Consider the following 57,671-nt stretch of genomic DNA (forward strand, 5'->3'; position numbering starts at 1 on the left):
AAATGCTCGGCGGAGCGTTTGCCGCCAGTCGTCTTCGTATTCATGTTCGTTCCTTCGTCTTCGACGAGAACCGAACACTCCTTAAATCACACCCTCAACTCTGTGCCATAGGCGCTGATCCCGAACATGCTCGGGCAGATCATGCAGTCCTTCGCCGTCACGCTCATCCTGGCACTTTGTGCCTCGGCGGTGACGTCGCTGGTCTTCTCGCCCGTCGCCGCTGCATACTGGCTCGGAAGGCATGAGGCACCACCTGACCGGAAAACAGGCTCGTGGTCCGTCTCTCTGACCACTCTTTACGAGAAAACCCTGACCAACAGCCTTCGCAGTCCTTCGCTGATGGTCGTCTGCACCGTAGCGACCATCGCCGCCGGCATGTGGCTACTGGCCGAACTGCCCCGCTCTTTTCTGCCTAAGACGGACAACGGTCATGTCGTCGTCACGATGGAGACGCGGCCTGACATTTCGACAAGCGGCATGCTTGAAGAGCAGGCTCAAGTTGCGCGCATAATCGGCGGGTTCTCATATATTGACCTGAGACCCCAATCTCCTCCGGCCTGAGGGAGAGTCCTGGGTTTCGTTTTAGGCCTCATGCGGCCTGTTTTTCCAGCGTGGATTTCATTGCGAACTCGGCCGGCGGCATGTTGCCGAGGGCCGAGTGTGGTCGGTGATGGTTGTAGTCCTCCTTCCATGAGGTGATGGCGCTGCGGGCCTCGGTGAGCGTCGAGAACAGCGTGTCATTGAGGCACTCGTCCCGGAAGCGCCCGTTGAAGCTCTCGACGAAGGCGTTCTGTGTCGGCTTGCCCGGAGCGATGTAGTGCCATTCGACGTCGGTCTGCTGGCACCACCGCAGGACCGCCATCGAGGTCAACTCTGTGCCGTTGTCGGAGACGATCGTGTCCGGCCGGCCGCGCCAGCGGATGATGGCGTCGAGCTCGCGCACGACACGCAGGCCCGACAGCGAGGTGTCTGCGACGAGTGCCAGGCACTCCCGCGTGTAGTCGTCGACGATGGCCAGCACCCGGAAGCGACGACCGTCAGTGAAGGTGTCGGAGACGAAGTCCAGGCTCCAGCGGGCGTTGGCGCGATCGGGAACGAGCATGGGCCTTCGTGTGCCCAGCGCCCGTTTCCGGCTGCCGCGACGGCGCACCTGCAGCTTCTCTTCCCGGTAGAGGCGCCGCAGCTTCTTCTGGTTCATCACGATGCCCTGCCGGTCCAGCATGACGTGGATCCTCCGATAGCCGAATCGCCGGCGCTCCGCCGCCACGGCCTTCATCGCCTCGCGCAACGGAGCATCGTGCGGACGGGTGCTGATGTAGCGCACCGTCGAACGGTCGATCCTCAGAGCCTGGCACGCCCGACGCTGGCTCACCCCATGCACCTCGCAGGCATGAACCACCGCCTTCCGCTTCGCGTCGGGCGTCACCATTTTTTTGCGGCGACATCCTTCAGGATCGCGTTGTCCAGCATCTGATCGGCCAAGAGCTTCTTCAGCCGGGCGTTCTCGTCCTCAAGAGCCTTCAGGCGACGGGCATCCGACACCTCCATGCCGCCGAACTTCGCCTTGAACTTGTAAAAGGTCGCTGCCGAGATGCCGTGCTTGCGGCAGACATCCGCCGTCTTCGCACCGGCCTCCTGCTCCTTCAGCATCCCGATAATCTGTTCCTCGGTGAACCGTGATGGTCGCATCGTCCGTCTCCATGATCGACGGACTCTACCCAAATCTGGAGGAAGTTCAGGGTCTCAGGTCACTCAGCAAATGGTCGAAGACAGTCTCGGCCTCCTTGGCTCTGAGCTTAGGAGCGATTGCCAACAACTTTTCGGCGCGGCGCCCGAGGTCGGCGGAAAAGATCGGGGGCGCGCAACGCAGCACGCGCCTGCGCGGCCAGCAAACGCTTGGCTTGTTCGGAGCCAAGCTCGATGTCCATGACGCGCGCCGCGACCATCGAGCGCCGTGATCGCGCCGCGCTTTTGCCGACAATCATTTCGGTACCGAGCAGCGGCACCGCATGGGTCCAGACAAGACGTTGCGCCAGCAAAACATCGGCGAGCCAGGATTCGACCATGGGCACAAAGCCATGGCGCTGGACTATCGCCGAAGCGCCCAAGAGCGGCGCTATGATGCCTTCGCTTGCAACGAGCTGCCCCAGCTCGTGGGCCAGATCGCTGATGACCTCGTCATCGTGGCTATAGCCGAAAGCCTTCGGGGCCGCAGCCAGATATTTTGCCGTCAGCAGTTTTCCGGCAGGCCGGGCTGCCAGCTGACGCCAGGCAAGCAGCAGGGAGCCGGCGGGCCCCACATCGTCTCCAAGCCTGGTCAGCAGGACAGCGTCACGAAGTGCGGCTTCATCCTCGACCCGTCCCGCTTGTGTTGTCGTTACCGCGGCGGCGGTGCGCGCAAGGCGCTGGCGCCAGGCCCCGGCCCATTTTTCTTCTTCGCCCACGATTTGATCGAGGGCGCCGATGGCGGCGCCAGCCGTGAGGGCAATGTCCTCGATAGCATTTGGCCCAAAGCCTTGTGGCGCAATTGTTGGGGCATCGTGGTTGCCTTGCGCAGCCAGCTCGGCACAGACGCCAGCGGCACGGCGACGGCGCGCAGGCCATGGTGAAGTGGTGAGGGTCTTGTGCGGGGAATCTTTCGACACAAGATCTTCACGGCGGTTCTGGCAATCGAAAAGGCCAAATACCGCCGCACCTGTCGCATATTCATAATGATTGATAATGTTGCCTTATCGTTCGTCGTGCGAGACCCCTGAAAATGGCCTCTGTCGTCGATCAAAAGCCCGAAGAATGACCTCGGCACCACTCTGTTCAATCCCCGGATACGGCCCGGGCCGTCGACGACGCGCAGCCGTGGCCTCGGCGGTCACGACCGCGCGCGCGACCCCGATCGCCGTCGATATGCCGGATATCGGCGAAATGGTCTCATGACCATGGGCCGACAGAACGAGTATCCGGACGAAGCCCATGGCTCGCAGACCTTCGGGCATTCGCAGTCCTTCGAAAGGTCCACTGGATCTTCCGATACGCCCGAAGGGTACAGGACGCTCACCATTCGCCGTTGGCAAAGCCAAACCGTTGGCTTTCCGCGGGCGATGCCGACCCCTCCCCCTCCCCTGCCCGTTCCGACAGAAGCCGCCAAGCAGCTTCCCGGCCATCTCGATGCCTGGCCGGCCGGGCGCGCAACTATGTCGAAGCGTCCAGCTCGCAAAACACCCGGTGCGCCTATGCGTCCGACTGGAAACAGTTTGCCAGCTGGTGCCGCCGCCAGGGTTTTGCGCTCACGCCGCCCGATCCGCAGCGGGTCGGGCTCTACATCGCGGCGCTGGCCTCCGGCGACAAGAAATCGGTGGCGACGATCGAGCGGCGGCTGTCCGCCCTGTCCTGAAATATGCGCAGCGCGGCGAGCCGCTCGAACGCAAGGACCGTCACATCGCCACCGTCACGGCCGGCATCCGCAACAGGCACGGTGCCCCGCCGCGGCAGAAGGAAGCGATTCTGCCGGACGACCTGATCGCCATGCTGGAAACGCTCGACCGGGGAAGCCTGCGCGATCGGGCGATGCTGTTGCTGGGCTTCGCCGGGGGGGGGGCTGCGTCGCTCCGAGATCGTCGGCCTCGATGTCGGCCGCGCCCAGACCGAAGATTCGTGCGGCTGGATTGAGATTTTCGACAAGGGCCTGCTGGTCATCCTGCGCGGCAAGACCGGCTGGCGCGAGGTCGAGATCGGCCGGTTCGTCCGACGCGACCTGCCCGGTGGTGGCGCTCCAAACCTGGCTGAGGCTCGGCCGCATCGCCCATGGCCCGCTGTTCCGCCGCGTTTCCGGGCAAGGCAAAAAAGTCGGCGCGGATCGGCTGCACGACCAGGAGGTGGCCCGGCCGGTCAAGCGCGCCGCGCGGGCGGCCGGCGTGCGCGGCGACCTGACGGAAGGTGAACGGCACAGGCTTTTTGCCGGCCATTCGCTGCGCGCCGGTCTCGCCTCCTCGGCCGAGGTCAACGAGCGCTACGTGCAAAAGCAGCTCGGCGATGCGTCGGCGGAAATGACGCGCAAATATCAGCGTCGCCGCGACCGCTTTCGCGTCAATCTCACCAAGGCGTCCGGGCTGTAGGAGGCAAAAAGGCCCCTCCCCTTCCCTGCGCGTACAGTCTGAAGATCAGCGCCAGGACAACTGATCCTTCGGCAGGCGGCCGCTCGGATCACTTACATTGACCTTGTGCGGCCGCTGCGGGCCCCAATCCCAGAGCACCAGGTTTCGGTCGTTGATCTCGGTGCCCGGTGCAAAACTCGGCACGAGAATGCCGGCGACGCCTCGGCCAAGGAGCCGGTCATACACCGACCACGAGGTCGGCCGGTCGCCCTCTGCAAGGGCCATCGCCCACGCACAGGCCATGTCGTCGAGGGAGACCGACCATTCCTGCCTCCCCTGTTCGCTGGTCAGGTCCGCGATGTCTTCGCACTGGACGTCATACGCGCACAGCACGCAGGGGTCGATCCGATGGGCAAAGCCTTGGTTGGCCTCCTTGACCGCCGTCAGGATGCTCAAGCCGAGATAAAGCGCGGGCACCCCCTTTGGGTTGAAGCGCGCGCCCCTTGTCGCTGCACCATCACCGGAGATCGGCTTGAAGGCCCAGCGCGGATCATGGGCTCGATAGCAGGTTCCGACAAACTTCACGCAAAGCCGCCGAGCGCCATGTGGTCGAGATAATCGCGGACGGCGGCCGCCTTGCCATCCTTGACAAGCGCCTCGGCGGTGCGGCCGCCAAAGGCCGGTAGCGGCTGAGCTCGGTACCACGCCATGGCCTGTTCCTTGCCGCCCGCCCATTCCATCACGCGGCTGATGATCTCGAGCATTTCGCGCAGACGCCCCTGTGTTTTCGCTCCACGGCTGCGTTCGGCCCTATACAAGGTCTCCCGGGCAAGGCCAGCCGTTTCTGCCAACTGGGTCTTGGACATTCCAAAGCCGTCCGCAACGTGTCCGATCGTGATCTTCCCGCTGCTATCCAAATAGGACCAGAGCAGCGGCCTATCCTGAGCCGCTTCACGCGCATGTCCCATGGACTTCTCCTTGTCGCATCTGTAGCCATACTTTCGGTACCAAATATGTGACGCTAGTCGACCTCAATCAAGCCCGTAGCCGCTGAGCGTCAGGAAGCGGCGCGGCTGGTCAATGGGTTGTTGTGCCTGGTGATGTCCTTGGCGATTTGAACGAAAAGAAACGCGCAACGTTCTTGGCCGGGCATCCCTTGCGCGCGGAAGTGGCCACCTAGTCCGAGGACGATGAGCGCCTTGTGCAAAAACAGCTTGGCCGCGCCTCAGCCGAATGACCCGCAGATATCAGCGCTGCCGCGGCCAGGTTCCGGGTCAATCTCGCCAAGGCGAGCGGACCCTAGATCGGAAGTGTCCGCCGACATCGGCTTGAGCGCATCAACTTGCTGGCATGGCACAGCGGCGGGCCGGGTCAACGCGGATGGGTGTAGCAGAAGACTGTAACTGTTTCGGCGACAAGACCGTGACGGCGCAGCCCGCGTGGCGTGCGCGGTGATCGGCCTGCCCATGGTGTCGATGTCGCTGATCAGCGTGCCGGGCGACCGCGTGACGGCCATGCCCTTGCGCTGTGTTCACAGCGCGTCTGCATCCTGGGCGGCAAGACGTTTGCGACTCTTTCCCGAAACCGGGCGAAGCACCAGTCATAACGGGGGGACGAGAGCAGCGGGCTGCGTTGACGAGGTCAATGCCTTGAGATTATGTGTCGCGCCGACAGTCGGCTAGTTCAACGGGTGCGTGTGTATGCTCAGTCTCGATCTGTCCGATAGATTAGCAGTTGTTACCGGAGGAGCGAGCGGCATCGGTTTGGCAACTGCGAAGTCCCTCCATGAATGCGGGGCCCGCGTTGTAGTGCTCGACCGAGCTCCCTTCGATCAGCGCGTTGCAGAAATTGGTTTTTGCCGAGCCGACGTCACCGATCCCTGCTCTATCGATGGCGCACTGGAAAGCATCGCTGCGAAGTTTGGTTTCATCGAAATACTTGTTAATGCTGCTGGGATCATGGAGCGGCCATTGCCCATCCAGCGGGCAAGCGACAAGGAGTGGGATCGTGTAATCTCGGTAAATCTCCGGGGCACATATTTGTGCTGTCGGCATGTCGGCCTTCGCATGGCCGAGCTCGGCAAAGGTTCTATTGTCAACGTAGTCTCTGTTGCTGGATTGAGAGCTAGTCCTTTGCGCGCTTACGGTGCCTCGAAGGCGGCCGTCATCAATCTTACTGAAGGACTGGCCGCTGAATGGGCACTGGCAGGGGTCCGGGTGAATGCCGTTGCCCCCGGGTTCACCAATACGGCACCGATCGGGATTGCGGCCGCCGCAGGTATGATCTCGATCCAGAAGCTCGCAGATGCTAATGCCATGCGCAGGTTGGTGACTGTCCAGGAAGTCGCAAACTCCATTGTATTTCTGGCCTCGGACCAAGCCTCTGCAATCACGGGCGTCACGCTACCGGTCGACTGTGGATACCTGGTCGCAGGCGCTTGGGGCCCTTATGGTGCACCAGACGCCTGATCCGGCCATCCCGGAAGATTCCGGAACCGTCGACCCCATTCAGCAATCAGGGGCGAGTTTGATTTCGCGAGTTCTCAGCGAGTCGTTATGACGGTTAAGCTTGACACTACCCTGCACCTGCTTTGAGCTAAAGTCGAATTTGAAAGACGCCCCGCGAGTGGTGGCGCACCAGTATCGCGCCATCGCACATGACAGCAAATGCGCTTTGACTCGCACGAGGCCATCGTAAACTTAAAGTCACGCATCCACATTTACCAAACGCCGCCGCTAATGTGGACGAATGGCGAGTGCGACGATGTATTTGGCATCGGCGAGTATGACGGTGCGAGACTCGATCGACATTCCCACCTCAGTCGGCCTTCCACGCACCGACACGATGCCCGATCCGTGGCAATTCCCTATCGCTTCGCTTCTAACCCACGCATGCAAGCGGGCCCGACATGAGGGCTCTTTCTCCAGAGCGGTCAACCGCCAGTGGTCAATCCCGCTTCCCGATCGTGGTGGCGAGACCACGCATTCCTCAACGTTAATGCCAGCATCTGCTCGCTGTGCGACTGCGAGCGCAATTGCTTCTGCGCAATGTGCGATGCTGATTGCGAAGGGCTGGCCCACGGCAGGAGCCTGGAAGAAGGGCTTTCCCGTGGTACTGACGTGCAGCCACCATTTAGCGGCTGGGACAATGCCTCGCGTCTTAAGGGACATCACCTGCCTCATCAGCCCATGGCCGATGACATAGGCTTCCGCGCGCGGGGGGCTGGAATTGTCTGCCAGCCTCGTCCGCTCCGTCTCATCCAGGAGGGGGTGGTAATCTCGGACGAAGCGGCGCGCGCCCGAAATTGATACGAGCCAAGCATTGCCCGCCTAAAAGCGAGTTCCATTGCTGGATGTGGCATCCACATGGTCGCTTTGGCTTCCATCATGAACCGCATTGTCGTGCAGGGATGCCGACCCAAGTGCTACCTGCCGGCTCTCGCCTTTCTTAAGAAACGAATCTGCCTCCACGCAGGTCCCCTGGCCGAACTTCGTTCCATAGTGCACAAAGGCGGCGCAACCGATCGTAGCGCCCGAACCATTATCGATGCGATCGGACTTGCAGGTTCCGTCTTCCTGCGAATGCCCCTGAAGTATGCTCGCTCGGTTTGCGGTACAGTAGTCGCCAATTGTCGTGAGGGAGCGTTCAGGGTTGGTGCACCCGTCGTCGAAAAGATTGGCGCCAACTCGCATCCCGAGCAGCCGCCAGATCGCGCCCTTCAGGGACATGCCTGACAACCGTGCCAGAGGGGGACGCATTCAGCTTCCAATACCGCTCATGCCGCCAACAATAAGGATCGTACATCGAGCAAAGGCGGGGTTGCAGGCCCTCGAACGACATCGAGGCGCGTTCGGCCAGGATGAAATAGCCAGCCGTCAGAAACGGGACCGCGGCCGCAATGGCGGGGATGAGCAGATATTCAAACGCGGCGTAGTAAGTGATGACGCTGCCGACGACGACGAGCAGGAGGTAGAAGTAGATCCATCAAAGGTTCAACGCTCTGTCCAAAGGAGGGGATGAGGTTACGCCGGGATTGTCCATTATGATCTGCGGACCACCCCCATTTCGGGTGCCCGGCCGATTGGCGCATCCACGAGTTCCGTTAAACTGCGACAAGCTGCAATCCGAGGCAGGAGCTACCGGAAATGCTTTGCACCCTCTCTCTGTCCGCAGCCTACCTGGCAAGCGCGGCATTGGCGGTTCCAACACTGGTCTACTGTGTCCAATGCGTCGCTGGGCTGCTGCCGGGCCGCGCCGTCCATCCCCGGTACAGCGGTCCCCGGCCGACGGTGGCAATCATCGTGCCGGCTCACAATGAGGAGGTCGTGATCGCGCACACGCTCGCGTCGGTTCGTCCGCAGCTGCGACCCGGCGACCGCCTCCTGGTCGTTTCCGACAACTGTACGGACCGGACCGCAGCGCTGGCTGCCGAAGGCGGGGCGGAAGTGCTTGAACGCACGGACCCCGTGCGTCGAGGCAAGGGATACGCTCTGGATGCCGGCATGCGCTTCCTTACGGCGTCTCCTCGTGACCACGTCATGATCATTGACGCAGATTGCGAACTTGACGAAGGAGCGATCGACCATCTGGTTTCGATGGCCGCAGCCACCGGCGAACCAGTCCAGGGCAGGAACCTTATGAAGGCGCCGTGCGATGCTCCTTTGGAGACCCGCGTTGCGGAGTTCGCATACCTGATAAAAAACATGGTGCGACCGGTCGGCATGAGCCGGCTTGGCCTTCCCTCCCCGTTGATGGGGACAGGCATGGTCCTCCCCTGGCACATCATGAACAAGGCGGATCTGGCACACGGACATATCACCGAGGACATCAAGTTGAGCATCGACGTCGCCCAGGAAGGACATTCCCCGGTCTTCTGTCCCGCCTACGGCATCGTAAGCTATTTTCCTCGCTCAAGCGGCGGCACTTTCTCGCAACGTCAGCGATGGGAAGGTGGGCACCTGAAGATGGTGGGAACGGCTTTGATGCACTTTCTCAAGCCGAGATCGATCAAGACATGGCCCGCGTTCTTCCTTCTCCTCGACCGGATGGTTCCACCCATAACCCTTCTGTTCATGATGCTCGCTGGGCTCACGCTGCTGACGGCTCTCCTGGCATTTGCCGGTGCCGGCAGCGGGCCCCTCGCGGTCTCACTGAGCAGCCTGATGTTTTTCCTTGGGACAACATTCTCGGTGTGGGTTGCACGTGGAATGCAGATACTGCCGATTTCTCTGGTCAGAGCTGTGCCCCTGTTCATCCTGCAAAGAGCAGGAGGGTACTGGAAGTTTGCCACGACCGGTCTCGGTCGCGAGTGGATTCGAACTGAACGGACGAAAGAACGCGACTCGTTCTGATCACGGGCGAAGCGTCGCACAGCAATAGACGACAAACTTGAGCGAACTGTCTACCTTAGTGCTCATGCTGCAGGCACGCTTTGCGAAGCAATAGGGCCAGTTCGGTCATCAAGAAAGCAAAGCGATTTAGTCGCCAAGTGCTTGTGCGAGCACCTCGCTTGACGAATCCAGCGGCAGGGGCAAATCGATCGCATCTCCCCCGGGTGCGTAAACGCGTACGGTGCCTGCGCTTGCCCCCCGCATTGCCGCCAACAAATCCTGCGAAGCCACGGTTTCGACTAGGCACCCTTGTGCCGTGCACCGGGAAGGGACCATAGCCTCGCTGAAATCGCCGATCTTCACCTCCGCGCCGCGTTGTATGTCAATCCCGAGCGGCAGGGCCATCTGCAGGCGGGACACGTCGGTACCTTGCCCCTTCGCGATCGCAACGACCATTGCGACTTGATCGTTGACTCGAGCCCGCAGGATTGCTTGGCACATCCGCGGCTCGGCATCCTGTTCGACGCATTCGAGTTGCCAGCCATCTTCGTTCTCTGCGGTATTTGAAGTTTCCTGTGCAGATTGTCTGGCCGGCTGCGGCGATGCCGGGGATCGGACAGACGGCGCCGACGGAACAGCTTGGGGAACACTGGTAGGCGGCGGTGCGGTAGGCGCCTGTTCGGGTAGCCCGATCGTCGGTTCGGACTGCAGCGGGGCCACCTGAGGTCCGTCATTTGGATTGATCTGCGCCCATGCGGACGAAGCCAGCAACATGAGCGTACCGGCGATCAAGGGCGTCCCTATGCGAATTGGCGACATGTTATCTCCCGCTCTCATGCTCGGCTGCAGGTGTACTTGAAACCTGCAGTCGCGCAATTCCTTTTATTGTGTCAGCGTCAGTTTCGGCCATTGCCTGCCACCGGCTGCATTGTTAATAGCAAACAATAAAAGGGGAAAGGGAGCCGGCATGACGTGGCGTATCGCACTTGGCGCATTGATCTTGACGCTGGGCGTGGCTACGGCATCGGCCCAACCCTCGGACGCCTACGTCAACCAGGTCGATCGGTCGGCGCGAAGCGTCATCGTGGCCCCGTCGGGTAACGGCCTGCACGGTTCCGCATACATCATACAAGTGCCGGAGACGGCTCGGCCCGTGCCCCCCCGCGTGGTCCAGCGCCGGGCGCCCGCCCGTGCCGCCGCGCCCGCGCCCGCTCCGCAGACGGCGGCCATCCAGCCTGCCCGGCAAGTCGCTGTCTATCCCTTTGTGGGCAGCGGCGTCGCGCTGGCGTTGTCGCAGGCGTCCGCAACGCGGCGCTTTCCCGACGTCGGAGCGGGCGTCGGCGCGCCGTAGTGAGGCTTATCCACGAAATGCTGCGCTCTCGCCAAGATTAACCTTGCCAGTTAACCAATGCAAACCAGGAAGGCGTTTCGTTTCGACAGTGTCCTTTGCGCCACAGTTCTACCGGCTTCGCTTTTCGACAGAATTGAATCGGTGTCCCCGCTTGTTAGGCCTCATCTGAACAGCTATTGAGCGTCGTTGTTGTGCGTCCGGCGCGACGAAGCAGGCAATGAGCAGTTGATCTGCGCGCATTCGATGAAGCGCGGTTCCACGCTCATGCCGGACGAGGGGATGAGGGGTTTGTGATGGGTCATGCGGGCATCTTGAGTGCGCTGGTTTCGACGAGTATCGCGCTGGCGGGCTGCGCGACGGGGCAGCAATTGCCGACGCCGCCCGCTCAACTGGAATCGCTGACCAAGACCACGCTCAAGGTCGAGGCGGTCCCCGCGCCCGCGCAGCCGGTCGACGTCGCCGTCTACGAATTCCCGGACCTCACCGGCCAGGCCAAGCCCAACGACAACTTCGCCGAATACAGCCGCGCCGTCACGCAGGGCGGCGCGAACCTTCTCATCGACGTGCTGAAGTCTACGGGCAACGGCCAGTGGTTCCGCGTGGTCGAGCGAGGCGGGCTGAAGAATCTCGTCCAGGAACGCACGCTGATCGAAAACACCCAGCGCGCCTACAGCCCCGGTGCGCCGAACCTGCCGCCCGTGCGCTTCGCCGGGCTCATTCTCGAAGGCGGCATCGTCGGCTACGATTCCAACGAACGGACCGGCGGCGCCGGCGCCCGCTATCTCGGCATCGGCGGTGACGTCCAGTACCGCTCGGATCTCGTGACGATTTCGCTGCGCGCGGTCAGCGTCCAGACGGGCGAAGTCCTCGCCTCTACCACGACCTCCAAGCAGATATACTCGTATATGATGCGCGGTGGGGCCTACAAATTTGCTGCGCCCGAGGAGTTGCTCGAGATCGAGATCGGCAATTCTTACAACGATCCCGGCCATCTTGCCGTGCGCGAGGGAATCGAGTTGGCCGTCTATTCCTTGATCGTCGACGGTCTTAAGACCGGGCTCTGGCGTCTGGGAGATACCGCGGCACAGGAGAAGTTGATCCGAGAATTCTCGACATCGTACGCTAGAAAGCTGCCGCAAGGAGCGTAGTCGATGCAGTCGCACGGTTTCAGGTTGCCCTTGAATCGATAGCCGTGCCCTGACACGCTCTACCTGACATTATTTCTAAGTTCGTGCGCCTCGCCGGGAAACCGGCGGGGCGTATTTCGTTTTGGCACATGCGCGCACAGTCTGACGCGGGATTTGTTTCAGTTCGAAGCATATCATGTCTCTTGTATCATTTTGAACGAGTCATCATGAATTTTAGAGAGTCACGATTCACCATTTAGCGATTTAGAAAGTATTTTGACTTGCGACTCTGCAATCGTGGATGATATTAACCCGGCGTTAACCGTCGCTCCCAGGGGCACGGGGGGCAATTTTGGGCGGGGGAGGGTCTCCCGCGGGTCAAGGCGTCAGGGAGACAAGACATGTCACGAACTAAACTTTTGGCGGGCGTCGCAATGATCGCCCTCACCGGCGCGGCGCACGCGCAGACGACGACCGAAGAGGGCAACAGCGCCTTCGTCGGCCAGCGCGACCGCAGCAACTATGCGTATCTGTCGCAGTTCGGCAGCAACGACGCGTTCGTCTATCAGTACGGACAGCAGAACGTCTTCACGCCGCTGCCGACGAATGGCGAAGGCGGTGACGCGCAGGTCGGCTCCAACACGCTCGGCGTGATGCAGCGCGGCAGCCTCAACTTCATCGGCGACAACTTCCTGCAGAAGGGGAGCAACATCGCCGGCATCGCCCAGTTCGGCGAGGGCAACATCGTCAACAAGTTCCTGCAGACCGGCCAGAACCGTGGCGCGATCTTCCAGGGCGGTTATGCCAACCTGGCGCAGAGCGAGCAGACCGGCACCGGCAACGATACCGGCATCATCCAGTTGAATGGCAACGATTCGGCCGAGGGCAACTACGCATTCAGCAGCCAGCTCGACGGCACCAATGTTGAGGCGACCAACTCGTTTGCGGGCATCATCCAGGGCGGAACGACCAACGTCGCCACCAACGCGCAGAGCCAGCAGACCGGCTCGGACGCAACCATCGTGCAGGCCGGCGCACGCAACGTCGCCGCGAACACCCAGAAGATCGACATCTACAACCAGGCCTCGACGATCTCGCAGTATGACATCGGCCAGGACAACGAGGCTGGCATCGTGCAGGTCGGCAGCGACAACGTCGCCGCCAACAGCCAGGATTCGAGCACGCGCGGCAGCGTCGGCATCATTCAGGGCGGCGAACGCAACGACGCGTTCAACTTGCACACCGGCGGCACCGCCCACATTGCGGCGATCGCCCAGTTCGGCGACGACAACACCGCCACGAACCTGAGCCGTGACGGCACCGGCAACGCGGCCACCACACTCCAGATCGGCGACGACAATATCGCCACGAACAATTCGAAGGACGGCTTCGGCGACGTCGCCGGCATCGTCCAGCTCGGCGAAACCAACACCGCCTTCAACAACCAGGTCGGCGCCGACAATCTTTCGCCGGGCACGAACGCTTCGGCCCTCATCGTCCAGGACGGCGCGGGCAACATTGCGGCCAACCAGCAGACCGGCCAGGTCGATGGCGGCAACAATTCGGCCGGCACGCTCCAGGTCGGCGATCTCAACCAGGGATACAACACCCAGTCCGCCGGCGTGGACAATGCCGCAGGCATCGCGCAGTTCGGCGACGGCAATACCGGCGTCAATACGCAGACCGGCGGTTCCGACGCGACGGCCCTGATCATCCAGGGCGGCTCGGGCAATGTCGGCGTCAATACGCAGACCAATGTCGATCCGACCTCGGCCACCATTCTCCAGCTCGGCTCCGGCAACACCGGCGTCAACACGCAAACCGACGTCGTCAATTCCAGCGCGCTGATCGTGCAGTACGGCGAAGGCTCCGCCGACAATCTGGGCGCCAACACCCAGACGGACGTGACCGGCAGCTCGGCCAACATCATTCAGGGCAATGACGGCGGCGCGCTCAACCAGGCCTTCAATACGCAGGTCGACGTGACGAGCTCGGCAGCCTGGATCGCCCAGTTCGGCTCGGGCAATACGGGCGCGAACACGCAGCAGGCCGGTAGCGCGGGCGTCGATGCGGCGATCCTGCAGGTTGGCGACGGGAATGTTGCCAGCAACACGCAGGGTTCAGAAGTTGCGTATGCGGGCGCAAGCTTTACCGCGGACCTGAATAACTATTCGGGTGGTCTGGCAGGGCCGTTGTATGAACTCAACTGGCGATATCGAACTGACTACCTTGCCTCCAGCTTTGCCGGCGGTCTTGCTTCGGTGCGCGCCGAAAATTCTAATGCTGCTGTAGTTCAGGTCGGCGACGTAAACGTTGCATCGAACACCCAACTTGGCCACTACACACCTGGGACCGGTGCATCGCAAGGGTACACGAAATTCGAGTGGAAGAAGATTGGTACCAGGCAAATCGGAACTGTTCCATTATTCGGCTGGCCCATCTACGGCGATGACTACGATTGGGTTCAGACTGAAAGTGTAGCGGCTGTCGACAATGCTCCTGGCACCGTAATCCCAACCGTCGACTCCAACGCCATCATCGGTCAGTTCGGCGACGGCAACCTCGCTTCCAACCAGCAGATCGCGACCAACGGCGCCGATGCCGCTTCGGTCCAGATCGGCGACGGCAACGACGCCTTCAACGTCCAGACGCTGTCGGCGGACTCCAACGCGGCGAACCTGCAGATCGGCGACGACAATCTCGCCGCCAACAGCCAGACCGCTACCTCGGGCGCCAATGCGGCCAACGTTCAGGTCGGCGACGACAACATCGCCGGCAACACGCAGACCGCACTCACGACCGACTCGAACGCGATGAACGTTCAGGTTGGCGACCTCAACACCGGCTCGAACTTGCAGACGGCCACGCTCGGTTCGGATGCAGCGAACGTCCAGGTCGGTGACGACAACGATGCCGGCAACGTCCAGACCGCAACCGAGGCGGCGACCGCCGTCAACGTGCAGGTCGGCGACGACAATTTGGCGAGCAATCTCCAGGCCGGCGTGACCGATGCGCTCGCTGTCAACGTGCAGATCGGCGACGGCAACACGGCGAGCAACGCGCAGCAGAATGGCAGCTCCGCAGTCGCGGCTCTCATCGTGCAGGACGGCAACGGCAACAATGCCGCCAACGTCCAGGGCGTCGAGACGGTGACCCTGGAAGTGCTCGATATCCCCGTCAACACGGCAAACTCGCCTGCAACATTGTCGGCAGCCGCGATCGTCCAGTCGGGTGATGGCAACACGGCAACCAACATCCAGGGCGGTTCCGTCGAAGTCACGAACATTCCGGGCATCTTGGAAGTCAACCTTCCCGGCCCAGTCGCGGCGTCTGTTGCAGGCATCGCGCAGTTCGGTGACGGCAACACGGCATCGACCTTCCAGCTCGCCAGCGTCGGCGCAATCTCCGGCACCGTTCAGATCGGCGACCTGAACACGGCGTCGACGGTGCAGTCGCTCGTTGCCGGCGTGGCGGCTGCCACGGTGCAGGACGGGACGAGCAACACCGCCTCGACCCTGCAGACGACCTCCGCGCTCTCCGTTGCCGGAACGATCCAGAGCGGGACGGGCAACGCGGCCGGCACCACCCAGCAGAACGGTTCGGGCAACAACGCCCTCACCATTCAGCAGGGCAATGCGAACTCCGCCACGACGCTGCAGATCGCCAGCGTGGGCAGCAACTCGCTGACCGTCCAGAATGCCGACAATTCCGGTGCTCTGGTCTCGCAGACGGGCAATGCTCAGAACTCCGCGGTCTATCAGTCCGGTGCCTACAGCTATGCGCTGGTGAACCAGATCGACAGCGGCAACTCTTCGCTGGTCGTTCAGCAGGGCACCGGCTCCAATGCCACAGAAGCCAACTTCGCATCGGTCGCGCAGTCGGGCTCCGCGAACAGCTCCTTCGTCGGCCAGTACGGGCGCGGCAACGTCGCCGTGGTCTCGCAGTCGAACGGGAACTGATGATCTGGCGGGGCGTCGCGAGGCGCCCCGCCATTCTTTTCGAAATCCGGGAGGCTCGCATGATCGGCAAATCGCTCATCGCAACGGGTCTCCTCCTTTTCTCCAGCGCAAGCGAAGCTTCGATGAACGGCCAGACGATCGACGGCGACATCCTCGACCCACGCATCGCCGCATGCGGCGTGACGGTCGACGGCAATGGCGGCGTGTTCCTGCGGCCCTTCATCGAAACCTCGCACGAACTGGCCGGCACCTACCGCTTCGCCATCTCCAGCTGGTCGGGCTCCAACTCGAACACGACCAGCCAGGCGAACCGGTTTTCCGGAGGGACGCTCGGCTCGAGCGTGGTCGGAATCGGGCGGGCCTCCAAGGTCTCGATCGACCTCGAGGTGACGGAAGCGAACGGCGCGGCGCTCTGCCGCGTGAAGACGGACATCGATCTCGACGAGGGCGCGATCCGGCTGTGAGGCGCGGATCGGGGCAACAGGGGACTGGCACATGACGAGCTGGACGAAACGACTTGCAGGCGCAATGGCCGCGCTGGCCCTGTCGGTGGGCATTGCCGCGGCGACGGAAATCCGCATCGTCAACGAGGCGGACTATGGCGGTGCGCGCGCGGAGGCGGTCGTCTCCAGCCTGATGCAGCCGATCAACCCGTTCGTCGCCGGGCAGGCCGGCAACACGACCTCGATCGCGCAGATCGGCACCGGCCATTCGGTCAATTCGTCGATCGAGGGGCATTCCAGCGCCTCGCTGATCGCGCAGGAAGGCACACGCAATCGCGCGGTTCAGGCGATAGAGGGCAGCAATTCGGCGCTGCTCCTCGTCCAGTCGGGCACCAGCAACAACGTCCTGCAGGCGAGCCGCGGCGACAACAACTTCCAGCTCGTCGGCGTGTCGGGCAGCAACAACGATGTCGGTTACGTGCAGGTGGGCAACAATCTTGCCGGCGTCCTCGACGTGCGCAATTCGCACAACACAACCGTCGTCGCGTTCCAGACCAATCAGTCGCGCAACTTCCTGATGCCGACGGGCATCAGTGGGCTGAATAACGTCGCCGTCGTGATTGTGCCCGGCAAGATGTATGTGCTACCGAAGAGATAATCTGTCCACCGGCTGTATTGCGCCGTTGTTCTTGTTCCGGAGGATTCTCAAATGAAGGTTTTGGCTGCCGCTCTTCTTGCTGGCGCTGTGCTTGCCGGCGGCGCCGCCCAGGCATCCGAGCTCGTCTATCGGCCGATCAACCCGTCGCTCGGCGGCGATCCGCTGAATGGAAACTGGCTCCTGTCGCAGGCGACGGCGCAGACCGAAGGCGGCGGCTCGCCGGGCTTCTCGATCGACTTCCCGGATTTCGGCGGCGTCGCGCAGCCCGATCCGGATCTCGTCGAGCAGCCCGAGGTCGATCCCGCCGGCACCGGCGACTGACGCCTGCGGGCCGGCCGTCCGCTTGAGCGCGATCAGCGCTGGCGGATGATCGCGACGTTGCCGTTGCCCTGCTGCGAAACCATCGCCTGGTGACCGATCCCGCGCTGCGTGATCGAGGCGACGTTGTTGAGGCCGATCTGCTGGATCAGGCCGACATTGCGGCTGCCGAACTGGCTGACCGTGCCCTGGTTGCCGCTGCCCTGCTGCCAGACGAGGCCGAGATTTCCCGGGCCGCTCGGCTGCAAGGCGGGCATCTGCATGGCGAGTTCGACGATCGGCTGCATCAGCTCGCTGGTCGTCATCCGCACGGAAGCGGACGTCGGCGCGATCTGCTGGATATAGGCCGGCGAAGTGAAACTTTGGGCACCAGCCTTGGTGCTAAGGGCGATCAACAAAATGACTGAAATCAGCGCTCTATTCATCTCTGTTCTCCGATACAGAGAAAGAGTAGCAGATCGAAATCTAAAATGACGTGAACGTGAATGGTTTACGTCAGGTTTAGATATGTCTCTATTTATTCTGATAACTGCTGATCCTTATCGCGGCAGGCCATCCTGACGCAGATCAATTCGCACGCCCGGTTCGCTATTTCAATCGCTTTTCGGCGTGGTGGATCATGAACAGAAGTTCCTTCCGAGACTTTTTCACACGACGTGACGGCCTCATCAAACATTAAGCGATCGAAATCCGTCATGGCCAAAACCCCCGGAGGCTGCCATGAAGTACAGCGCAATGTTGAACAGCTGTACGTTAGTGCTTGATGTCCTCCAACCTGCCAAGCCGAAACAGTCCGCCACGCCCGGCCAGGTGACGCAAAATGTTTACGAGATCGGCCATTTGCCGGTCGGCCAGTCTCCAGGGGAGAGTTGTCATTGAAAGTGGTGATGGCGTCTTTTTCGGTTGGCTGCGTTCGCGCGCCTTCGAGAATTAAGTCGCAGCCGCACAGATAATCTCCTCGAAATTTACGCCCCGTACGTGTTTGCCTGTATGGTAGGTGCCGCAGTTCGTAGGCTAGCCCGTCGATGAGATAACGCAACAGTTCCTCAGCGGCGACGGCACCGGGGTCCTGACGAACTTCTGTTCTTCGGAGATCAGGAGTTTTCAACGCAATAGCTTTCGTGATGTTGAATGGGGCCCGCAAGGCGTTCTCGGGCTTCTCGGCTCGCACAGGTTCTAGCTTCTGGTGTTAGTCGAAGATTGCGTCGACGACCTGACGCGGCATATTGGTGAGTAGGAGAAGGAAAGGCTGGATAGAATGTCCAACGCGCTGCGCATCGCCATCGGCCGGTTCGGGCGGGTGGCTCTTCTCGACATGGACAGGCCGTTGGTCCGCCACGCGCACCCGCATTGCCACGTGCTGCTGAAGGTCGAGGGGGCGGACACGCAGTTTTCGGTGCGCGACCGCACTGTGCTCCTGACCGACGAAAGCGCCGTGCTGATCAACGCCTGGGAGCCGCATGCCTACGCGCATGATCTTTCACGGCCGAAGACGGTGATCCTGGCGCTCTACATCGAACCCCAATGGTTGGAACATTTCCGCAAGAACTGGGGTGCCAGCCATGCGCCGGACTTCTTCGAGTCGGCGGTTGGCTCGATCACGCCGAATATCAGGCGGCTTGCCCGCGAGCTGGCAGAGGCAATGGTGCATGCACCGCAAGCCGCCGCATTGCACGAGGACATGCTCGGCCGGCTGATGATCACGGTCATCGAGCGTTTTACCGCTTGGCGCGGCGTGCCTCAGTCGATCAGCGCGATGGCCGTGCGCGAGCCGTCCGATTTCCGCATCCGCAAGGCCGTCATGCTGATGAAGGAGAGCCCCGGCACGATCTCGGACATGGACACGCTGGCGGCCGATGTGGGCATGTCGCGGGCGCATTTCTTCCGACAGTTCGAAAGTGTCATGCGCGTCAGCCCCCGCGTCTATCTCAACGTTCAGCGGCTCGAACGCGCCGTGAGCGCCGTCTCGGACGGACAAGAGACCTTCGCCGACATCGGCGAGCGGCTCGGCTTTTCGGTTCCGGCGCATTTTTCGCGCTTCTTCCACGATCACGCCGGGTCGTCGCCGAGCGTGTTCCGCTCCGTGACGCGTCTCGCTGGGCCGCAATTTGAGACTCCTCGGTAAGTCATGAGACACGCCGGTATCGCCGGTTAGGCTCAATGGCTGTTCCTTCCGTAAATGGTGCTGCTTCCAACGCACGCGCCAGGGAGGAAATGCCATGAACGAGCACACGCGGCCGAAAAGCCTCGTCGGAAAGTCGGTCGAACGCGTGGAAGATGCGAGCCTGCTCAAAGGCCGCGGGCGCTTTATCGACGATCTTCCGACACGCCGTGATACTGCGCATGCTGCATTCCTGCGCTCGCCGCATGCCCATGCCGAAATCCGCGCCATCGATACCGAAAAGGCCAGGGCCCATCCCGGTGTGTATGCGGTACTGACCGGCGAAGAGGTCGCAAATCTGACCAACAGCCTCGTCGTCGGAGTGAAGGCTGATGTCGAATGCTGGCCGATGGCGCGAGACCGCGTCCGCTATGTCGGCGAGCCGGTCGTGCTGGTGGTGGCGGAAAGCCGCTATGTCGCCGAAGACGCGCTGGACCTTGTGGAGGTCACCTACGAGACGTTGCCTCCCGTGATCGAGCCGCGCGCGGCTCTGCTCGACGACGCGCCGGTGCTCCACCCCTCGCTTGGTACGAACCTGATCAACGAACGCGCGTTCCGCTACGGCGACCCGGACGCTGCTTTCGCGGTCGCCGCGCACCGGATCGCGATCACCACCGCCTATCCGCGCAATTCCTGCACGCCGATCGAGACCTATGGCGTGATCGCCGAATACGACCCCGGCGAAGACGCCTACGACGTCACGGCGAACTTCCAGGGGCCTTTCTCCATCCATGCGGTTCTCTCGCGCGCGCTCAAAGTGCCGGGCAACCGCATGCGGCTGCGCACCCCGCCGGATTCGGGCGGCTCCTTCGGCGTCAAGCAGGGCGTCTTTCCCTATGTCGTGCTTGTCGCCATCGCCGCGCGCGTCGCCAATCGGCCGGTCAAGTGGATCGAGGATCGCCTGGAGCACCTGACCGCTTCAGTCTCGGCAACCAACCGGGTGACGACGTTGGAAGCGGCGGTGGAATCCGACGGGCGGATCACGGCGCTTTCCTGGGACCAGATCGAGGATTGCGGCGCACATCTGCGGGCGCCCGAGCCGGCGACGCTCTACCGGATGCACGGCAACATGACCGGTGCTTACGCGATCGAGAACGTCACCATCCGCAATCGGGTCGTTCTGACCAACAAGACACCGACAGGCCTCAACAGGGGTTTCGGCGGCCCCCAGATCTATTTCCCGCTGGAACGTCTGGTCCACAAGATCGCCGACGAACTCGGGCTCGACCGGCTTGACGTGATTCGCAAGAACCTGGTGCCGAGTGACGCCTTTCCCTACCGCACGGCGACAGGTGCCCTGCTCGATTCCGGCGACTACCAGTCGGCGCTCGACCGTGCCGTCACCGAAGGCGGGCTCGACGAACTGATCGCCCGGCGCGACGCGGCCCGCGCCGAAGGCCGGCTCTACGGCATCGGCTTCACCGCCGCGGTGGAACCGAGCGTCTCGAACATGGGCTACATCACCACCGTCTTGACGCCGGAAGCACGCGCCAAGGCCGGGCTGAAGAACGGCGCGCAGGCCGTGGCGACGGTCGGGATCGATCCGCTCGGATCCGTCACCGTCAAGGTCGCATCGGTGCCGCAGGGGCAAGGCCACCGCACGGTGCTCGCGCAGGTCGTCGCCGACCGGCTGGGGCTGCCGCTCAGCGCGGTTCGGGTCAACACCGAGCTCGACACCAACCGGGACGCCTGGTCGATCGCATCGGGCAATTATGCAAGCCGCTTTGCCCCGGCCGTCGCCGGGACCGCAAAACTCGCGGCAGACAGTCTGCGCGGTCGGCTGGCGACCATTGCCGCAGCTCAGCTCAACGTCACCGCCGAACAGGTCGAATTCGCCGACGGCAAGGTGTTCGACAGCGGCAACCCCGACAATTCCGTCTCCTTCGCGCGTGTTGCCGCGGCCAGCCACTGGGCTCCGGGCACCGTGCCGGAAGGCACCGGGCAGACGATCCGCGAGACCGTGTTCTGGACGCCCGATGAACTGACCGCGCCGACGCCGCAGGACGGGATCAATTCGTCCCTCTGCCATGGCTTCATCTTCGATTTCTGCGGCGTGGAAATCGACCGCGATACCGGCGCGGCGCGCATCGACCGCTACGTGACCATGCATGATTGCGGCACGATCCTTCATCCCGGCATGGTGGACGGCCAGGTACGCGGCGGCTTTGCCCAGGCGCTCGGTGCCGCACTCTACGAAGAATATGCCTATGGCGCGGACGGGGCCTTCCTGACCGGCACGCTCGCCGACTATCTGATCCCGACCGTGCTGGAGACGCCGGAGCCGGTCATCCTTCATTTCGAGAGCCCGTCGCCCTTCACGCCGCTCGGCGCAAAAGGTGTCGGCGAAGGCAACTGCATGTCGACGCCGGTCTGCATCGCCAACGCCATCGCCGATGCGACCAGTGTCGAGGACCTGACGCTGCCGCTCTCGCCGAGCAAGATTTCGGCCCTGATCCACGGCGAGGAGAAGCCCTCGGCAAAGCCGAAACGCGACGTCAAGCCGATGAAGGCGCGCGCGGGCGAGCGGACGCTTTCTGGCGAAGGGTCCGCTGAGGTTTCCGCCCCGCGTGAAGAGATTTGGGCGATGCTGCTCGATCCCAAGACGCTGGAAGCGATCATTCCTGGCGCCCACAAGGTCGAAAAGATCTCCGACACCCAATTCCGCGCCGACGTCACGTTGGGTGTCGGTCCGGTCAAGGGGCGCTACCGGGCCGATATCACCCTGTCGGACATGGTTGAACCGGAAGCGGTGACGCTTTCCGGCGGCACCGAAGGGGCGCTCGGGTCTGGACGCGGACAGGGTCGCATCACGCTGACCAAGACAGAGACTGGCACCCGGGTCTCCTACAGCTACGAAGCCGGTATAGGCGGCAAGGTGGCCTCCGTCGGCGGGCGCCTGCTCGATGGTGCGGCGCGGGTGGTCATCGGCCAGTTCTTCCAGTCGCTTGCCCGGTATGCCGGGCGCGGCAAGGCCGCCAAGTCCGCTTCGTCCGGCATCTTGGCGCGACTTCGATCGCTCCTGGGGAGGCGCGCATGAAGCCCGCAGCTTTTGACTACCTTCAGGCCGCAACGCTCGACGAGGCCCTGGACCTGCTGCACGAGGCAGGCGGCGATGCCCGTGTCATCGCCGGAGGCCAGTCGCTGGTGCCGATGCTCAACATGCGCCTCGCCCGGCCAGCGGTTCTCGTCGACATCATGGGCATCGATGATCTGCGCAAGATCGAGGCCAGCGCCAACGACATCAGGATCGGCGCAGGCGTGCGTCAGGCGCAGCTCGAAGCATGGCCGAACCTTTCCGCCCGGTTGCCGCTCGTAGCGATGGCCCTGCCTTGGCTCGGCCATGTCCAGACCCGCGCGCGGGGCACGGTCTGCGGCTCGCTCGCCCATGCAGATCCGAGCGCGGAGCTGCCGTTGTCGCTGATCGCGCTTCAGGGAAGTCTGCACCTGCGCACGAAACGCAAGCGGCGCACGGTTGCAGCCGACGATTTCTTCCTCGGCATGATGGCGACCGAGCTTGGCGAAGGCGAAATGATCGAAGCGGTGTCGTTCCCCACCCGCCGCGAGGGCACCGGATACGGCTTCAATGAAATCGGGCGTCGCCACGGCGATTTCGCCATCACGGCGGTGGCCGCAGTCGTCACCGAGCGATCCGCATCGATCGCCATTGCCGGCGTGGACGACCGGCCGCGGCGCTTCGACGTACCGTTGCCGAGCGATCCCGGCCTCGATGATGCGCTGAACGAGATCGCCTGGGACCTCAACGCCCGCGACGACATTCACGCTTCGGCCAGCTACCGGCGCGAACTCACACGGCGACTTGGCCGCAGGACGATCGAGGAGGCTGCCGCATGTCTCGTCTGAAAGCCCATCAGAAAAGGACCGTCGCCTTCCGGCTCAACGGTCTTCCCGTCAGAGCCGAGGCGGAAAGCCGGACGCTTCTGAGCGACTTCATCCGCCATGAGATCGGCATGACCGGCACGCATGTCGGCTGCGAGCACGGCGTGTGCGGCGCATGCACGATCCAGGTCGATGGAGCGCCGGCGCGTGCCTGCCTGATGCTCGCCGTTCAGGCGGAAGGAACCGACATCCGCACCGTCGAAGCGTTATCGCCCGGCGAAGCTCGGCTGTCCGCGCTTCAGGCCGCGTTCAAACGCCATCACGGCCTGCAATGCGGCTTCTGCACGCCTGGCATCCTGATGTCACTCGATGCGCTGATCGGCGCACGGCCCGACGCAGGACGCGAGGAGGTGCGCGACCATCTTTCCGGTCACCTGTGCCGGTGCACCGGATACGCGACAATCGTGGAGGCCGCTCTTTCGGCCCTCGATGACATCCGCAGGGAGGAGGCTAACGGCAATGTTTGATTTGGGAACGAGTTTTGTGGCGAGCGTGGATCGCGATCCACATGCGCTCGCCATCGTGGACGGCGACACGCGCCTGACTTATGGCGAATGGTACGAGCGCATTTCGGCACTTGTCGCCGGTCTTGGGGAAATGGGGCTGCGGCGTGGCGACCACGTTTTGACGGCGATGCAGAACCGCTGGGAGAACGCCTCGCTTCATTGGGCGTGCCAGTTCGTCGGCATCATCGTCACGCCTTTGAACTGGCGCGCCAAGGCTGACGAGGTGGATCACGGCATTGCCGATTCCGGCGCCAAGGCCGTGTTCTACGAGGAAGTGACCGAGGAAGCCGTCGCCAACTCGGCGAAAGCCGCCGGTCTCGCCAAGAAATCGGCCACCGAACTTGCGGCAATGATGCAGGCGCACGCACCGCTCGCCGTGCCGCAGGCATCGGCCGACGACTGGTCGCTGATGCTCTACACCTCCGGCACCACGTCCCGGCCGAAGGGCGTGCCGCGCCGCCATCGCGCCGAACGCGCCGGGGCGCTCGCCCATGTGGCGCAGAACCTTTATCGCCTTGGCGAACGCACGCTCGGCGTCATGCCGCTCTATCACACGATGGGGGTACGCTCGCTGATCGCATCCTCGCTGATCGGCGGCGCGTTCATCTGCCTCCCGCGCTTCGACGCCGGCAAGGCGATCGACCTGATCGAGGCCGAAGGGATAACCAACCTCTATCTGGTGCCGACGCTCTATCACGACGTCGTCTACCACGAAGGTTTCTCGCCGCAGCGCGTGAAGTCGGTGACCAAGCTTGGCTATGCAGGCGCATCGATGACGGATGGACTGCTGCGCAAGCTCGACGACGCCTTCAAGCCGGAACTGTTCGTGAACCATTACGGCTCCTCCGAGATCTACACGTTCACCATCGATCAGAAAGCAGCGTCAAAGCCCGGATCGGCGGGACGCGCCGGCATCAACCAGATGATCCGGGTCGCGAAGCTGAACGCGGCAAGCCCCGACGAACTTGCCGAACCCGGCGAGGAAGGCGAAATCATCGCGCTCGCCAAGAGCGACGAGGCCTTCGAAGGTTACTGGAACAGGCCTGAATCGACCGAAAAGGCCCTGCGCAAGGGCTGGTACTTCACCGGCGACACCGGCTTCTTCGACAAGGATGGCGATCTGTTCGTCACGGGCCGCGCCGACGACATGATCATCACCGGCGGCGAGAACGTCTCGCCCGTCGAGGTGGAAAGCTGCCTGTCGCTGCATGACAACGTCGCCGAAGTTGCCGTGGTCGGCCTTCCCGACGAGCGCTGGGGCAAGATCGTCACCGCCTTCGTCAAGCGCCGCGGCGACGTGACGGTCGAGGAGCTCGACCAGCACTGCAAGACCTCGGGCCTTGCCAATTTCCGCCGGCCCCGCCGCATCGTCTTCGTCGAGGACATTCCCAAGTCGCCCGTCGGAAAGATTCTGCGCCGAATGCTCGTCGCCGGCGATTACCGCGAAGAACAACGCACCCCCGAAAACCAATAAGCACTCCGCCTGATGAACAGAAGGACTTCCGACATGGCAGAAAAAGCCACTTTTGACGACAAGCGTCTTGCAGACCTCGACGGCTTCACCGTCGTCATCGACGCTGAGCGTCAACGAGCCGACATCACGCTCGACCGGCCGCCCTACAATGTCGTCTCGATGATGGCGCGCGACCAGCTCCGCCTCGTCTTCGAAGCGCTCGACGAGGACGATCGCGTGCGCATCATCGTCGTCACAGGCGCAGGCGATCACTTCTCTTCCGGGGGCAACATCAAGGGCTTCCTCGAGGCGAGCCCGGAGCACGTCTCCAAGCTCGCCTGGAACATCGCCGCGCCGGCGCGCTGCTCCAAGCCGGTGATTGCGGCCAATCGCGGCTATTGTTTCGGGGTCGGCTTCGAACTGTCGCTCGCCTGCGATTTCCGCATCGCGACCGACACCACGCGCTATGCGCTGCCCGAGCAGAAGCTCGGCCAGATTCCCGGCTCGGGCGGCTCGGCCCGCCTCCAGAAGATGGTCGGGGTCACGCGCACCAAGAACATCGTCATGCGCTCCATGCGCATCACCGGACAGCAGGCCTATGACTGGGGCATCGCCTCCGACGTCGTCGCCGACACCGATCTGGAAAAGGCCGTCGATGCCCTGGTCGAGGAGTTGATCGCTTTCTCGCCGATCGCCCAGCGCACCGCCAAGAAGCTCTTGAACGACACCGACGATGCGCTGCTCACCACCGCGATCGAACTGGAAGGGCATTGCTACAGCCGCCTTCGCCAGTCCGAAGATTTCCGCGAAGGGGTCAACGCCTTTCACGAAAAGCGAGCCGCCGTCTTCGTCGGTCGCTGAAACCAAAGCCGGGCCCCGCAAGGGTCCGGCATTTTTTTCACCGGGCCGCACCAGGGGGCGCGGCCGTCAATGGGAGGAATTTCAATGAATACGGACGCCAGACATATCATCGAGCCGGCTCCCGGCTTTGCTTCAGGGCTGCGGGACCTGCCGAAATATCTTACCGTAAAGTCCTTTAGTGCCGGTCTCGTCGCCGCGATCTTCGGCTGCTCCGGCCCGGCGCTCATCGTGATCGGCGCCGCCAATGACGGCGGCCTGACCAACGGCCAGACGGTGGCATGGCTGTTCGCCATCTATTTCCTCGGAGGACTGATCAGCCTGTTCCTGGCGCTGCGTTACAAGCAGCCGATCACCGGCGCCTATTCGATCCCCGGCGCCGCGATGGTCGCCGGCTCGCTCGCCACTTTCTCCTTCGACCAGGCTGTCGGCGCCTTCATCATGGCTGGCGCGATCGTGTTCTTTCTCGGCATCTCGGGCCTGATCGGCAAAGTGATGCGCTGGATTCCGATGCCGATCGTCATGGCCATGATCGCCGGTGCATTGATGCGCTTTGCGACCGGCGCAGTCGGCTCGCTCGGTACCGCACCGCTGATCGCAGGCGCGGCCATTATCGCCTTCTTCGTGTCGATGCGCATGACCAAGACGATACCGCCGGTGCTCGCCGCCCTCGTCGCCGGCCTCGTCGCTGCATTCGCAACCGGTTCGGTCGGTGCTGCGGCAACCGATATTGCCTTCGTGTTCCCCGAATTCACCGCACCGACCTTTACCATCGACGCGTTTCTGGCGATCGCCGTGCCGCTGGCGCTGCTCGTCATCGGCGCCGAGAATGCACAGGCAACGGGCGTGCTGATGGCCGAAGGCTACAAGCCGCCGATCAACATGATGACCGTGATTTCTGGCGTCGGCGGCGTTGCTGCAGGCCTGCTCGGCGGTCACAATGCCAACATCGCCGGACCGATGACCGCGATCTGCTCTTCCGAGCAGGCGGGCGAGAACAAGGAAGGCCGCTATGCCGCGACCGTGGTGAACGGCGTTCTGTTCGGTACCTTCGGTATCGTGGCGGGCGCGGCCGTGCCGATCGTCATGTCGCTGCCCGGCGCACTGATCGGGACCGTTGCGGGGCTGGCCATGATCGGCGTGCTTCTCGCAGCGCTACAGAATGCTTTCGGACGGTCGTTCGGCAATCAGACCGGCGCCTTCGTCGCGCTTGCCGTGTCGCTCTCCAACGTGTCGCTGCTCGGGATCAGTGCGCCATTCTGGGCTCTTGTGGCAGGCGTCGTGGTATCGGCGGTCGTGGAACGGCACGCTTTGACGGCCGCGAGAGCAAGCCCGGCCAGCGCTAGCTAAGGCGCGGCGCCTCGCAAAATCGCGCTCGGCTCCCAGGAGCCGAGCGCTCGTTTCTTGCAGTGGAAAGAGACGATCCGGCGGCAGGACGTCTGGGACGACCTCGCAATTGCACTCGCTCCCCTGCCCTGAGCATCGAATTCGCAAGCGAGCGCCGCTCACGGGATATCGACGTTCGGATCAGGCCGCGCGGGCCGCCGCCTTGCCGTTGCGCGCCATCAGCGCGCGGGCACGTTCCAGGCTCTGCGGCTGCTCGTTGCGGTAACGCGGCCCGATTTCCATCATCAGGACCGTATCGGGCAGGAATTCCAGCTCGGCGAAGATGTCATCCCAGTCGATGTCGCCCCAACCGAGCGGCATGTGCAGATCGCCGATGCCGAGCGCGTTGTTCTCCTGGACGAAGAACGGTTTGTAGGAAGCCTGCGGGCGGCCGAAGGAATCATGGACGTGCAGGTGTCCGGCGACCCGCGCCATGGCCCGAAGCTCGTCGCGGAAGTCGAGGCCGCGATAGGTTGCCTCGATATAGGCGTGGCTGAAATCGATCAGCGCGACGAGGTTGGGATGGTTGACCGCCGCCACCGTCTCGGCCACCTGCGACGGCGTCTGGCGGTACTGGCCCTGCTCGGCGGTGAAGATGTTCTCGAAGGCGATGCGCACGCCATAGGGCTTGCAGAACTCGGCGAGTTCATGAAGCGCGTCGCGCTCGCGGCGGTCGGCATCGGCCCGCTCGTGGACCTGGTCGGGGCGCAGATGACCGCCATGCTGGACGAGAATGCCCGCGCCAATTCGATCGCAAAGCTGCGCCAACGCCTCGGCGGCGGCGAGTTGGTAGCCACAGGTCGCCGGGTCCATGAAGTTCGACGAGACGAGACCGTGCACCGTGTAGCGGAAATCGAACTGGCTCGTCAGCTTGGCAAGACGGTCTGCCCGCTCGGGGATGATGCGGCCTCCCGCGATGAGGTCGAGGCTCGTCAGCGCGAGTTCCACCGTGTCGACGCCGATGCCGGCAAGGCGGCGTAGATCCTTTTCGAGGCTGTCGAGCTCGCCGTCGACGGACCCGGAATTGAAGCCCGTGGCAATGATGTTGGACATGTCGGTTCTCCTTTTGAAGGTTGATGTGGATTTCAGCGAACAGTCGGGTCGAGCTTGTCGCGCAACCAGTCGCCGACCAGCGAGATCGAGAGCGTCGTCAGCATGATGATCATCGCGGGGGCGAGCATGATCCAGGGTGCGGTGGTCAGGTATTCGCGCCCGAACCCGACCATGTTGCCGAGGCTCGACTGGGGCGGCTGCACGCCGAGCCCGAGGAAGGACAGCCCGCTTTCCATCAAGATGATCTCGGGAAAGGTCAGCGTCATCGAGACGATCAGCGTCGAGGCAATGTTCGGCAGGATGTGGCGGAAGTAGACCCGCATGGGCGTTGCGCCGAGTTGCACGACCGCCGATGCATAACCCTGCGCGCTAGCGGAGATCGCAAGTCCGCGCGCGATGCGGGCATAGCGCTCCCAGCCGTAGAAGCCCATCAGGCAGACAAGAAGCCACATGGACGAGCCGAAGAAGGCGAGCAGCGCCAGGGACATGATGAGAAACGGCAATGCCGCCTGGAAATCGGCGAGCGCCAGGACCAGATGCTCGACGACGCCGCGGAACTTGGCGGCGGCAAAGCCTAGCGCCGTACCGAAGACGGCCGACAGGATGGTCGCACCGAAGGCGATGACCAGGGAGATGCGGATGGACTGGAGAAGGCGCGAAAGGACATCGCGGCCAAGCTCGTCGGTGCCGAGCCAGTGTGTCGGATGGCCCGGGCCGACGAGGCGGCTCGAAAGGTCCATCGCAGTAATGCCGTAGGGCCGCAATACGTCTGCGAAGATCGCGATGAAGACCATTGCGGCGAGCCAGATGATGCCGAGGCCAACGCTGAACGGCGCCGCGTTCCGCGTGCGCAGGAGAAGCCGTTCGGCAAAGCCGCGTCCACGTTGGGCAGTGGCGGTGTCGATCACGGTCATGACGCGCTCCTCAATGTGCCGCCTGCGAACGCAGGCGCGGGTCGAGCCAGCCATAGAGGAGGTCGACGATCAGGTTGGAGACCACCATGGCCGAGGCGATCATGAGGAGGATGCACTGCACGACGGGCAGGTCGCGGTTGGTGACGGAGACGACGAGCAGACGCCCGATGCCGGGCCAGGAGAAGATCGATTCCACCACCACGGCGCCGGCGATCAGCGAGCCGACCATGAAGCCGACGATGGTGACGATCGGCACCGCCGCGTTCGGCAGCGCATGGCGCCACACGACGTCCCGCCAGGCCATCCCCTTGGCCGAGGCGGTGCGCACGTAGGGCTGGCCCATCACTTCGATCATCGCGCTGCGCGAAAACCGCGCCAGTATGCCGATGCCGCCGATGCTCATCGTGAGCGCCGGCAGGATGGCATGCTGCCAGCTTCCATAACCGCCCGAAGGCAGGATGGCGAACGTCACCGCGAAGACCAGGACGAGCAGCAGGCCGAGCACGAAGGAGGGCACGGTGAACCCCAGAACCGACAGGAAGATCACGCCGCGATCGGTCGCGCTTTGCCGGTGCAAGGCGGCGTAGACGCCGGCGGGAATGCCAATGGCAAGCTGGAGCACAAGCGCGGGAACGGTGAGCTGCAGCGTCGATGGAATGCGCTCGAGAACGAGCCTGGCTGCCGGCATGCCGTCACGCATCGAAGTGCCGAAATCGCCCGTAAGGATGGAACGGATATAGGCGAGGTATTGCATCCAAAGCGGCTGGTCGAGGCCCCACCGGCTGCGGAACGCCTCGATCGCGCTCGTCGGCACGTCCGGACCGAGCATCACCTGCGCCGGATCGCCGGAAAGCCGCAGCACCACGAAAGCGAAGGTCATGACGGCGAAGATCGTGACTATCGCGCGCACGAGCCTCGAGAGTACGAAGTTGATCATCGCTTCCCCTATGCGGCAACGGAGGTGGGCTCGGGCGAGACCATGTGGCAGGCTGCACTCCGGTTCGGGCCAACCCAGCGCAGGGGCGGTGTCTCGGCGCGGCAAACGGCGGCGGCGAGCGGGCAGCGCGGATGAAACGGACAGCCGGACGGACGGTCGGCCGGGTTCGGCGGTTCGCCCTGCAGTATGGTGCGGTCCTTCAGGCGCTGACCCGACACCGGCACGCTGGAGACCAGCGCCTTCGTGTAGGGATGGCGCGGCGCGCGGAAAAGGACGTTCGAGGTCGCCTCTTCGACGATGTGGCCGAGATACATGACGGCGACGCGGTCGGCGATGTTGCGCACGACCTTGAGGTCGTGGCTGATGAAGATCATCGCGATGCCGCTCTCCTCCTGCAGGTCGCGCAGCATGTTGACGACCTGTGCCTGGATCGACACGTCGAGCGCGGCGACCGGCTCGTCACAGACCAAGAGCTGCGGCCGCGAGGCCAGGGCGCGGGCGATGACGGCGCGCTGGCGCTGGCCGCCGGAAAGCTCGTGCGGAAAGCGTTCCGCCTGGTCGGGGCGCAGACCGACGGCGGCCATCAGCTCCGCAACACATGTTTCACGCTCAGCCGAGCCGGCGAGCTTGTGGATCTCCAGCGGCTCGCCGATCTGGCTGGCGATCGGCAGGCGTTTGTCGAGAGCGGCCAGCGGGTCCTGATAGACGAGCTGCATGCGGGCGCGAAGCGCGCGCCACTCAGCCGTCCCAAGGCGCGGCATCGGCTTGCCGTCGAACCTCACCTCGCCTGCCTGCGCCGGGTCGATGCCGAGCAGCATCCGGCCGAGGGTCGACTTGCCCGAACCCGATTCCCCGACGATGCCCAGCGTCTCGCCTGGCATCACCTTCAGGGATACGCCGTCGACGGCGCGCGTGTCGGTCGCTTTCGAAAACAGCCTCTTGCGGCTGTGGTAAATCCTGACCAGATCGCTGGCCTCGATCAGTGGCGCGCTCAAAGCGCCGCCTCCAGCACCCTTGCCGGTTTCCGGCCTTGTTGCGGAACCGGGACAGGGTTGCGACAGGCGAGCAGCCGTCCGTTAGTGTCGGCCGTCAGTTCCGGAACGCCGCTGCCGCACGCGTCCATGGCGCGCGAGCAGCGCGGCGAGAACGCGCAGCCCGTGGGCATCGCCTTCGGGTTCGGCACGGTGCCGGGAATGGGGATCAGCCGGCTTCGCGGTCCGTCGATCTGCGGGATCGCGTCGAAGAGGCCGCGCGTATATGGATGACGCGGATGGGCGAACAGCTCGTCGATCCCGCCCGCTTCGACGATCCGCCCCGAATACATCACGCACACCCGGTCGCAGACCTGCGAGACCGCGCCGAGATCGTGGCTGATGAAGACCGTCGCCATCCCCGTCTCCGCACGGATGTCGGCAAGAAGATCGAGGATCTGCGCCTGAATCGTTGCGTCCAGCGCGGTCGTCGGCTCATCCGCGATCAAGAGGTCCGGTTGGCCTGCAAGCGCCATCGCGATCATCAGCCGCTGGCACTGGCCGCCGGAAAATTCGTGCGGGAACAGGTCGAAGCGCCCGCGCGCATCGGGAATGCCGACCATATCGAGAAGGCGCAGCGCTTCCGTCCGCGCCGCCGCGCCGCCAAGGCCGCGATGGATCGACAGCGCCTCGACGATCTGGCGGCCGACGCGCAGCACCGGGTTGAGCGAACTCGACGGGTCCTGGAAGATCATCGCGATCTTTCCACCGCGGATACCCTCCAACGCGGCGCGCGGCTGGCCGAGCATTTCGCGCCCCTCGACCTTGACCGAGCCGGTCACGGTCGCCTTGCCGGGCAGCAGTCCGAGTGCCGCCAGCCAGGTGACGGACTTGCCGCAGCCCGATTCGCCGACGAGCCCGAGCGCCTCGCCCGGCGCGACATCAAGATCGATGCCATGCAGGACGGTGGTTCCGTCGAATGCGACCTTGAGGTCGCACAATTCCACGAGATTGGATCGCATCGCGTTCTTCATCCCTCGAACAGGTGGTTCGTATCGCAGCGCCCGTCACGCGCGGGCGAAAATGAAACAGCACCGGCGAGCGGGTCGCCGGTGCTGTCGGGATGGCCTCAAAGGTGCCAGTTCTCGGTACGGAAATCCATCGCGAATGCCGGGGCGGCCTTCCACTTCAGATCCGACTTCATTCCGGTGAAGACCGCATTCTGGTGGAGAACTGTGTAGACCGGGTCCTCGCGCTCGCAGATTTCCAGCATGCGGGCGAAGGCCTTGCGGCGCTCCTCATGATCCGTGCTGGTTTCCAGAACGACCGACAGCCTGTTGACCTCGTCATTTGTCCATTCGCGCGACTGCTGCACCTGGCCGTTCGGGCCGAACTGGGCCACCATAGGCGTGACGGGGTCGTTGATGTTGGCCGAGGCCGACCAGTCGCGGATGCCGCGCTCGCCCTCTTCCATGATCTGACCCCAGTTCTCCACCATCTGGATCTCGACATTGAGGCCGGCCTGGCGCCACATCTCGGCGAGGATCTGACCCGTGGCGGTCTGGTTGGTATAGTAGTTGTTCAACAGGCGGTACGGGATCGGCTCGCCGTTGTACCCGGCCTCTTGCAAGAGGTCGCGGGCGAGGTCGAGATCGAACTCGGGCACGTTCCAGCCTTCGATGAACATGTCGCTGCTCTTGAAGGATTCGAACTGCAGGCCCGCCGGGATTACGGTCTCGCCACCCCAAAGTGCGTCGACGATCGCCTGACGGTCGATCGAGTGGGTCAGTGCGCGGCGCACCAGCGGGTTCTTCAGAACCGGATGGTGCATGTCGAACACGGAGACACGGTGATTGAGGATGGTCGAGCCCTGGACCTCGAAGCCCGGCGTCGACTGGACGGCGCTGATCTGGTCCGGCGGCAGGTCGCAGGCGAAGTCGTACTGGCCGGAGATGAGACCGTTGACGCGCGATGCGACCTCGGGAACCTCGACGAAGCGGATTTCCTCAAGCGGTGGACGGCCGCCCCAATAGTCGTCGAAGGCGACCAGGGTCAGCGAGACGTCCGGCCGGTATTCGCCGACCATGTAGGGGCCAGTCGTGACCGGCTTGCGCGCCCAGTCGGCATAGCTCGCCGCCTCGTCCCAGGCGCGGCGGCTGGCGATCTGGCTGCCATAGGCATAGAGGCGCCCTTCGAGGGTCACGTCCGGCGTCGCGTTGTGGAAGCGCACCGTATGCGAGTCGATGATCTCGACGCCGGCAAGGGCGGGCCAGAGGCGCCGACCGACGCCGGGCACGGCAGCGGGCAGTTCGCGCGCGGTTGCGGGCTGGTGCTGTTCGGCGAAGACGGTTTCGCCGCCGGCCGGCTGGGTGTCGCCGAAGACGCGCTCGGCGGAGAAGGAGAACGCCACGTCCTCGGCGGTCATCTCGTCGCCATTGTGAAACTTCACGCCCTGGCGCAGCTTCAGTTCCAGCGTCTTGTCGTCGATGCGGGTCCATTCGGTGGCAAGGCCCGGGACCGGGCCCTGATCGCCCATCCAGTCGCGCAGGATCAGGCCTTCCCAAAGATTGGGGAAGAAGACGCGCTCGCCGACATTGGACTGCTCGTTCCAGATGTCGAGCGTGTTGTTGTTGGTGATCTTCTGCACGGCAACCGTGATCGAACGGCGCTCACCCTGCGCCGAGCCGATGCGCGGCAAGGCAAGCGTGCTCGCGGCGGCCCCCATCAGGCCGATGGCGCGGCGTCTGTTGATGTTCAGCATCTGCGTATCCTTCTTCCAGGCAATAAGGTGCCGCTCCCGCACGAAGGGGTTCGCGCGCGGTGGAGGCGTTCGGGGTTCGTTATTGACCGAGGCGGCCATCAATCGGCTGCGGGGCTAACCCGTGCCGAATATCGGGCTGTCGACGATGAGGACTTCAGCAGACATGAACAATGCTCGCCGCCTCGTGGGCTTCACCAAAAGGAAGGCGTCCCGCAAGAGCGAGCCGAACCTTCAACCGTCATCGGCATTCAGGTGAAACCGACTTGATGCCGGGTCTAGGTCATCAATGTTACGCGCATGTGACGCCGGGCGGCACGATGTGATGGGAAAGCCGGTGCCCCGTTTCTTGCTCTCGGACTACCCGATGCCGCTATTTCCTATGGCTCATCTGGCACTCGACCTCTCATGCATCATCGAGGGGCGTGGCGGCGCGATTGCGATGACGCCGGCGCTGGCACAGGTTCAAAAATCGAATGGCTCAAGCTGCCGACGGCGGCGACACGGTGTGAACAATGGCAAGAATGAGGCTTGCGCTCTCCCCCTCGAGCAGAAAGATAGCAGCCAGAGATCGAACGAGATCTTCCGGGGACATTATTCAGACCAAGGAGAGAACAATGACCATTCAATTTGGCGGTTTGGCAAAGACCGTGGCCATCCTGTCGCTCGCGGGCGGCCTTGCGGCCCTGCCTGCCCTCGCGCAGGACATCCAGTTCTTCCGCATCGCCACGGGCGGCACCGCCGGCACCTATTTCCCGATCGGCGGCCTTCTCTCCAACGCCATTTCCAACCCGCCCGGCTCGCGCGCCTGCGATGAAGGCGGAAGCTGTGGCGCGCCGGGCGTCGTCGCAACGGCCCTCGCCTCCAACGGCTCGGTCGCCAACATCAACGGCATCGCCAGCGGCCAGATCGAATCCGGGTTCTCGCAGTCCGACGTCGCCTACTGGGCGCATACGGGCACAGGCGTTTTCGAAGGCAAGGGCGCGCTGGACAACATCCGCGCCATCGCCAACCTCTATCCGGAAAGCATCCACCTCGTCGCCCGCGCGGACGCTGGCATCAACTCGGTGGCCGACCTCGCCGGCAAGAAGGTCTCGCTCGACGAGCCGGGTTCGGGAACGCTGGTCGACGCACGCATCATCCTCGAGGCCTATGGCCTGTCGGAGGACGATGTCGAGGCGGAGTTTCTGAAGCCCAATCAGGCGGCCGACCTGATGCGCGACAACAACATGGATGCGTTCTTCTTCGTCGGCGGCTTCCCGGCCGGTGCGATCACCGAGCTTGCGACCAGCCAGGACATCGTCCTCGTCCCGATCGAAGGACCGGAAGCCGAAGCGCTGCTGGAAGAATACGGCTTCTTCGCCGAGCACGTCATCCCCGGCGGCACCTATGAAGGCGTGACGGACGATGTCCAGAGCATCAGCGTCGGCGCCCAGTGGGTGACCAGCGCCGAACAGCCGGACGACCTGATCTACGAGATCACTAAGGCGCTGTGGAACGACAATTCGCGCGCGCTGCTCGACAACGGCCACGCCAAGGGCGCGTCGATCAAGAAGGAAACCGCGCTCGAAGGCGTCGGCATTCCGCTCCATCCGGGCGCCGAGCGGTTCTACAAGGAAGCCGGCCTCCTCGCGGAATAATCCCGGTACCGGGCAGCGGTGCGGCCCGTCCGCCCTTGCCATGCCATTCGCCGATCGCTCGGCGAATGGCATCTGCTTTTCCATGAACCTGCAAAGCGACAGCGATGACCAAGTCCGCGACCGATACGGATCAGCCCGACCTTGCCGAACTCGAAGAAAAGTTCGACCCGGAGGTGCGATTCCGCCCGCTCGGCCCTGCCGTGGGCTGGCTGACCGCCTGTCTGCTGTTCACGCTGTCGGTCTTTCACTATTACACGGCCGGCTTCGGCCTCCTGCGTGAGGTCACGCATCGCGGCGTGCACATGGCCTTTGTGATCGCGCTTATCTTTATCGTGTTCGCGGCGACGCCAACCGGTCAGAAGACGCTCTATAAATCCTCGCTTCTGCGTCCGGGCGGCATCCCCCTCCTCGACTGGATCTTCGCCATTGCCGGCGCAGTCTCCGTTCTCTACGTCCCGTGGATCTTCCAGGACCTCGCCTTCCGCGTCGGCAATCCGCTGCCGATCGACGTCGCGATGGGCACGATCCTGATCGTCGTTCTTCTCGAAGCCACGCGCCGCTCCATGGGCTGGCCGCTGCCCGTCATCGCCTGCCTGTTCATGTTGTATGCGGTTTTCGGGCGCAGCGCGCCCGGCATCCTCGTCCATCCGGGCACGAACTGGTCCGGCCTCGTCAACCATCTCTACCTCACCAGCCAGGGCATCTTCGGCCTGCCTGTCGGGGTCGTGGCGACTTATGTCTTCCATTTCGTGCTCTTCGGCGTGCTTGCGACCCGGATGGGCCTCGGCAAGCTGTTTATCGACCTCGCATCGGCCGTTGCGGGCCGCTTTTCGGGCGGTCCGGCGAAGGTCTCGGTCCTGTCCTCGGCTCTTCTCGGCTCGATTTCAGGTTCATCCATTGCCAACACCGTGACCACGGGGTCGCTGACGATCCCGGCCATGATCCGTGTCGGCTATCCGCGCCACTTCGCCGCCGCCGTGGAGGCCGCCGCGAGCACCGGCGGGCAGATCACGCCGCCCGTCATGGGCGCTGCCGCCTTCCTTATGGTCGAGTTCCTCGGCATCCCGTACACGGACATCCTGATCGCCGCGCTCGTTCCTGCCTTCATGCATTTCTTCGGCGTACTGATGCAGGTGCATTTCGAGGCCAAGCGTCTGGGGCTGCGCGGCCTCACCGCGGACGAACTGCCGCGCGTGTGGTCCGTGCTGCGCCATGACTGGCCGACCGTGATCCCGCTCTTCATCCTGATCGGCGTCCTGATGAACGGCTACACGCCCTATCTCGCCGCTTTCTGGGGCATCACGGCCTGCATGGTCATCGGCCTTGCCAATCCGCGCAACCGCATCACCGTCCGCGACATCTTCGCCGGCTTCGTTCTCGGCGCCAAATTCGCCCTTGCGGTCGGTGCCGCTGCGGCGACGGTGGGCATCGTCATTGGCGTCGTCACGCTGACCGGGGTCAGCTTCAAGGTTTCCTACATCGTCACTTCGACCGCCGCTGCGTGGGCGGGTGCGATCGAGCCCTTCATCCCGTTCGAGCTGATGCAGCCGGCGACACTGACCCTCGTGATAACGCTTTTCCTGACGGGCATCGTGTGCGTACTCATGGGCTGCGGCATCCCGACAACCGCGAACTACTTGATTATGGTGACGGTCGCGGCGCCGATCCTCGGCATGCTCGGCGTGCAGCCACTCGTCGCGCATTTTTTCGTCTTCTACTACGGCGTCCTCGCCGACATCACGCCACCGGTCGCGCTTGCGGCTTACGCCGCCGCAGGGATTGCCAACGCAAACCCGTTCAAGGCAGGCAACACGGCCTTCCGGCTCGGCATCGGCAAGGTGCTGATCCCGTTCGTTTTCGTCTTCTCGCCGTCGCTCCTGATCGTCGTCGAAGGCTTCACCCTCGAGGCGTTCCTGCTTGCCTTCATCGGCGCGACGCTCGGCATCATGGCACTTTCGGCTGCGTTCTCCGGCTATCTGATCGCGCCGCTTCGCGCCATCGAGCGGCCCCTCCTGGCGGTCGCGGCGATCCTGATGGTCGCGCCGGAACTGACGACGACGTTGCTCGGCGCGGCGATCCTCATCGCCATCGCCGTGATGCAACTCGTCCAGTTGCGTATGGCGACTGCCGGCGCCGGAACGCGGTAGCAACAAGAAGGCGACAGAGGCCGGCAATGGCCTCTGCCGCTCGGCGCAATGTCGGGCCAGGCAGCTATCCCTTGTATTCCCGATCGAAAGGGCCTACATCTGCAGGATCGATCTTGCTGACGAATATTGTTTTCGCGCTTCGCGCCATTCGCGATCTTCCTATTCAACTTCGATCTGACGGCCTGCGGCATTCGGTTGCGGGCTCAGCACCCTTTGTCGATTGAAAGGAAATCGTCATGGCTACCGGTACAGTTAAGTTCTTCAACTCCACCAAGGGCTTCGGCTTCATCGAGCAGGACGGCGGCGGAGCCGATGTGTTCGTTCACATCTCTGCGGTCGAGCGCTCGGGCATGAGCACCCTCGTCGACGGCCAGAAGGTCTCGTTTGAAGCGGTCGTTGACCGCCGCAACGGCAAGACGGCCGCCGAAAACCTGCAGGCCGCATAAGTCAGCAGGCCTATCGTTTCATGGCCGCGACCACGGATGTACTGGCGCGTCCAGCGAGATGGCAAAAAGGTCGGACACATGTCCGGCCTTTTTTTGTCCCTGAGCATCGAGCCACGCTCGTTGCTCCAATCTCTTTGAGGAAAGTACAGAATTGTCACCCATGAAGAACCAGACGCTCGCCGAACGGCTTGCGACCTCCAACGCGGCGAAGAAAGATCTCCTCGCGAAGTTCAAGGCCAGGCCCGCGATCGATTCTCCGGAAGTTCTCGCAAGGCAGTCGGAGCGCGCGCGCATCTCGCGCGAACGGGCCGAACGCGCGGCCGAGCGCGACCAGGAAAAGCGCGAGGAAGCCGAACGGCTGGAGCGCATCAAGCTCGAAGAGCGCGCCGAAGCCGAAGCAGCCTCCAAGGCGGCCATGGTCGCTAAGGAAGAAAGCGACCGTGCGATGGTCAAGCAGTTGCTCGACTACGAAGCCGAACTGAAGAGCAAGCGTGACGCCCGCTACGCCGCACGCAAGCAGCGCCAGCGTTAGGTGGGTCAAGCCGCGCGCCGTTTCCACGTACCGCGCGGTCGTTCACGGCGGCCCCGGTGCCGCGCCCCGTTCGAGCGCGGCCGGCAGGCCGGTCAGCCAAGCACTTCCCTGACCGCCTCGGCCGTCTTGCTCACGACCTCGTCTGCCTCCGCGCGCGTGAGGCAGAGCGGCGGGGCGAAGCCGAGGATGTCGCCCTGCGGCATCGCGCGGGCGATGACACCGCGCTTTAGGAGGGATGCCGCGACGGACGGCCCGACCTTTTTCGCCGGATCGAAGAACGTGCGCTTGTCGCGATCCTCGACGAATTCGACAGCGCACAACATCCCCTCTCCACGCACGTCGCCGACATGGGCATGGCCGCCCAACGCCTTGCGCATCTCGGCGTTCAGGTAAGCCCCCGTCTCGCTGGCGTTGTTGACCAGTCCCAGGCTGTCGATCAGCTTCAGATTCGCCACGCCGGCCGCGGCCCCGATTGGGTGTGCCGAATAGGTCCAGCCATGGCCGATGGGGCCGTTCTCGTCAGTGCCCTGCTCGAGGACCTTCCAGACCTTCTGCGAGATGATCGATCCGGACAGCGGCGCATAAGCCGAGGTCAGGCCTTTTGCGATCGTGATCATGTCCGGCGCGATGCCGTAGTGGTCGGAGCCGAACATGGTCCCAAGACGCCCGAAGCCGGTGACGACCTCGTCGGCGATCAGCAGGATGTCGTGCTTCTTCAGCACCGCCTCTATCGCCGCCCAGTATCCGGCAGGCGGGGGCACGATGCCGCCGGTTCCCAGAACCGGCTCGCCGATGAAGGCCGCGATCGTATCCGCGCCTTCGCGCGCGATCAGCTTTTCCAGTTCGTCCGCGCAATGCGCGACGAACTCGGCCTCGCTCATGCCCCGGTCCGCTCGACGGAAAAAATCGGGCGCCTCAGTATGGAGGATGCGCTCCAGCGGCAGGTCAAACTTGTCGTGGAAGAGCTTCAGGCCGGTCAGCGACCCCGTCACCAGCCCCGAGCCGTGATAGCCGCGCCAGCGCGAGATGATCTTCTTCTTTTCCGGTCGGCCGAGAATGTTGTTGTAGTACCAGACGAGCTTGACGTTGGTCTCGTTGGCGTCCGAGCCGCCGAGCCCGAAATAGACCTTCGACATGTTCTTCGGCGCGCGTTCCAGCACCATCCTGGCAAGCGTGATGGACGCTTCCGTGCCGTGGCCGACATAGGCGTGGTAGTAGGCGAGCTCCTTTGCCTGTTCGGCGATCGCCTCCGCGATCTCGGGGCGCCCATAGCCGACATTGACGCAGTAGAGACCCGCAAACGCGTCGAGGAGACGGTTGCCGTCGCGGTCCTCGATGAAGACGCCCTTGCCGCCGGTGATGATGCGGGAAGCCGACTCGCCGCGGGCGTGCTGGGCGAGATGGGTCGACGGGTGGAAGAAATGCGCGCGGTCCCACTGGTCGAGCATGTCGTTCTTCAGCATCGCTTGGCTCCTTGAGTTTGGGTTGCGCCGGTTATGGACCAGCGGCGGGGACGAGGAAAACCCTTGTGCCAACAATTTCGTCTTCTTGCCGTCGCGGTTGATCGTCGCCGAAGGTTTCACCCTCCAAGGCGTGCCTGCCTGCCTGCATCGTCGCGACGCTCGGCATCATGACACGTTCGGCTTCATTATCCGGCTACCTAATTGCGTCGCTCGGCTATCGAGCGGCCCCTTCGATCCTGATGGTGGCGCGGAACGGACAACGACGTTGCTCGGCGCTACGATCCTCGTTGTCATCGCGGTGATGCAACTTATGCAGTTGCGTATGGCGACTGCCGACATTGGGGAACGCGCTGACTGGTCCGAGGTCAGGAGGTTCTATTCCGATAGGTGGCATCGACGAACCGGCGAACGCCGTCGCGCCAGTGCGGCAGTTCATGCCCGAAGGTCATATTGAACTGACGATTGTCGAGGCGTGAGTTCGCTGGACGCTTGGCGGGCGTGGGATATTGCGAGGTGGCGATCGGCTTAACGGCCGCAAAGGCTCCGCCCGCTTCCCGCGACCGTGCGAACACCTCTTCGGCGAAACGGGCCCAGCTCGTGTGGCCGCCATTCGTCATGTGGAAAACACCGCGCCAGTCGGATTGCGAGGCCCGGTCGGCAATCGCACCGCAGACCGCGAGAATGCCGGCCGCGATATCTGGCGCAAAAGTCGGTGCTCCCGACTGGTCGGCGACAATGCGCACGACATCCCGATGCTCCGCCAGCTGCAGCATCGTCCGCGCGAAGTTGTTGCCCCATGGCGCATAGACCCAGGAGGTGCGCAGGATCACATGCCTGTCATTGGCCCGCATGACCGCCGCTTCTCCAGCCAGCTTAGAGGCCCCGTATATGCCGATCGGGCCGGTCGCATCCGTCTCGACATAGGGCAGGCTTCCTTCACCCGAGAAGACATAGTCGGTCGAGACATGGACGATTGGCAGCGATGCCTGCGCCGCCTCCGCCGCAACATTGCCGGCTCCGTCGCGGTTCACGGCGAAGGCGATGTCCGGTTCGCTTTCGGCCCTGTCGACCGCTGTATAAGCGGCAGGGTTGATCACGATATCGGGTCGGTGACGCGTGATCGCGGCGCGGATGGACGGGGCGTTGGTAATGTCGAGTTCGGGCCGGCCGGCGCAAACAACCTCAATGTCATGCGAAACCGCTCGTGCCAGAGCCGTCGCGAGTTGCCCGTTCTTGCCCGTTACGAGAAGCCGCAGAACCATGTTCAGGCGACCCTGCCGAGCCTCTCCCCTGCATAGGAGCGCTCCCGGATCGGTTGCCACCACGACCTGTTTTCAAGGTACCAGTCGATCGTCTTGGCGATACCGGTTTCAAACGTTTCCCGTGCGCGCCAGCCAAGATCGCGCTCGATCTTCGACGGATCGATGGCGTACCGACGGTCGTGACCCGGGCGGTCAGGAACGAACCGGATCAGGTCACAGTAGCTCGTTCCATCTGCACGTGGTCGCCGCTGATCGAGAAGATCACAGATCGTCTCGACGACCTGTAGATTGGTCCGCTCCGCACGTCCGCCGACATTGTAGCTTTCGCCCGGCCGTCCCTTCGTTGCAACCATTTCGAGCGCGCGCGCGTGATCATCGACATAGAGCCAGTCGCGCACGTTGCTGCCCTGTCCGTAAACTGGGATCTCGCACTCGTGAAACGCGTTCAGAATCACGAGCGGAATGAGCTTTTCGGGAAAATGACAGGGACCGTAATTGTTGGAACAGTTCGATAGGACGACCGGTAGGCCATAGGTCACATGCCACGCGCGGACCAGATGATCGGACGCGGCCTTGGAAGCCGAATAGGGCGATGAGGGACCATAGGGCGTATCCTCCGTGAAGATGCCACTGTCGAACGGCAGGTCGCCGAAGACCTCGTCGGTCGAGACGTGGTGGAAGCGAAACGCATCGCGCCGCTCTCCCGTCAGTCCCCGCCAGTAAGCCAGGGCTGCATTCAACAGCTTGAACGTGCCGACGATGTTGGTCTGGATGAACTGGCCCGGCCCGTCGATCGAGCGGTCGACGTGGCTTTCGGCGGCCAGATGCATGATATGCGTGATCTCTTCGGCTCTCAGGATTTCGAGCACCGCTGCATCGTCACAAATGTCCGCTTGGTGAAAGCGATATTGTAATGACGACGCGGCCGCGCCGACCGAGGCGAGATTGCCCGCATAGGTCAGCTTGTCCAGATTGACGATCCTGACACCCTGCCGGCCGGCGAGGTGGCGGATGACGGCAGAGCCGATGAAACCCGCACCACCCGTAACGAGAATGTTCATGTCGCGCCCTCCTGCTCGCGTTCGAGAAGGCCGGGCCTCGCTGCCCGGCCGAAAAGTTCGGCTGCGCCGAACGAAGGCGCCGCCTCATCCTTGGCGGAAAGGTGAAGATCGGCCCTATCGACCGGCCACGCGATCCCAATCTGCGGGTCGTCGAAACGAATGCTTCGGTCGCAGGCCGGAACGTAGAGGTCCGTCACCTTGTAGATGACCTCCGTATCCGGCTCGAGCGTGACGAAGCCGTGGGCAAATCCGCGTGGGATAAGAATCTGGTTCCATCTGGCGGCTGAAACCTCGAGGCCCACCCAGTGGCCGAAGGTCGGCGATGCCGCGCGGATATCGACCGCAACGTCGAAGATTGCGCCCCTGACGACGCGCACCAGCTTGTCCTGCGCATGGGGTGGTAACTGATAGTGCAGCCCGCGCAAAACGCCCTTGGCGGCCGAATAGGAATGGTTGTCCTGGACAAAGACGAGATCGATCCCCGCTTCCTGCAGGTGCCGCGAACTGTAGGTTTCCGAGAAGAAGCCGCGCGCGTCGCCGAACTTGCGCGGCACGATTTCCAGCACTTCGGGAATGGCGAGCGGGCGCACCTCAAGCACGGACGATATCCTTCAGTCGTCGCAGATAGGCTGCATATTCGGTCTTGCCGAGCGCATCGGCCCGTTTCATGAGCTGCTCGTCCGTCAGGTAGCCGAGTGCGAAGCCGATCTCCTCGGGGCACATCACCTTGATGCCCTGTCGCTTTTCGATCGTCCGCACGAAGGCCGTTGCCTCGTGCAGGCTGTCATGCGTGCCAGTATCAAGCCATGCATAGCCACGGCCGAGGCGCGCGACGTTGAGGTCGCCGCGTGCGAGATAAGCGTTGTTGACGTCGGTGATCTCCAGTTCGCCGCGCGTCGAAGGCGTGATGCCTGCCGCGATGTCGAGCACGTCGTTGTCGTAGAAATAAAGTCCGGTCACAGCCCAGTTCGACTTCGGGCGGGCCGGCTTTTCCTCGATCGTCTCGGCCATGCCGGAGCGAGGGTCGAACGAGACGACGCCGTAGCGCTCGGGATCGTCAACCCAATAGGCGAAGACGGTCGCCCCGGCCGCCTTCAAGCGCGCCTCTTGGCAAAGCCCCGAAAGCCCCGCGCCGTAGAAGATGTTGTCGCCGAGCACGAGTGCGACCGTGTCGGTGCCGACGAAATCCCGCCCGATGATGAAGGCCTCGGCAAGGCCGTTGGGGCTTGGCTGTTCCGCATAGGAGATGTCCACGCCGAACATCGACCCGTCACCCAGCAACATCTCGAAAGCGGGCTTATCTCGCGGGGTGCTGATGATTAGCATTTCACGAATTCCCGCCAGCATCAGCACACTGATTGGGTAATATATCATCGGCTTGTCGTAGACCGGCAAAAGCTGCTTCGACACGGCAATGGTCAGTGGAAACAGCCGCGTGCCGGCGCCACCCGCAAGGACGATACCCTTCAAGACCCCACCCCGAATCCTAGTATTCATTGATCGAATTACATCAATAATACTTAAGATTTGCAGCCGCAATTATAGATATATATAGACCGAATTACCTATGAAAGATCTGATCGAGGCCAGCAGGGGGCCGAGCACTTCGCCCTCCGCCTCTGCCGTCTTCTGGACGATCCCGTCTGCTTCCGCGCGTCAGGCAAAGCGGCGGCGCGAAGCCGAGGATATCGCCCTGCGGCATCACCCGGGCAATAACGCCGCGCTTGAGGAGAGCGGCCGCGACCGACGGACCGATCTTTCTCGCCGGATCGAAAATCGATCGCTTGTCGCGGTCTTCGACGAACTCGACCGCGCACAGCATACCCTGGCCGCGCACGTCGCCGACATGGGCATGGTCGACCAGCGCCTTGCGCATTTCAGTGTCGAGATAGGCACCGGTCTCGCCGGCATTCATGACAGCCCAGGCTGTCGATCAGCTTCAGATTGGCGCCGCCCGCCGCCGCCCCGATCGGGTGCGCCGAATAGGTCCAGCCATGGCCGATCGGTCCGTTCTCATCCGTCCCACGCGCCAGCACGTCCTAGCGAGGTGACGCTCTTGCCCGAGCCCGATTCGCCGACCATCGCCAGGGTACTGCCGGGCGCGATGTCGAAATTCAGGTCGTGAACGACCGTGTTGCGGCCAAACGAGATGCTCAGGTTGCGAACCGAAATGACGGGCTTCTGGTCCATTACGATGCATCCTTCAGCCGGGGATCGATGGCATCGCGCAGGCCATCGCCGATCAGGTTGAACGCCAGCACCAGAAAGAGAATCGCGAGGCTCGGGATGAGCGCGAGGTGGAATGCGCTCAGTATGTTGTCGAAGCCGTCGCGCACCATGCCGCCCCATGTCGGCGTGGGTGGCGCGAGCCCCAGCCCGATGAAGGCGAGCGAGGCCTCGGTGCGCACGGCGGTCGCCATCCACAGCGAGGCCATGACATCGCCCCCCGTCTTGGACGGCTGAAGGAGGTTGAAGACTGTCAGAGCAGACGATTGGCAGAGTTCGCGTGCGTCGCTTGATCTCTCGGCATTCTCCAGCAAATGCTCGGAATAAGCCCCATCGCCACTCTCTCTGGCTATTATAACGCCGGCTTATGCATGTCAGCCTGACCGTCGTCTGGATGCGCGGAAATAGGCACGTCGACAGGCGGCGGCTTGCATCGCAGCAAACAATGCTACATGCGGCCAGTCATGCATGATTGGAACGCACCCAGAAACGCTGTCAGATTAGCGCCGAGCGCGTCACAGAGATAGCCGCCCTCCTGTACTATGACCGACGGCATGCCGAGGCCGGCGATCGCGGCGGCCATCCGTGCGAACCCCGGGGTGGTCACCGAAAGTCCGCCGAATGGGTCTCCCTCGAACGCGTCAAGCCCGAGCGCGACCACCAGCGCGCTAGGGGCGAACGCTCGGATGCGGCGCAGTGCCGGCTCCAGCACGGCCATGAACTCGTCATCGCCGGACTTGCGCGGCAGCGGCAGGTTAAGGTTGTAGCCCAGCCCCGGCCCCTCGCCCCTCTCGTCGGCGTGGCCCCAGAAGAACGGGTAGAAGCGCACCGGGTCGGCATGGATCGAGACGGTGAGCACGTCGGACCGCGCGTAGAAGATGCCCTGGGTCCCGTTGCCGTGGTGGAGGTCGACGTCGAGGATAGCTACCCTTTCCGCCCCTCCTGCCAGCAGACGCTGGGCAGCGATCGCCGAATTGTTGAAGAAGCAGAACCCACCGGCGACGTCCGCGAAGGCGTGGTGGCCGGGCGGGCGGCAAAGCGCATAGGCAGCCGACGACCCCGTCGCCACCGCGTCGGCCGCATCGACCGCGCTCCAGGCACTCCAGCACGCGCTCTGAAACGTCTCGGCAGAGATCGGACAGGCCGTATCCGCCATGTGGTAGCCGGCCTGGCCAACGGCCGACGCCGGATAGCTGCCGCCGCGCGCGATCGGGTGGATATTGGGGATCACCTCCGCCGATGCACCCGCGATGTGCTGCCAGCGCGCGTAGATGTGCTCGAGGAAATCGAGATATTCGGGCGTGTGGACCGCGGCGATGGGGCCAAGGCCGTGGTCGCGCGGGCGCTCGATCTCGAGCCCTGCCGCGCGAGCGCCAGCAAGCAGCCGCTCGACGCGTTCGGGCTGCTCCGGGTTCGGCTGGGGCGCACCGCTCGAAAGGAACGCCTTGGGATCGTGGTGCTTCTGTTCGTCAGCGTAATAGGCTTTCACGGCCGCTCCTGTTTGTTTGCGCGCAGAAGGTTCTGGAATGCATCGCCATAGGCGCCACGCTCCCGCTCGTCCTCCCGATATGTGATCCCGACGCGCTCGTAGAAGGTCTGCGCACGAAGGTTGGTGACGTCGACGGATAGCCGCAGATAGGCGCCGCCGCGCTCTGCCGACCATGCCGCGACTGCGCGGACGAGCGCCTCGCCCACCCCGCGCCCGCGAAACTCGCCGGCGACGTAGAGGTCCTGAACGAAAACGCCGCCCCGCCCGAGCCATGTCGAGAAGATAGGGAAGAACAGCGCCAGTCCCGCCAGAACGCCTTCCGCTTCCGCAATCAACCCATGGAAGGCCGGTTCGGGGCCGAAGCCGGCGCGGCGCAAGTCCCCGGCGGTGACGGTGATCTTCTCGCGCTGGCCGAGCGCATCGCCCAGTTGCAGAAGCGCTGCGTGAATCGTGTCCACGTCTGCCTCGAGCGCCGGGCGGATTGCAAACAGGGCAGCCATCAGAATGCGACCCGGTCGCCGCCCTTCAATCCCAAAAGTTCCCGCGCTTCGCCGGGCGTCGCGATCTCCAGCGACAGCGCTTCGAGGACGGCGCGGATGCGGCGCACCTGGTCGGCATTGGATTTCGCCAACGTGCCGCGCCCGTCATATAGGCTGTCCTCCAGCCCGACGCGGACATTGCCGCCCATTGCCGCCGCCATCGTGATCATTGGCATCTGATGGCGACCCGCCGCCAGCACAGAGAAGCTGTAGTCGTCGCCGAAAAGCTTGTCCGCGATCCGCTTCATGTGGGTCAGGTTCTCGGGGTCGGCGCCGATGCCGCCCAGCACTCCGAACACGAACTGGACGAATATATGCCCCGTCACCAGGCCGCGGTCGCGCAGATGAGCAAGCGAATAGAGGTGCCCGACATCGTAGCATTCGAATTCGAACCGCGTGCCGCAGCCTTCACCCAGCGCCGACAAGGTGTGCTCCATGTCGGCAAAGGTGTTCTGGAAGATCGAACTGCGCGTCGCTTCGAGCAGCTTCGGCTCCCAGTCGTGCTTCCATTCGGTCTGCTTGTCGAGCGCGGGAAACAGCGCGAAATTCATCGAGCCCATGTTGAAGGACGACATTTCGGGCTTGGCGCGCAGCGATGCGGCAAGCCGGTCTTCCACCGTCATCAGCGACGACCCGCCCGTCGAGATGTTGATCACCGCGTCCGTCGACTGCTTGATGCGCGGCAGAAACTGCATGAAGACTTCGGGATCTGCCGAGGGACGGCCATCCTTCGGATCGCGCGCATGAAGATGAAGGATCGACGCGCCCGCTTCGGCGGCGGCGATCGCATCGGACGCGATCTGGTCGGGTGTCAGCGGCAGATGCGGCGACATGGTCGGCGTGTGAACCGAGCCGGTGACCGCGCAGGTGATGATGACCTTGCGGTCGTTCGTCTTCTTGGAAGCCATGGTCTGCCTTCAGCGATTGACGGGAAGGTCGAGCTCGGTCGCGAGCGCGTCGAGGGAATCGGCGAGGATCGCAATCATCTCGCCGACCTGTCCGGCGGTGATGATCAGGGGCGGCGCAAGAATGAAATTGTCGCCCTCGATGCCGTCGCCACGGATGCGCCGCGAATAGATGATCATGCCGCGCTCGTAGGCGAGGTCGACTAGCCGTTGGTTGGCATTCCTGGCCTTGGGCAGCGGCGCGAAGGTCTCGGGATCAGAGACCAGATCGGCGCCGATGAGCAGTCCCTTGCCGCGCACGCCGGCGATGAAGGGATAGAGCTTGGCGAGTGATTCAAGCTCGCTCTTGAGCAGATCGCCCATCTTCCCCGCGTTGTCGACGCAGCCGAGCCGTTCGGTCTCGTCGAGGACGGCGAGGCCGGCTGCGCAGGAGAGCGGATTCCCAGCATAGGTGTAGCCGTGCTGGAAGCCGCCCGCATCGAGGACCGGCTTGACCAGCCGCCGCGACGCGGCCATCGCGCCGAGCGGCGCATAGCCCGAGCCAATGCCCTTCGAGAGCGTGATGATGTCTGGCCGGCAGTTCCAGTGGTCGCCACCGAGATAGCGTCCGGTGCGCCCTGCCCCGGTCATCACCTCGTCGTGGATGAGCAGGATGCCATATTTGTCGCAAATTTCGCGGATGCGCGGGAAGTAGCTGTCGGGCGGAACAAGCGCTGCGGTAGCGGCGCCGCCGATCGGCTCCATGATGAAGGCAAGCACGCTTTCGGGACCTTCGGCGAGGATTTTTTCCTCCAGCATGTCGGCGTAGCGAAGCCCGCGCTCTTCCATCGCGAAGTTGTCGCGGTCGCGATAGGCGCGTGGCGCCGGGATCGTCGGCATGTCGCGGATCTGCGGCGCGAACGTCTCCGTCAGCGCGAGGTCGCCGGTCACCGCGAGAGAGCCCATCGTGCCGCCGTGATAGGACGGAAACCGCGAAATCACCTTCCAGCGCTTTGCCTGTCCGGTCACCACCGCCCATTGCCGCGCCAGCTTGATCGCGGATTCCACCGCCTCTGACCCGCCCGAGACGAAGAAGATCCGGTCGAGATCGCCCGGCATCTTTTCGGCCATGCGGCGCGCGAGTTCCTCCGCCGGCTCGTTCTCGAAATGCAGCCGGTAGGCGAAAGTCACCCGCTCCATCTGCCGCTTCATGGCCTCGATGACGTTGCGGTTGCCGTGACCGACATTGACCACCATCGCCCCGCTCGACCCATCGATCATGCGCCGGCCCTGCGTGTCCCACAGATAGATGCCCTCCGCCCTATCGACGAGCGGCCGGCGAAGGCGCATCATGTAGAAGAGGTGCGAGGCCGGACGCGACGGTTCGGACGAAATGGCAAAGGGTGTGGCAGCGGTCATGGATGCGCCTGTCGCGAAGAGGAGCCAAGGTAGCGGTCGAGGACGTTTGCGGTTACGCGCTCGACCATGGCGTCGCCGCGCTTCAGCGCCGCGACCCATTCGCAGCTACCGGCGTGGAAGACCTCGCCCTTGCCGCGCGGGAAATTGACGATCATGCCGCAGCCTCGCTTGACGCGGTCGACCGCCGCATCGCCGTCGTCGCCGACGAGGGTGCGGGCGACGAATTTGGCGTCGGCGTCCGATAGGAACTGGTCGTCGGCCGGGATGTCGGCGCTTTCTTCCTTGAGCGACGACATGCCGAGCGCCAGAACCTGCAGGCCTTCGGGAGCGCCGCTGTCTTCCGTCGGCTCGGGCAGCCCACCTCGGATCACGTAGTCGAGCCCGTCGACCTCGTAGCCGAAAGCGTGGCCTTCGGAGCCAAGAATGTCGCCATAATAAATGCCGGTACCGGCGAACGCCCAGTGTTCGGGGCGATAGACGGGAAAGCCGCGCGCGCCGCGCGGGGCGCAGCCACCCCAGCCGACATAGAGCCCTGACGTAGCGTTGAGTCCGAACGTCCTGGCACCCGGACGACCGATCGCCTCGTCCTCCCAGGAGCCGGACATGCGCGTCGGATCACCCGACTGGAACACCGGGTCTTCGGCACGCGCGCGATATTTGTAGCAGACCTGCCGCTTACCGCCGTCCTCGAGGCGCGTCTGCCACATGAAATTGCCGGCAAAGCGGGCGGCCCTGCCACCGCGCTCGACATAGGTGTCGACGGCGTCACGCATCTCCCACGTCCAGTATTCGTCATGGCCGAGAAAGGCGACGCAGTCGTAGCCGTCGAGGATTTCGGGCGTGAAATGGAGTTCGTGCTGGCTGACGAGATCGACGCCGTAGCCCTGCCGTTCCGCCCAGCGGAAGAAATGACTGTCATAGCTCGCCCAGCCGGACGAGGCGTATTTCTTCGAGTAGCCGTTGGCATAGGCCCATTCCATGTGCGGATAGCGCGGCGCAGTCGCGAGCGGCGTGTGGATTTCGAGCGGCACGCGTGGCGCGTCCGGCGGCAGGACGACGAAGCCCCGGCAGAACGGACGCTCGATGCTGACCGTCGTCGCATACTGGTTGCGGTCCGGGCCGGTGATGCCCTGGTAATGGTTCGACCCGCCCCAGGTGTTGTAGGCAGTCCAGGAGCCGGTCGCGGCGACCTGCAAAACCCGGCCTGGCTTGCGGCCCGGCGAGGGGCGGACGATGAAGAAATGATGGCAGTGCATCGGCCTGCCGTCGCGGCCCTCGGCCGTCAGCGTGAGGCGGTAGCCGCCGGACGGCCAGTCCGGATCGACCGTGAACTCGAACGAGGTCTCCCATCCGCAGCCTGTAACTGAACACTGGTCGGGCGTCTCCTGCCAGCGGGCGGAGAGATTTTCGCGCGCCATGATCGGCGTCTCGACGCCACCGTCGCGGACGATTTCGAGCCGGTAGCGTTCTGCCGTCGAGCTGACCTGCAGGCGAACCGTCGCGCCGGGCGCGTAGGCATAGGCGTCGGTGTAGCACCAGATTTCGCCGCGCTCGCCGTCCATGCCGGGATATTCGTAATAGTGCCCGAGGACCGCCTCGCGGCGCTGCTCGGGCGTCAGCCGGAAATCGGGAAAGTCGTTCTTGCTCATGGCGTCCATCAGGCGGCGAGATATTTGCGCAGGAAGGTGCGGGTGCGTTCGTGCTGCGGCGCGCGGAACATGTCTTGCGGCGCGCCTTCCTCGACCACGACCCCGCCATCCATGAAGAGCACCCGGTCGGCGACCTCGCCAGCAAAGCGCATTTCATGCGTGACGATCAGCATGGTCATGTGCTCGGCGGCAAGCTGCTTCATGACCGCGTTGACCTCGTCGACGAGTTCGGGGTCGAGCGCCGAGGTCGCCTCGTCGAAGAGCATGACCTTGGGCTGCATGGCCAGCGCGCGGGCGATCGCCACGCGCTGCTTCTGCCCGCCGGACAGCCGCGAGGGAAATTCGTCGATCTTCTCGGCAAGTCCGACCTTTGCGAGAAGCTCTTCGGCCAAGCCACGCGCATCGCGCTTGCTCGTTCCTTTGAGAACGATCGGTCCCATGGTGATGTTGTCGAGCACGCTGAGGTGCGGGAACAGATTGAAGTGTTGGAACACCATCCCCATCTGCTGGCGCACCGCATTGATGTGCCGCTCGAAGGCCCCGCCCTTCAGTGGCTGGTTGACCAGCACCCCGTCGAGCCAGACCTCGCCCGCGTTCAACGTTTCGAGATGGTTGATCGAGCGCAGCAGGGTCGACTTGCCCGAACCGCTCGGCCCGATAATTGCGACGATCTGGCCGCGATCGACGGACAGGTCGATGCCCTTGAGCACTTCGAGCGCGCCGAAGGATTTGCGCGCGCCCTTCACTTCGACCATCGGCCGCAAATCGGTCATCGCGAGACCTCCACTTTCCGCTCGACCCGGCGCAAGCCCGCTTCGAGGACGAGATTCAAGATGTAATAGAGCGCCGCCGCCGTGAGGTAGAATTCGAACGGACGGAACGTCTCGCTGATGCCGAGCTGGGCGGCGTGGACGAGTTCGGCGATGCCGATGACCGAAACGAGCGAGGATTCCTTCAGGAGCGCGATCATGTTGCTGCCGATCGGCGGTGCGGTGTTGCGCACGGCCTGCGGCACGACGACGTAGCGCAGCGTCTGCAACCGGCTGAAGCCTATGCTGCGCGCGCCTTCGGCCTGGCCCGGATCGACCGCGACGATGCCGGCGCGCAGGATGTCGGCATTGTAGACGGCGAAATGCAGTCCGAGCCCGATGATGCCGGCTGCGAGTGCCGGAACATCGATGCCGATCTGGACGAGGCCGTAATAGATCAGGAAGAGCTGCAGGAGCAGCGGCGTTCCCATGAACAGCCAGATGAACGCCCGGACGGGATAAGTGGCGAATTTCGGCGCATAGAGAAGGGTGACAGCGAAGACGATGCCGAAGATGAAGCTCACGACAGCCGACGAAACGGTGAGCACGACCGTCCACCAGACGCCCATCCACAGGATGCCGGCATAGGGGAGGACGACGGAGAAATCCAAGCCTTGCATATGCCGCCCCTCAGACGATTTCGTAGCGATTGTCGATCAGATCGACGGTGCGGGCGACGGCGTAGACGATGATCATGTAGAGGAGTGCCGCGACGGCGAAGATCTCGAACGGCTTGTAGGTGGAACCGATGAAGCGCTGCGCCGTGTAGGTCATCTCGATGACCGAAATCGTCGAGACGAGCGCCGACCCCTTGACCAGCGCGACCGCGTTGACGCCAAGCGGCCGGATCATCAGGCGCGCGGCCTGCGGCAGGATCACCCGGCTCATCGTGTCGAGCCGTCCGAAGCCGATCGTGCGCGCCGCTTCCGCCTGGCCGCGATCTACGGCAAGGATCGCGCCGCGGATCGACTCGGCCATGTAGGCGCCGATGTTCATGCCGAGCCCGATGACGCCGGCAGCGAACGGCTCCAGATTGATGCCGATCTGCGGACCGCCGAAATAGAGGATGAAGAGCTGGATCAGGCACGGCGTGCCCCGCCAGACGCTGACATAGACCGTCCCGATCATTCGCACCGGAGCCGAGCGCGACAGCTTCGCCGACGCGGCCAAGGCAGCCACCACGAGACCGAGCAAAAGTGCCAAGGCGGAAATCTGGATCGTGACCAGGGCGGCTTCCAGGAAAAACGGGAAGACGCGCTGCATCAGCGCAAGGTCCATGCGGAGAGCTCCGGGCAAATCGGGGAGCTTCCGGGCCGGTCATCGGCCCGGAAGTCTCATGGCGAGGGATCAGCGAATGTCGCTGCCGACCCATTCCATGGCGATCTTTTCGTAGGTGCCGTCTTCCATCATCTCGTCGAGTGCGGCCTGCATGGCTGCCTTGAGTTCCGGATTGTCCTTACGGATCGCGATGCCGATGGCGACGCTGCCGCCTTCGATGTCCGGCGTGTCGAGACGGCGGATCTTGTCGCCGGTTTCCTTGATGGCCACCATCACCGGAATGTTGTCGACGACGATGGCGTCGACACGGCCAGCCTTCAGTTCCAGCATCAGCTCGGGAAGGCCCTTGTAGGTGCGGATGTCCCAGCCGCCCTGCTCGCGCGCCCACTTCTCGTGCGTTTCGCCCAGCGTGACGCCGAGCGTCTTGCCCTTCAGGTCATCGAGCGCCTGGACCTCGGCGTCGTCCATGACGAAGACCGCGCGGCCGGCATGATAGTAGGGGCCGACGAAATCGACGGCCTTCTCGCGTTCGGGCGTGATCGTCATCGAGCCGACGATGGTGTCGAACTTGTTGGCGAGCAGCCCGGCGATGATGCCGTCCCAGGCCGTCGTCACGATCTCGCCCTCGACGCCCATGCGCTTGGCGATTTCCATGCCGATCGACGCGTCGAAGCCGACAACCTCGTTCTGGTCGTTGACGAAATTGAACGGCGGATACTGGCCGGTCATGGCGATCTTCATGGTGCCGGCCGACTTGATAGCCTCGAGGTCTTCGGCCATTGCGGGCGATACCGCGAAGGCGGAGGCGATCAGCAGGCCGGCGGCGGCGATGCCGGAGAGAAGCGATTTCATTCGGCTTTCCTTTGTTCCTCTGGATGTGGCGCGCGAAGTCATTGTCATTCTTGGGACGCGTCCAGCGACGCTACCGAACTGCATCCTTGCCTTGCCATATCCATTGCGCAAATAGATAATCGAAATAATCAGGATAGATTTCGAGAATGCTGCCATCACGAAACGATCGACTGATCTGGGAACTCGACTGGAACCTGCTGCGGACGTTCGTGGTCATCGCGGAGGTCAAGAGCATCACGCGCGCAGCCGAGCGCCTAAACCTCAAGCAGCCGAGCGTGAGCAATGCGCTCCGCCGCCTCGAAGCCCGGCTCGGGCGCAAGCTGGTCGAGCGTGACGCGACCCGGTTCGAACTTACGGATGTCGGCCGCCTGCTCTACGAACAGAGCGTCGAGGTGTTCGGCACCATTTCGCAGCTTCCGCTCCTGATGCGGGGCGTCAGCGATGACGTGACCGGCCATGTCACTATCGCATTGGCGAGCCATGTCGTATCACCGCTCCTCGACCGCGCGCTCGGCGACTTCCATCGCACCTATCCGCGGGCCAGCATCACGCTGTCCGTCGCGCCCAGCGTCGAGGTCACCAAGCAGGTGCGCGAGCGGCGGGCCTCGTTCGGCATATGCCTCGTCAGCCAGCGCGATCCCGCGCTCGATTACCTCGCCTTCTACCGCGAGTTCTTCGGCTTCTTCTGCGGCCCCGGCCACAGGCTGTACGGGCGCCAGAACCTCACTTTGGCGGACTTGGAGGGCGAATCTTCGGTATCCTTTCAGACCGACCACATCTCCGATGCGCTGCGTCCGGTGGCGCTTCTGCGCAGCGAGGCCAAGCTCGACGCCAACGTGGTCGGCGTCTCGTCGAGTCTCGAGGAGGTCCGGCGGATGATCCTGGCGGGATTGGGCATCGGGCCCTTGCCGCTCCATGTCGCGCGCCGCGACGTCGCAGACGGCCTGCTATGGCCCCTGCCCCCATACGCTGCCTTGCCCGCGATCGACATCTACCTGCTGACGAACGCGGAGAAGGTACTCAACCGCGCCGAACGCGCGCTGATTGGCACCTTGACGGACCTGATCGAGCAGACCCCGTTCGACGACCGGACTTACGGCGCCTGATCGATGTGCGGTTCGCGGGCAGGACCCCTCCAGGGAGCAACGGAATCCGTGTTCGCCATGGGGAAGGGTTGCCGCCATAGGGAAGGAAGGCTTGCCGCCATGAGGGAACTCGGCGCCAGAATCGCCGGATGCCTCGTCTCGTGAGACGCGCCACGACGACGACAGCCTTCCAAGTTCCGGCATCGTCCCCGTCTCGTATTTACAACGTTCTGACACTGCACCTGACCGGCAACGCTCCATTCCCGGACGCCTGGAAGAGGTGGGACCTGGCGATCGGGCCGGCCGGCACCGCTGTCAGCGAATCCTTCAGGGGACCCGCCTGCTCCCTCTGGCGAGGACGTGGATCCGTACCCCCTGAAGCGCCCTTGGCTGGACGTCAAGACGCCTGACGAAAGAAGTCATCCCGGACGTTCGCGGCGTGTCGCGGCAAGTGAATCCTTCAGAGCCCGCCTCGAAAGGGTCGAGTAGCTGGCGCGTTCGTGATACCGAATTGGGTGTCGAAGGCTATTCGGAGAGACCTGATGTGAACGCCAGCTACCCGTCGCCAGCATAACGTGAAGCCTGCGCTACGAAACTGATCTGACGGATCGGGAGTGGAATTTGATGGCGCCGATGATGCCGGTGGTGGCGCGAACGGGGCGGCCGCGCAGATGGACGCTGCGCGAGATCATAAAGGTGATCTTCTACGTCATGCGCGGCGGTATCGGCTGGCGGTTGCTGCCTTCCGACTTCCCGCCCAGAAGTACGGTGTTCCGGTGGTTCTGCCGCTTCCGCGACGAGTGTCGGTTCGAGAAGATCAACCACAGACTGCTGACGCTGGATCGCGAGCGCTGCGGTCGGGAGGCCTCGCCCACGGCGACGATCATCAGCCAGAGTGTTAAGACCTGCGAGAGCGGCGGGCCGTGCGGCTATGACGCCGGCAAGAAGATCAAAGGCCGCAAGCGTCACGCGTTGGTCGACACCGACGGTCGGGCGTTGGTGCTGTTCCCGCACCCTGCCAACATACAGGATCGTGACGGCGCGGGTCCGGTGCTGCAGGCCTCGCGGCGACCGTTTCCCTTCCTCCGCAAGGTCTTCGCAGACGCAGGCTATCAGGGACCGCGCGGAAGTCACCTCCATCGCCGTCGAGATCGTCCAGCGGAAGCCTGATCAGGTCGGCTTTGTCGTACAGCCGAGGCGTTCGGTGGTCGAACGCTTCTTCGCATGGATCAGCCGCAACCGAAGGCTCTGGAAGGACGCGGAGGCCACCATCGAATCTGCCACCGCATTCCTCTACGCCGCAGCCGTTATGATCCTCGTCAGACGCATCGCGCGCCACTCATGAGCAGTTTCGGCACGGACACTTAGGAGGCACTCGATGCCACGGCTCCCGCAAGCTTATGTCCCCAACCGGTTCAGCGCGTATCCCGACTTTAGCTACGCTGCGCCGGCGAACCCAGAAGTCTTGCTGATTTTGGCAGATTCGCACGCGCAGGCAATCCAAGGCGCCACAGCAGAGGCCGGACGCTTCAGCGGTGTTACCGCCTCGTTCCGGCACGAGGCATCACGTCCTCTTCCGTCGAGTACACAAAGTCGTTTGAACTAGCTGGCGTATTTCACGACGATTAGAGACGGGCCGTCCTCATCGAGTGCTGCCTGGAATGCCATGTTGAACGTATCTAGGTCGTCGGCTTTCTTGGCTGCCACACCCATGCCTTCGGCAAGCTGAACCCAATCGAGATCGGGCTTGTCGAGGTCGATCATGGCAGTGGCGTTCGGGCCAGGCACGCCGAATCCCACATTGGCGAATTCATGGTGCAGCGTCGCATAGGTGCCGTTTGCCAGAAGCACGGTCACCACGTTCGCACGCTCGCGCGCCTGCGTCCACAGCGCCTGCAACGTGTACATCGCGCTGCCGTCCGCCTGTAGGCAGACGGTCTTGCGGTGCGGTGCCGCTATCGCGGCTCCCGTCGCCAGCGGCAATCCGATGCCTATCGCGCCGCCCGTCAACTGGAGATGGTCGTGTGGCGCGGTATGCCGCAGGGCCGGCAGCAGCTTGAAGCTGGCGCTGATCGACTCGTCGACGAGAATCGCGTCGTCGGGGAGGAGTGCGGCGATGGACGCGCCGAGGCCTTCGAGGGTCATGCCGCCCCGCCCTGGCTGGCGCTCGCCGCGCCCAAGCAGGCGATGGGCCGAGGCCGGTTTCGACGCTCCGAGGTGGTCTGCGAGCGCATCGAGGAATGTCGCGACTTCATTAGCTCGGGTCGTGACCGACAATATTTGAGCCTCCGGCGGCAGGACGAGGCTCGGCTTGCCGGGATAGGCGAAGAAGGCGGCCGGCTCAGACAGGCCGCAGAAGACCGCGTGGCGAACGCCTGACAGCATCTTCAGCGCCTGGTCGACGACATAGGGCACGCGCTCGACCGCCACCGTTCCTGCTCCGCGGCGGGTCCGGGCGGCGCTCGTCGGGCCGATGAGGCGGCAGCCGGTGGCTTCCGCGATGCGGCCTGCGACCGAAAGGGCCGGGTCGCGCAGGCCCGGACTGCCTATGAAGAGCGCCGCACCTTCGTTGCGGAGCATGGCGGCCGCCTCGGCAACCACGACCTCATCGATGCGGATCGCCGGCGCGGATCGGCAAGCGCTTGTCACCGGCTGGCCGCCGGAATTCCAGGCGACGTCCGCCGGCACGATCAGGGTCGCGACCTTGCCGCCACCCTCGCCC

The 57,671-nt window shown here is 63.6% G+C and carries 49 protein-coding genes and 5 pseudogenes (1 of these 54 running past the window's edge); 23 read left to right on the forward strand and 31 right to left on the reverse strand.

Annotated elements, in window-relative coordinates; all coding sequences use genetic code 11:
* Positions 1–126: 126 nt before the first annotated feature.
* The gene (locus GTK01_RS10435; protein WP_252925829.1) at positions 127–561 is read left to right on the forward strand and encodes an efflux RND transporter permease subunit; all 435 of its coding nucleotides are present in this window, start codon (positions 127–129) and stop codon (positions 559–561) included.
* Positions 562–589: 28 nt separating this feature from the next.
* Here the strand turns inward: GTK01_RS10435 and GTK01_RS10440 are convergent.
* Positions 590–1,689, reverse strand: a protein-coding gene (locus tag GTK01_RS10440) for an IS3 family transposase (protein WP_371924315.1) whose coding sequence is annotated in 2 segments (ribosomal slippage) — positions 590–1,428 and positions 1,428–1,689 — 1,101 coding nt in all. Because the reading frame shifts where the segments join, the coding sequence is not laid out codon by codon here.
* 107 nt (positions 1,690–1,796) lie between these two features.
* Positions 1,797–2,645 (reverse strand): DUF1403 family protein, encoded by an 849-nt coding sequence (locus GTK01_RS10445; RefSeq protein WP_252925831.1) that lies wholly within the window; start codon positions 2,643–2,645, stop codon positions 1,797–1,799.
* A gap of 450 nt (positions 2,646–3,095) precedes the next feature.
* Here GTK01_RS10445 and GTK01_RS10450 point away from each other — a divergent pair.
* Positions 3,096–4,109: pseudogene (locus GTK01_RS10450) on the forward strand (tyrosine-type recombinase/integrase).
* A 45-nt stretch (positions 4,110–4,154) separates the two neighbouring features.
* On the opposite strand, the gene GTK01_RS10455 reads toward GTK01_RS10450, so the two are convergent.
* Positions 4,155–4,673: an RES domain-containing protein gene (locus tag GTK01_RS10455; protein WP_252925832.1), complete on the reverse strand. Its 519-nt coding sequence runs from the start codon at positions 4,671–4,673 to the stop codon at positions 4,155–4,157.
* The gene (locus GTK01_RS10460; RefSeq protein ID WP_252925833.1) at positions 4,670–5,056 is read right to left on the reverse strand and encodes an antitoxin Xre/MbcA/ParS toxin-binding domain-containing protein; all 387 of its coding nucleotides are present in this window, start codon (positions 5,054–5,056) and stop codon (positions 4,670–4,672) included. Before GTK01_RS10460 ends, GTK01_RS10455 begins: the two co-directional genes overlap by 4 nt.
* A 732-nt stretch (positions 5,057–5,788) precedes the next feature.
* On the opposite strand from GTK01_RS10460, the gene GTK01_RS10465 reads away from it, so the two are divergent.
* Positions 5,789–6,556 carry an SDR family NAD(P)-dependent oxidoreductase gene (locus tag GTK01_RS10465; RefSeq protein WP_252925834.1) on the forward strand — a complete coding sequence of 256 codons (768 nt, stop codon included), beginning with the start codon at positions 5,789–5,791 and terminating at the stop codon, positions 6,554–6,556.
* Positions 6,557–7,417: 861 nt separating this feature from the next.
* Here GTK01_RS10465 and GTK01_RS10470 read toward each other — a convergent pair.
* Positions 7,418–7,816, reverse strand: a complete 399-nt coding sequence (locus GTK01_RS10470; RefSeq protein ID WP_252925835.1) for a hypothetical protein — start codon at positions 7,814–7,816, stop codon at positions 7,418–7,420.
* A 417-nt stretch (positions 7,817–8,233) separates the two neighbouring features.
* Here GTK01_RS10470 and GTK01_RS10475 point away from each other — a divergent pair, with 417 nt between their 5' ends.
* A complete protein-coding gene (locus GTK01_RS10475; protein WP_252925836.1) occupies positions 8,234–9,439 on the forward strand; it encodes a glycosyltransferase family 2 protein in 1,206 nt (401 codons plus the stop codon).
* Between the two features lie 126 nt (positions 9,440–9,565).
* Here the strand turns inward: GTK01_RS10475 and GTK01_RS10480 are convergent, their stop codons facing one another.
* A complete protein-coding gene (locus GTK01_RS10480) occupies positions 9,566–10,237 on the reverse strand; it encodes an invasion associated locus B family protein (protein WP_252925837.1) in 672 nt (223 codons plus the stop codon).
* Between the two features lie 334 nt (positions 10,238–10,571).
* Here GTK01_RS10480 and GTK01_RS10485 point away from each other — a divergent pair, with 334 nt between their 5' ends.
* The 6 genes from GTK01_RS10485 to GTK01_RS10510 all read left to right on the forward strand — a co-directional run bounded on the left by GTK01_RS10485 (position 10,572) and on the right by GTK01_RS10510 (position 17,277).
* Complete coding sequence (locus GTK01_RS10485) at positions 10,572–10,769, forward strand: hypothetical protein (protein WP_252925838.1); 198 nt, start codon at positions 10,572–10,574, stop codon at positions 10,767–10,769.
* Positions 10,770–11,062: 293 nt separating this feature from the next.
* Positions 11,063–11,917 (forward strand): CsgG/HfaB family protein, encoded by an 855-nt coding sequence (locus tag GTK01_RS10490; RefSeq protein WP_252925839.1) that lies wholly within the window; start codon positions 11,063–11,065, stop codon positions 11,915–11,917.
* A 380-nt stretch (positions 11,918–12,297) separates the two neighbouring features.
* A complete protein-coding gene (locus GTK01_RS10495; RefSeq protein WP_252925840.1) occupies positions 12,298–15,855 on the forward strand; it encodes a hypothetical protein in 3,558 nt (1,185 codons plus the stop codon).
* Positions 15,856–15,914: 59 nt separating this feature from the next.
* A complete protein-coding gene (gene csgH, locus GTK01_RS10500; protein ID WP_252925841.1) occupies positions 15,915–16,319 on the forward strand; it encodes a curli-like amyloid fiber formation chaperone CsgH in 405 nt (134 codons plus the stop codon).
* A gap of 31 nt (positions 16,320–16,350) precedes the next feature.
* On the forward strand, positions 16,351–16,956 hold the full coding sequence (locus tag GTK01_RS10505; RefSeq protein WP_252925842.1) for a hypothetical protein: 606 nt from the start codon (positions 16,351–16,353) through the stop codon (positions 16,954–16,956).
* A 51-nt stretch (positions 16,957–17,007) separates the two neighbouring features.
* The gene (locus GTK01_RS10510; RefSeq protein ID WP_252925843.1) at positions 17,008–17,277 is read left to right on the forward strand and encodes a curli assembly protein CsgF; all 270 of its coding nucleotides are present in this window, start codon (positions 17,008–17,010) and stop codon (positions 17,275–17,277) included.
* Positions 17,278–17,309: 32 nt separating this feature from the next.
* Here GTK01_RS10510 and GTK01_RS10515 read toward each other — a convergent pair whose 3' ends face one another.
* A complete protein-coding gene (locus tag GTK01_RS10515) occupies positions 17,310–17,699 on the reverse strand; it encodes a hypothetical protein (RefSeq protein ID WP_252925844.1) in 390 nt (129 codons plus the stop codon).
* 833 nt (positions 17,700–18,532) lie between these two features.
* On the opposite strand from GTK01_RS10515, the gene GTK01_RS10520 reads away from it, so the two are divergent.
* From GTK01_RS10520 to GTK01_RS10550, 7 genes are all read left to right on the forward strand, one after another.
* The gene (locus tag GTK01_RS10520; RefSeq protein WP_252925845.1) at positions 18,533–19,399 is read left to right on the forward strand and encodes an AraC family transcriptional regulator; all 867 of its coding nucleotides are present in this window, start codon (positions 18,533–18,535) and stop codon (positions 19,397–19,399) included.
* Between the two features lie 94 nt (positions 19,400–19,493).
* Positions 19,494–22,472: a molybdopterin cofactor-binding domain-containing protein gene (locus GTK01_RS10525; RefSeq protein ID WP_252925846.1), complete on the forward strand. Its 2,979-nt coding sequence runs from the start codon at positions 19,494–19,496 to the stop codon at positions 22,470–22,472.
* Positions 22,469–23,296: a xanthine dehydrogenase family protein subunit M gene (locus GTK01_RS10530; protein ID WP_252925847.1), complete on the forward strand. Its 828-nt coding sequence runs from the start codon at positions 22,469–22,471 to the stop codon at positions 23,294–23,296. Before GTK01_RS10525 ends, GTK01_RS10530 begins: the two co-directional genes overlap by 4 nt.
* The gene (locus GTK01_RS10535) at positions 23,284–23,799 is read left to right on the forward strand and encodes a (2Fe-2S)-binding protein (protein ID WP_252925848.1); all 516 of its coding nucleotides are present in this window, start codon (positions 23,284–23,286) and stop codon (positions 23,797–23,799) included. Before GTK01_RS10530 ends, GTK01_RS10535 begins: the two co-directional genes overlap by 13 nt.
* Entirely contained in the window at positions 23,792–25,312 is a 1,521-nt protein-coding gene (locus GTK01_RS10540; RefSeq protein ID WP_252925849.1) for an AMP-binding protein, read from the forward strand. Before GTK01_RS10535 ends, GTK01_RS10540 begins: the two co-directional genes overlap by 8 nt.
* 33 nt (positions 25,313–25,345) lie before the next feature.
* Positions 25,346–26,152: an enoyl-CoA hydratase/isomerase family protein gene (locus GTK01_RS10545; protein ID WP_252925850.1), complete on the forward strand. Its 807-nt coding sequence runs from the start codon at positions 25,346–25,348 to the stop codon at positions 26,150–26,152.
* An 84-nt stretch (positions 26,153–26,236) separates the two neighbouring features.
* Positions 26,237–27,499, forward strand: a complete 1,263-nt coding sequence (locus GTK01_RS10550; RefSeq protein ID WP_252925851.1) for a benzoate/H(+) symporter BenE family transporter — start codon at positions 26,237–26,239, stop codon at positions 27,497–27,499.
* 177 nt (positions 27,500–27,676) lie between these two features.
* Here GTK01_RS10550 and GTK01_RS10555 read toward each other — a convergent pair whose 3' ends face one another.
* The 6 genes from GTK01_RS10555 to GTK01_RS10580 all read right to left on the reverse strand — a co-directional run bounded on the left by GTK01_RS10555 (position 27,677) and on the right by GTK01_RS10580 (position 34,171).
* A complete protein-coding gene (locus tag GTK01_RS10555) occupies positions 27,677–28,588 on the reverse strand; it encodes a TIM barrel protein (protein ID WP_252925852.1) in 912 nt (303 codons plus the stop codon).
* 32 nt (positions 28,589–28,620) lie between these two features.
* On the reverse strand, positions 28,621–29,502 hold the full coding sequence (locus tag GTK01_RS10560) for an ABC transporter permease (RefSeq protein ID WP_252925853.1): 882 nt from the start codon (positions 29,500–29,502) through the stop codon (positions 28,621–28,623).
* Positions 29,503–29,512: 10 nt separating this feature from the next.
* Positions 29,513–30,439, reverse strand: a complete 927-nt coding sequence (locus GTK01_RS10565) for an ABC transporter permease (RefSeq protein WP_252925854.1) — start codon at positions 30,437–30,439, stop codon at positions 29,513–29,515.
* An 8-nt stretch (positions 30,440–30,447) separates the two neighbouring features.
* Positions 30,448–31,434, reverse strand: a complete 987-nt coding sequence (locus GTK01_RS10570; RefSeq protein WP_252925855.1) for an ABC transporter ATP-binding protein — start codon at positions 31,432–31,434, stop codon at positions 30,448–30,450.
* Positions 31,431–32,432 carry an ABC transporter ATP-binding protein gene (locus GTK01_RS10575; RefSeq protein ID WP_252925856.1) on the reverse strand — a complete coding sequence of 334 codons (1,002 nt, stop codon included), beginning with the start codon at positions 32,430–32,432 and terminating at the stop codon, positions 31,431–31,433. Before GTK01_RS10575 ends, GTK01_RS10570 begins: the two co-directional genes overlap by 4 nt.
* Positions 32,433–32,539: 107 nt before the next feature.
* Complete coding sequence (locus tag GTK01_RS10580; RefSeq protein WP_252925857.1) at positions 32,540–34,171, reverse strand: ABC transporter substrate-binding protein; 1,632 nt, start codon at positions 34,169–34,171, stop codon at positions 32,540–32,542.
* 620 nt (positions 34,172–34,791) lie between these two features.
* Here GTK01_RS10580 and GTK01_RS10585 point away from each other — a divergent pair.
* The 4 genes from GTK01_RS10585 (at position 34,792) to GTK01_RS10600 (ending at position 38,933) form a co-directional block, all read left to right on the forward strand.
* Positions 34,792–35,808 carry a TAXI family TRAP transporter solute-binding subunit gene (locus GTK01_RS10585; protein ID WP_252926008.1) on the forward strand — a complete coding sequence of 339 codons (1,017 nt, stop codon included), beginning with the start codon at positions 34,792–34,794 and terminating at the stop codon, positions 35,806–35,808.
* Between the two features lie 104 nt (positions 35,809–35,912).
* Positions 35,913–37,955: a TRAP transporter permease gene (locus tag GTK01_RS10590; RefSeq protein ID WP_252925858.1), complete on the forward strand. Its 2,043-nt coding sequence runs from the start codon at positions 35,913–35,915 to the stop codon at positions 37,953–37,955.
* A gap of 236 nt (positions 37,956–38,191) precedes the next feature.
* Entirely contained in the window at positions 38,192–38,401 is a 210-nt protein-coding gene (locus GTK01_RS10595) for a cold-shock protein (RefSeq protein WP_252925859.1), read from the forward strand.
* 160 nt (positions 38,402–38,561) lie between these two features.
* Positions 38,562–38,933 (forward strand): DUF6481 family protein, encoded by a 372-nt coding sequence (locus GTK01_RS10600; RefSeq protein WP_252925860.1) that lies wholly within the window; start codon positions 38,562–38,564, stop codon positions 38,931–38,933.
* A gap of 92 nt (positions 38,934–39,025) precedes the next feature.
* Here the strand turns inward: GTK01_RS10600 and GTK01_RS10605 are convergent, their stop codons facing one another.
* The 17 genes and pseudogenes from GTK01_RS10605 to GTK01_RS10685 form a co-directional block, all read right to left on the reverse strand.
* A complete protein-coding gene (locus GTK01_RS10605) occupies positions 39,026–40,396 on the reverse strand; it encodes an aspartate aminotransferase family protein (RefSeq protein WP_252925861.1) in 1,371 nt (456 codons plus the stop codon).
* Between the two features lie 365 nt (positions 40,397–40,761).
* Positions 40,762–41,652, reverse strand: coding sequence for a dTDP-4-dehydrorhamnose reductase (gene rfbD, locus GTK01_RS10610; protein ID WP_371924327.1), 891 nt, complete (start codon positions 41,650–41,652; stop codon positions 40,762–40,764).
* Positions 41,653–41,660: 8 nt separating this feature from the next.
* On the reverse strand, positions 41,661–42,719 hold the full coding sequence (rfbB, locus tag GTK01_RS10615; protein ID WP_252925863.1) for a dTDP-glucose 4,6-dehydratase: 1,059 nt from the start codon (positions 42,717–42,719) through the stop codon (positions 41,661–41,663).
* Positions 42,716–43,318, reverse strand: a complete 603-nt coding sequence (gene rfbC / locus GTK01_RS10620; RefSeq protein ID WP_252925864.1) for a dTDP-4-dehydrorhamnose 3,5-epimerase — start codon at positions 43,316–43,318, stop codon at positions 42,716–42,718. Before rfbC ends, rfbB begins: the two co-directional genes overlap by 4 nt.
* On the reverse strand, positions 43,311–44,189 hold the full coding sequence (gene rfbA / locus GTK01_RS10625; RefSeq protein ID WP_252925865.1) for a glucose-1-phosphate thymidylyltransferase RfbA: 879 nt from the start codon (positions 44,187–44,189) through the stop codon (positions 43,311–43,313). Before rfbA ends, rfbC begins: the two co-directional genes overlap by 8 nt.
* Positions 44,190–44,258: 69 nt before the next feature.
* Positions 44,259–44,755: pseudogene (locus tag GTK01_RS10630) on the reverse strand (aminotransferase class III-fold pyridoxal phosphate-dependent enzyme); the annotation flags it as partial.
* Between the two features lie 4 nt (positions 44,756–44,759).
* Positions 44,760–44,909 (reverse strand): annotated as a pseudogene (locus tag GTK01_RS10635) (ATP-binding cassette domain-containing protein); the annotation flags it as partial.
* Positions 44,909–45,157 (reverse strand): annotated as a pseudogene (locus tag GTK01_RS10640) (ABC transporter permease subunit); the annotation flags it as partial. The pseudogenes GTK01_RS10635 and GTK01_RS10640, both read right to left, overlap by 1 nt.
* Before the next feature lie 236 nt (positions 45,158–45,393).
* Positions 45,394–46,434: a histone deacetylase family protein gene (locus GTK01_RS10645; protein ID WP_252925866.1), complete on the reverse strand. Its 1,041-nt coding sequence runs from the start codon at positions 46,432–46,434 to the stop codon at positions 45,394–45,396.
* Positions 46,431–46,934: a GNAT family N-acetyltransferase gene (locus GTK01_RS10650; protein ID WP_252925867.1), complete on the reverse strand. Its 504-nt coding sequence runs from the start codon at positions 46,932–46,934 to the stop codon at positions 46,431–46,433. Before GTK01_RS10650 ends, GTK01_RS10645 begins: the two co-directional genes overlap by 4 nt.
* On the reverse strand, positions 46,934–47,881 hold the full coding sequence (locus GTK01_RS10655; RefSeq protein WP_252925868.1) for a 3-keto-5-aminohexanoate cleavage protein: 948 nt from the start codon (positions 47,879–47,881) through the stop codon (positions 46,934–46,936). Before GTK01_RS10655 ends, GTK01_RS10650 begins: the two co-directional genes overlap by 1 nt.
* Before the next feature lie 9 nt (positions 47,882–47,890).
* Positions 47,891–49,276, reverse strand: coding sequence for an aspartate aminotransferase family protein (locus tag GTK01_RS10660; protein ID WP_252925869.1), 1,386 nt, complete (start codon positions 49,274–49,276; stop codon positions 47,891–47,893).
* Positions 49,273–50,925 carry a N,N-dimethylformamidase beta subunit family domain-containing protein gene (locus GTK01_RS10665; protein WP_252925870.1) on the reverse strand — a complete coding sequence of 551 codons (1,653 nt, stop codon included), beginning with the start codon at positions 50,923–50,925 and terminating at the stop codon, positions 49,273–49,275. The genes GTK01_RS10660 and GTK01_RS10665 overlap by 4 nt, the downstream gene beginning before the upstream one ends.
* Positions 50,926–50,933: 8 nt before the next feature.
* The gene (locus GTK01_RS10670) at positions 50,934–51,698 is read right to left on the reverse strand and encodes an amino acid ABC transporter ATP-binding protein (RefSeq protein WP_305883886.1); all 765 of its coding nucleotides are present in this window, start codon (positions 51,696–51,698) and stop codon (positions 50,934–50,936) included.
* Positions 51,695–52,354: an amino acid ABC transporter permease gene (locus GTK01_RS10675; protein WP_252925871.1), complete on the reverse strand. Its 660-nt coding sequence runs from the start codon at positions 52,352–52,354 to the stop codon at positions 51,695–51,697. The genes GTK01_RS10670 and GTK01_RS10675 overlap by 4 nt, the downstream gene beginning before the upstream one ends.
* Before the next feature lie 10 nt (positions 52,355–52,364).
* Positions 52,365–53,012 carry an amino acid ABC transporter permease gene (locus GTK01_RS10680; RefSeq protein ID WP_252925872.1) on the reverse strand — a complete coding sequence of 216 codons (648 nt, stop codon included), beginning with the start codon at positions 53,010–53,012 and terminating at the stop codon, positions 52,365–52,367.
* Between the two features lie 69 nt (positions 53,013–53,081).
* Complete coding sequence (locus tag GTK01_RS10685; RefSeq protein WP_252925873.1) at positions 53,082–53,864, reverse strand: ABC transporter substrate-binding protein; 783 nt, start codon at positions 53,862–53,864, stop codon at positions 53,082–53,084.
* A gap of 146 nt (positions 53,865–54,010) precedes the next feature.
* Here GTK01_RS10685 and GTK01_RS10690 point away from each other — a divergent pair, with 146 nt between their 5' ends.
* Together GTK01_RS10690 and GTK01_RS10695 are read left to right on the forward strand one after the other, a co-directional pair.
* Positions 54,011–54,970, forward strand: a complete 960-nt coding sequence (locus GTK01_RS10690; protein WP_252925874.1) for a LysR family transcriptional regulator — start codon at positions 54,011–54,013, stop codon at positions 54,968–54,970.
* Between the two features lie 554 nt (positions 54,971–55,524).
* A pseudogene (locus GTK01_RS10695) lies at positions 55,525–56,294 on the forward strand (IS5 family transposase).
* A 257-nt stretch (positions 56,295–56,551) separates the two neighbouring features.
* Here the strand turns inward: GTK01_RS10695 and GTK01_RS10700 are convergent.
* A protein-coding gene (locus GTK01_RS10700; RefSeq protein ID WP_252925875.1) for an acetolactate synthase large subunit crosses the window boundary here: on the reverse strand, positions 56,552–57,671 show its 3' portion. 458 nt of this gene lie beyond the right edge of the window; 1,120 of the gene's 1,578 nt are visible here — the last part of the coding sequence; the start codon falls outside the window, past its right edge; the stop codon is at positions 56,552–56,554.

Source organism: Aliihoeflea sp. 40Bstr573 (genome assembly GCF_024105655.1).
Lineage (GTDB): Bacteria > Pseudomonadota > Alphaproteobacteria > Rhizobiales > Rhizobiaceae > Aliihoeflea.

Coding starts and splice junctions, on each gene's coding strand:
- GTK01_RS10490 (WP_252925839.1), top strand. CDS start 11,063: ATGGGTCATGCGGGCATCTTGAGTGCGCTGGTTTCGACGAGTATCGCG.
- GTK01_RS10670 (WP_305883886.1), bottom strand. CDS start 51,698: ATGACCGATTTGCGGCCGATGGTCGAAGTGAAGGGCGCGCGCAAATCC.
- GTK01_RS10675 (WP_252925871.1), bottom strand. CDS start 52,354: ATGCAAGGCTTGGATTTCTCCGTCGTCCTCCCCTATGCCGGCATCCTG.
- GTK01_RS10540 (WP_252925849.1), top strand. CDS start 23,792: ATGTTTGATTTGGGAACGAGTTTTGTGGCGAGCGTGGATCGCGATCCA.
- GTK01_RS10465 (WP_252925834.1), top strand. CDS start 5,789: ATGCTCAGTCTCGATCTGTCCGATAGATTAGCAGTTGTTACCGGAGGA.
- GTK01_RS10590 (WP_252925858.1), top strand. CDS start 35,913: ATGACCAAGTCCGCGACCGATACGGATCAGCCCGACCTTGCCGAACTC.
- GTK01_RS10435 (WP_252925829.1), top strand. CDS start 127: ATGCTCGGGCAGATCATGCAGTCCTTCGCCGTCACGCTCATCCTGGCA.
- GTK01_RS10685 (WP_252925873.1), bottom strand. CDS start 53,864: ATGAAATCGCTTCTCTCCGGCATCGCCGCCGCCGGCCTGCTGATCGCC.
- GTK01_RS10575 (WP_252925856.1), bottom strand. CDS start 32,432: ATGCGATCCAATCTCGTGGAATTGTGCGACCTCAAGGTCGCATTCGAC.
- GTK01_RS10515 (WP_252925844.1), bottom strand. CDS start 17,699: ATGAATAGAGCGCTGATTTCAGTCATTTTGTTGATCGCCCTTAGCACC.
- GTK01_RS10530 (WP_252925847.1), top strand. CDS start 22,469: ATGAAGCCCGCAGCTTTTGACTACCTTCAGGCCGCAACGCTCGACGAG.
- GTK01_RS10510 (WP_252925843.1), top strand. CDS start 17,008: ATGAAGGTTTTGGCTGCCGCTCTTCTTGCTGGCGCTGTGCTTGCCGGC.
- GTK01_RS10660 (WP_252925869.1), bottom strand. CDS start 49,276: ATGACCGCTGCCACACCCTTTGCCATTTCGTCCGAACCGTCGCGTCCG.
- GTK01_RS10535 (WP_252925848.1), top strand. CDS start 23,284: ATGTCTCGTCTGAAAGCCCATCAGAAAAGGACCGTCGCCTTCCGGCTC.
- GTK01_RS10580 (WP_252925857.1), bottom strand. CDS start 34,171: ATGCTGAACATCAACAGACGCCGCGCCATCGGCCTGATGGGGGCCGCC.
- GTK01_RS10550 (WP_252925851.1), top strand. CDS start 26,237: ATGAATACGGACGCCAGACATATCATCGAGCCGGCTCCCGGCTTTGCT.
- GTK01_RS10600 (WP_252925860.1), top strand. CDS start 38,562: ATGAAGAACCAGACGCTCGCCGAACGGCTTGCGACCTCCAACGCGGCG.
- GTK01_RS10480 (WP_252925837.1), bottom strand. CDS start 10,237: ATGTCGCCAATTCGCATAGGGACGCCCTTGATCGCCGGTACGCTCATG.
- GTK01_RS10555 (WP_252925852.1), bottom strand. CDS start 28,588: ATGTCCAACATCATTGCCACGGGCTTCAATTCCGGGTCCGTCGACGGC.
- GTK01_RS10495 (WP_252925840.1), top strand. CDS start 12,298: ATGTCACGAACTAAACTTTTGGCGGGCGTCGCAATGATCGCCCTCACC.
- GTK01_RS10520 (WP_252925845.1), top strand. CDS start 18,533: ATGTCCAACGCGCTGCGCATCGCCATCGGCCGGTTCGGGCGGGTGGCT.
- GTK01_RS10680 (WP_252925872.1), bottom strand. CDS start 53,012: ATGGACCTTGCGCTGATGCAGCGCGTCTTCCCGTTTTTCCTGGAAGCC.
- GTK01_RS10605 (WP_252925861.1), bottom strand. CDS start 40,396: ATGCTGAAGAACGACATGCTCGACCAGTGGGACCGCGCGCATTTCTTC.
- GTK01_RS10545 (WP_252925850.1), top strand. CDS start 25,346: ATGGCAGAAAAAGCCACTTTTGACGACAAGCGTCTTGCAGACCTCGAC.
- GTK01_RS10565 (WP_252925854.1), bottom strand. CDS start 30,439: ATGATCAACTTCGTACTCTCGAGGCTCGTGCGCGCGATAGTCACGATC.
- GTK01_RS10460 (WP_252925833.1), bottom strand. CDS start 5,056: ATGGGACATGCGCGTGAAGCGGCTCAGGATAGGCCGCTGCTCTGGTCC.
- rfbB (WP_252925863.1), bottom strand. CDS start 42,719: ATGAACATTCTCGTTACGGGTGGTGCGGGTTTCATCGGCTCTGCCGTC.
- GTK01_RS10595 (WP_252925859.1), top strand. CDS start 38,192: ATGGCTACCGGTACAGTTAAGTTCTTCAACTCCACCAAGGGCTTCGGC.
- GTK01_RS10655 (WP_252925868.1), bottom strand. CDS start 47,881: ATGGCTTCCAAGAAGACGAACGACCGCAAGGTCATCATCACCTGCGCG.
- GTK01_RS10505 (WP_252925842.1), top strand. CDS start 16,351: ATGACGAGCTGGACGAAACGACTTGCAGGCGCAATGGCCGCGCTGGCC.
- csgH (WP_252925841.1), top strand. CDS start 15,915: ATGATCGGCAAATCGCTCATCGCAACGGGTCTCCTCCTTTTCTCCAGC.
- GTK01_RS10690 (WP_252925874.1), top strand. CDS start 54,011: ATGCTGCCATCACGAAACGATCGACTGATCTGGGAACTCGACTGGAAC.
- GTK01_RS10470 (WP_252925835.1), bottom strand. CDS start 7,816: ATGTCCCTGAAGGGCGCGATCTGGCGGCTGCTCGGGATGCGAGTTGGC.
- GTK01_RS10665 (WP_252925870.1), bottom strand. CDS start 50,925: ATGAGCAAGAACGACTTTCCCGATTTCCGGCTGACGCCCGAGCAGCGC.
- GTK01_RS10560 (WP_252925853.1), bottom strand. CDS start 29,502: ATGACCGTGATCGACACCGCCACTGCCCAACGTGGACGCGGCTTTGCC.
- GTK01_RS10475 (WP_252925836.1), top strand. CDS start 8,234: ATGCTTTGCACCCTCTCTCTGTCCGCAGCCTACCTGGCAAGCGCGGCA.
- GTK01_RS10650 (WP_252925867.1), bottom strand. CDS start 46,934: ATGGCTGCCCTGTTTGCAATCCGCCCGGCGCTCGAGGCAGACGTGGAC.
- GTK01_RS10525 (WP_252925846.1), top strand. CDS start 19,494: ATGAACGAGCACACGCGGCCGAAAAGCCTCGTCGGAAAGTCGGTCGAA.